General features: G+C 55.8%; 57 protein-coding genes (1 of these 57 cut by a window edge). 40 read left to right on the top strand and 17 right to left on the bottom strand.

Going from position 1 to position 55,834, the window contains the following annotated elements; translation table 11 throughout:
- Nucleotides 1-332, bottom strand: the 5' portion of a protein-coding gene (locus Q1B13_RS07320; protein WP_299078931.1) for an LLM class flavin-dependent oxidoreductase. Its footprint begins 823 nt before the window's first position; the window shows 332 of its 1,155 coding nt (coding positions 1-332); its start codon is at nt 330-332; the stop codon falls past the left edge of the window.
- A 142-nt stretch (nt 333-474) separates the two neighbouring features.
- On the opposite strand from Q1B13_RS07320, the gene Q1B13_RS07315 reads away from it, so the two are divergent.
- From Q1B13_RS07315 to Q1B13_RS07295, 5 genes are all read left to right on the top strand, one after another.
- Complete coding sequence (locus tag Q1B13_RS07315; protein ID WP_298934496.1) at nt 475-1,149, top strand: GntR family transcriptional regulator; 675 nt, start codon at nt 475-477, stop codon at nt 1,147-1,149.
- 19 nt (nt 1,150-1,168) lie between these two features.
- Complete coding sequence (locus Q1B13_RS07310; protein WP_299078925.1) at nt 1,169-2,269, top strand: Gfo/Idh/MocA family oxidoreductase; 1,101 nt, start codon at nt 1,169-1,171, stop codon at nt 2,267-2,269.
- A gap of 195 nt (nt 2,270-2,464) precedes the next feature.
- Nucleotides 2,465-3,619 (top strand): phosphoserine transaminase, encoded by a 1,155-nt coding sequence (locus Q1B13_RS07305; protein ID WP_299078922.1) that lies wholly within the window; start codon nt 2,465-2,467, stop codon nt 3,617-3,619.
- Nucleotides 3,620-3,682: 63 nt separating this feature from the next.
- Entirely contained in the window at nt 3,683-5,278 is a 1,596-nt protein-coding gene (gene serA, locus Q1B13_RS07300; RefSeq protein ID WP_299078919.1) for a phosphoglycerate dehydrogenase, read from the top strand.
- A gap of 119 nt (nt 5,279-5,397) precedes the next feature.
- Nucleotides 5,398-6,135, top strand: a complete 738-nt coding sequence (locus Q1B13_RS07295) for a metallophosphoesterase family protein (RefSeq protein WP_299078916.1) — start codon at nt 5,398-5,400, stop codon at nt 6,133-6,135.
- Here Q1B13_RS07295 and Q1B13_RS07290 read toward each other — a convergent pair.
- Nucleotides 6,122-7,639, bottom strand: coding sequence for a malonyl-CoA synthase (locus tag Q1B13_RS07290; protein WP_299078913.1), 1,518 nt, complete (start codon nt 7,637-7,639; stop codon nt 6,122-6,124). The two genes, Q1B13_RS07295 and Q1B13_RS07290, sit on opposite strands and share 14 nt — an antisense overlap.
- A 167-nt stretch (nt 7,640-7,806) precedes the next feature.
- On the opposite strand from Q1B13_RS07290, the gene serB reads away from it, so the two are divergent.
- Genes serB through Q1B13_RS07270 form a run of 4 tightly spaced genes read left to right on the top strand, consistent with a single transcriptional unit; the run spans nt 7,807 to nt 9,818 of the window.
- Nucleotides 7,807-8,685: a phosphoserine phosphatase SerB gene (gene serB / locus Q1B13_RS07285; protein ID WP_299078910.1), complete on the top strand. Its 879-nt coding sequence runs from the start codon at nt 7,807-7,809 to the stop codon at nt 8,683-8,685.
- 45 nt (nt 8,686-8,730) lie between these two features.
- Nucleotides 8,731-9,060, top strand: coding sequence for a helix-turn-helix transcriptional regulator (locus Q1B13_RS07280; RefSeq protein WP_299078907.1), 330 nt, complete (start codon nt 8,731-8,733; stop codon nt 9,058-9,060).
- On the top strand, nt 9,048-9,476 hold the full coding sequence (locus Q1B13_RS07275; protein WP_299078904.1) for an SRPBCC domain-containing protein: 429 nt from the start codon (nt 9,048-9,050) through the stop codon (nt 9,474-9,476). Before Q1B13_RS07280 ends, Q1B13_RS07275 begins: the two co-directional genes overlap by 13 nt.
- 21 nt (nt 9,477-9,497) lie before the next feature.
- On the top strand, nt 9,498-9,818 hold the full coding sequence (locus tag Q1B13_RS07270) for a YciI family protein (RefSeq protein ID WP_298934505.1): 321 nt from the start codon (nt 9,498-9,500) through the stop codon (nt 9,816-9,818).
- A 5-nt stretch (nt 9,819-9,823) separates the two neighbouring features.
- Here the strand turns inward: Q1B13_RS07270 and Q1B13_RS07265 are convergent, their stop codons facing one another.
- A complete protein-coding gene (locus Q1B13_RS07265; RefSeq protein WP_299078901.1) occupies nt 9,824-10,822 on the bottom strand; it encodes an asparaginase in 999 nt (332 codons plus the stop codon).
- 177 nt (nt 10,823-10,999) lie between these two features.
- On the opposite strand from Q1B13_RS07265, the gene Q1B13_RS07260 reads away from it, so the two are divergent.
- From Q1B13_RS07260 to Q1B13_RS07240, 5 genes are all read left to right on the top strand, one after another.
- Nucleotides 11,000-11,533 (top strand): invasion associated locus B family protein, encoded by a 534-nt coding sequence (locus Q1B13_RS07260; RefSeq protein ID WP_298934507.1) that lies wholly within the window; start codon nt 11,000-11,002, stop codon nt 11,531-11,533.
- Nucleotides 11,534-11,707: 174 nt separating this feature from the next.
- Nucleotides 11,708-11,875, top strand: a complete 168-nt coding sequence (locus Q1B13_RS07255) for a hypothetical protein (protein WP_298934508.1) — start codon at nt 11,708-11,710, stop codon at nt 11,873-11,875.
- A 149-nt stretch (nt 11,876-12,024) separates the two neighbouring features.
- Nucleotides 12,025-12,402, top strand: a complete 378-nt coding sequence (locus Q1B13_RS07250) for a lysozyme inhibitor LprI family protein (RefSeq protein ID WP_298934509.1) — start codon at nt 12,025-12,027, stop codon at nt 12,400-12,402.
- Nucleotides 12,403-12,480: 78 nt separating this feature from the next.
- Complete coding sequence (gene rlmN, locus Q1B13_RS07245) at nt 12,481-13,668, top strand: 23S rRNA (adenine(2503)-C(2))-methyltransferase RlmN (RefSeq protein WP_299078898.1); 1,188 nt, start codon at nt 12,481-12,483, stop codon at nt 13,666-13,668.
- 278 nt (nt 13,669-13,946) lie between these two features.
- Nucleotides 13,947-14,489 (top strand): cytochrome P460 family protein, encoded by a 543-nt coding sequence (locus tag Q1B13_RS07240; protein ID WP_299799751.1) that lies wholly within the window; start codon nt 13,947-13,949, stop codon nt 14,487-14,489.
- Here Q1B13_RS07240 and Q1B13_RS07235 read toward each other — a convergent pair.
- Nucleotides 14,486-14,830: a hypothetical protein gene (locus Q1B13_RS07235; protein ID WP_299078893.1), complete on the bottom strand. Its 345-nt coding sequence runs from the start codon at nt 14,828-14,830 to the stop codon at nt 14,486-14,488. The two genes, Q1B13_RS07240 and Q1B13_RS07235, sit on opposite strands and share 4 nt — an antisense overlap.
- Entirely contained in the window at nt 14,827-15,753 is a 927-nt protein-coding gene (locus Q1B13_RS07230; protein WP_299078891.1) for a J domain-containing protein, read from the bottom strand. The genes Q1B13_RS07235 and Q1B13_RS07230 overlap by 4 nt, the downstream gene beginning before the upstream one ends.
- Before the next feature lie 159 nt (nt 15,754-15,912).
- Between Q1B13_RS07230 and Q1B13_RS07225 the strand changes: the two genes are divergently transcribed.
- Nucleotides 15,913-16,296 carry a hypothetical protein gene (locus tag Q1B13_RS07225; RefSeq protein ID WP_299078888.1) on the top strand — a complete coding sequence of 128 codons (384 nt, stop codon included), beginning with the start codon at nt 15,913-15,915 and terminating at the stop codon, nt 16,294-16,296.
- Here Q1B13_RS07225 and Q1B13_RS07220 read toward each other — a convergent pair whose 3' ends face one another.
- The gene (locus Q1B13_RS07220) at nt 16,297-17,400 is read right to left on the bottom strand and encodes a cystathionine gamma-lyase (protein ID WP_299078885.1); all 1,104 of its coding nucleotides are present in this window, start codon (nt 17,398-17,400) and stop codon (nt 16,297-16,299) included. It abuts the gene before it with no gap.
- 4 nt (nt 17,401-17,404) lie between these two features.
- Nucleotides 17,405-18,247 carry a TIGR00730 family Rossman fold protein gene (locus tag Q1B13_RS07215; RefSeq protein ID WP_299078882.1) on the bottom strand — a complete coding sequence of 281 codons (843 nt, stop codon included), beginning with the start codon at nt 18,245-18,247 and terminating at the stop codon, nt 17,405-17,407.
- Nucleotides 18,248-18,326: 79 nt separating this feature from the next.
- On the opposite strand from Q1B13_RS07215, the gene Q1B13_RS07210 reads away from it, so the two are divergent.
- The 4 genes from Q1B13_RS07210 to Q1B13_RS07195 all read left to right on the top strand — a co-directional run bounded on the left by Q1B13_RS07210 (nt 18,327) and on the right by Q1B13_RS07195 (nt 21,752).
- Nucleotides 18,327-19,238, top strand: a complete 912-nt coding sequence (locus Q1B13_RS07210; RefSeq protein ID WP_299078879.1) for a threonine/serine dehydratase — start codon at nt 18,327-18,329, stop codon at nt 19,236-19,238.
- A 151-nt stretch (nt 19,239-19,389) separates the two neighbouring features.
- On the top strand, nt 19,390-20,217 hold the full coding sequence (gene dapD / locus Q1B13_RS07205; protein WP_299078876.1) for a 2,3,4,5-tetrahydropyridine-2,6-dicarboxylate N-succinyltransferase: 828 nt from the start codon (nt 19,390-19,392) through the stop codon (nt 20,215-20,217).
- Nucleotides 20,218-20,478: 261 nt separating this feature from the next.
- Complete coding sequence (locus Q1B13_RS07200; protein ID WP_299078873.1) at nt 20,479-20,781, top strand: TetR/AcrR family transcriptional regulator; 303 nt, start codon at nt 20,479-20,481, stop codon at nt 20,779-20,781.
- A 116-nt stretch (nt 20,782-20,897) separates the two neighbouring features.
- A complete protein-coding gene (locus Q1B13_RS07195) occupies nt 20,898-21,752 on the top strand; it encodes a nuclear transport factor 2 family protein (RefSeq protein WP_299799750.1) in 855 nt (284 codons plus the stop codon).
- Nucleotides 21,753-21,985: 233 nt separating this feature from the next.
- Here the strand turns inward: Q1B13_RS07195 and Q1B13_RS07190 are convergent, their stop codons facing one another.
- The 4 genes from Q1B13_RS07190 to Q1B13_RS07175 form a co-directional block, all read right to left on the bottom strand.
- Complete coding sequence (locus tag Q1B13_RS07190) at nt 21,986-22,123, bottom strand: alpha/beta fold hydrolase (protein ID WP_299078869.1); 138 nt, start codon at nt 22,121-22,123, stop codon at nt 21,986-21,988.
- A 390-nt stretch (nt 22,124-22,513) separates the two neighbouring features.
- Nucleotides 22,514-22,885, bottom strand: a complete 372-nt coding sequence (locus Q1B13_RS07185; protein ID WP_298934522.1) for a ribbon-helix-helix domain-containing protein — start codon at nt 22,883-22,885, stop codon at nt 22,514-22,516.
- A 14-nt stretch (nt 22,886-22,899) separates the two neighbouring features.
- A complete protein-coding gene (locus Q1B13_RS07180; protein WP_298934523.1) occupies nt 22,900-23,220 on the bottom strand; it encodes a muconolactone Delta-isomerase family protein in 321 nt (106 codons plus the stop codon).
- Between the two features lie 28 nt (nt 23,221-23,248).
- Nucleotides 23,249-23,644: a VOC family protein gene (locus Q1B13_RS07175; protein WP_299078867.1), complete on the bottom strand. Its 396-nt coding sequence runs from the start codon at nt 23,642-23,644 to the stop codon at nt 23,249-23,251.
- A 329-nt stretch (nt 23,645-23,973) separates the two neighbouring features.
- Here Q1B13_RS07175 and Q1B13_RS07170 point away from each other — a divergent pair, with 329 nt between their 5' ends.
- From Q1B13_RS07170 to Q1B13_RS07150, 5 genes are all read left to right on the top strand, one after another.
- A complete protein-coding gene (locus Q1B13_RS07170; protein WP_367180701.1) occupies nt 23,974-25,695 on the top strand; it encodes an ATP-binding protein in 1,722 nt (573 codons plus the stop codon).
- Nucleotides 25,692-27,032 (top strand): sigma-54 dependent transcriptional regulator, encoded by a 1,341-nt coding sequence (locus tag Q1B13_RS07165; protein ID WP_299078861.1) that lies wholly within the window; start codon nt 25,692-25,694, stop codon nt 27,030-27,032. The genes Q1B13_RS07170 and Q1B13_RS07165 overlap by 4 nt, the downstream gene beginning before the upstream one ends.
- A gap of 125 nt (nt 27,033-27,157) precedes the next feature.
- Complete coding sequence (dctP, locus tag Q1B13_RS07160; protein ID WP_299078857.1) at nt 27,158-28,168, top strand: TRAP transporter substrate-binding protein DctP; 1,011 nt, start codon at nt 27,158-27,160, stop codon at nt 28,166-28,168.
- Nucleotides 28,169-28,234: 66 nt separating this feature from the next.
- Nucleotides 28,235-28,867, top strand: coding sequence for a TRAP transporter small permease subunit (locus tag Q1B13_RS07155; RefSeq protein ID WP_299078854.1), 633 nt, complete (start codon nt 28,235-28,237; stop codon nt 28,865-28,867).
- Between the two features lie 11 nt (nt 28,868-28,878).
- Nucleotides 28,879-30,279: a TRAP transporter large permease gene (locus Q1B13_RS07150; RefSeq protein WP_298934529.1), complete on the top strand. Its 1,401-nt coding sequence runs from the start codon at nt 28,879-28,881 to the stop codon at nt 30,277-30,279.
- A 265-nt stretch (nt 30,280-30,544) separates the two neighbouring features.
- On the opposite strand, the gene Q1B13_RS07145 is transcribed toward Q1B13_RS07150, so the two are convergent.
- Nucleotides 30,545-31,624: a helix-turn-helix transcriptional regulator gene (locus Q1B13_RS07145; RefSeq protein WP_299078851.1), complete on the bottom strand. Its 1,080-nt coding sequence runs from the start codon at nt 31,622-31,624 to the stop codon at nt 30,545-30,547.
- 208 nt (nt 31,625-31,832) lie between these two features.
- Between Q1B13_RS07145 and Q1B13_RS07140 the strand changes: the two genes are divergently transcribed.
- Nucleotides 31,833-32,783 carry an alpha/beta fold hydrolase gene (locus Q1B13_RS07140; RefSeq protein WP_299799748.1) on the top strand — a complete coding sequence of 317 codons (951 nt, stop codon included), beginning with the start codon at nt 31,833-31,835 and terminating at the stop codon, nt 32,781-32,783.
- Between the two features lie 80 nt (nt 32,784-32,863).
- Here Q1B13_RS07140 and Q1B13_RS07135 read toward each other — a convergent pair whose 3' ends face one another.
- Complete coding sequence (locus Q1B13_RS07135) at nt 32,864-34,405, bottom strand: ankyrin repeat domain-containing protein (protein WP_299078845.1); 1,542 nt, start codon at nt 34,403-34,405, stop codon at nt 32,864-32,866.
- Between the two features lie 532 nt (nt 34,406-34,937).
- On the opposite strand from Q1B13_RS07135, the gene fosX reads away from it, so the two are divergent.
- From fosX to Q1B13_RS07115, 4 genes are all read left to right on the top strand, one after another.
- Nucleotides 34,938-35,342 carry a FosX/FosE/FosI family fosfomycin resistance hydrolase gene (gene fosX, locus Q1B13_RS07130; protein ID WP_299799747.1) on the top strand — a complete coding sequence of 135 codons (405 nt, stop codon included), beginning with the start codon at nt 34,938-34,940 and terminating at the stop codon, nt 35,340-35,342.
- 228 nt (nt 35,343-35,570) lie between these two features.
- A complete protein-coding gene (locus Q1B13_RS07125) occupies nt 35,571-36,587 on the top strand; it encodes a Fe(3+) ABC transporter substrate-binding protein (RefSeq protein WP_298934553.1) in 1,017 nt (338 codons plus the stop codon).
- Nucleotides 36,588-36,705: 118 nt separating this feature from the next.
- Nucleotides 36,706-37,260 (top strand): helix-turn-helix domain-containing protein, encoded by a 555-nt coding sequence (locus Q1B13_RS07120; protein WP_299078842.1) that lies wholly within the window; start codon nt 36,706-36,708, stop codon nt 37,258-37,260.
- Nucleotides 37,257-37,784 carry a GNAT family N-acetyltransferase gene (locus Q1B13_RS07115; protein WP_299078840.1) on the top strand — a complete coding sequence of 176 codons (528 nt, stop codon included), beginning with the start codon at nt 37,257-37,259 and terminating at the stop codon, nt 37,782-37,784. The genes Q1B13_RS07120 and Q1B13_RS07115 overlap by 4 nt, the downstream gene beginning before the upstream one ends.
- Before the next feature lie 31 nt (nt 37,785-37,815).
- Here the strand turns inward: Q1B13_RS07115 and Q1B13_RS07110 are convergent, their stop codons facing one another.
- Nucleotides 37,816-38,616, bottom strand: coding sequence for a phenylalanine 4-monooxygenase (locus Q1B13_RS07110; RefSeq protein WP_299078838.1), 801 nt, complete (start codon nt 38,614-38,616; stop codon nt 37,816-37,818).
- A gap of 119 nt (nt 38,617-38,735) precedes the next feature.
- Here Q1B13_RS07110 and Q1B13_RS07105 point away from each other — a divergent pair, with 119 nt between their 5' ends.
- The 4 genes from Q1B13_RS07105 (at nt 38,736) to Q1B13_RS07090 (ending at nt 44,689) form a co-directional block, all read left to right on the top strand.
- Entirely contained in the window at nt 38,736-39,194 is a 459-nt protein-coding gene (locus tag Q1B13_RS07105; protein ID WP_298934537.1) for an Lrp/AsnC family transcriptional regulator, read from the top strand.
- 128 nt (nt 39,195-39,322) lie between these two features.
- Complete coding sequence (locus tag Q1B13_RS07100) at nt 39,323-39,889, top strand: hypothetical protein (protein WP_299079520.1); 567 nt, start codon at nt 39,323-39,325, stop codon at nt 39,887-39,889.
- Complete coding sequence (locus Q1B13_RS07095) at nt 39,831-41,309, top strand: DNA polymerase Y family protein (RefSeq protein ID WP_299078836.1); 1,479 nt, start codon at nt 39,831-39,833, stop codon at nt 41,307-41,309. The genes Q1B13_RS07100 and Q1B13_RS07095 overlap by 59 nt, the downstream gene beginning before the upstream one ends.
- Entirely contained in the window at nt 41,306-44,689 is a 3,384-nt protein-coding gene (locus Q1B13_RS07090) for an error-prone DNA polymerase (protein ID WP_299078834.1), read from the top strand. The genes Q1B13_RS07095 and Q1B13_RS07090 overlap by 4 nt, the downstream gene beginning before the upstream one ends.
- Before the next feature lie 278 nt (nt 44,690-44,967).
- On the opposite strand, the gene Q1B13_RS07085 is transcribed toward Q1B13_RS07090, so the two are convergent.
- Nucleotides 44,968-46,158, bottom strand: a complete 1,191-nt coding sequence (locus Q1B13_RS07085; RefSeq protein ID WP_366871026.1) for an NADH:flavin oxidoreductase/NADH oxidase family protein — start codon at nt 46,156-46,158, stop codon at nt 44,968-44,970.
- A 1,085-nt stretch (nt 46,159-47,243) separates the two neighbouring features.
- Between Q1B13_RS07085 and Q1B13_RS07080 the strand changes: the two genes are divergently transcribed.
- The 5 genes from Q1B13_RS07080 (at nt 47,244) to Q1B13_RS07060 (ending at nt 52,551) form a co-directional block, all read left to right on the top strand.
- Complete coding sequence (locus Q1B13_RS07080; RefSeq protein ID WP_299078828.1) at nt 47,244-48,566, top strand: sugar ABC transporter substrate-binding protein; 1,323 nt, start codon at nt 47,244-47,246, stop codon at nt 48,564-48,566.
- Nucleotides 48,567-48,623: 57 nt separating this feature from the next.
- Entirely contained in the window at nt 48,624-49,499 is an 876-nt protein-coding gene (locus Q1B13_RS07075) for a carbohydrate ABC transporter permease (protein ID WP_299078825.1), read from the top strand.
- On the top strand, nt 49,496-50,323 hold the full coding sequence (locus Q1B13_RS07070) for a carbohydrate ABC transporter permease (RefSeq protein ID WP_298934544.1): 828 nt from the start codon (nt 49,496-49,498) through the stop codon (nt 50,321-50,323). The genes Q1B13_RS07075 and Q1B13_RS07070 overlap by 4 nt, the downstream gene beginning before the upstream one ends.
- A complete protein-coding gene (locus tag Q1B13_RS07065) occupies nt 50,323-51,384 on the top strand; it encodes an ABC transporter ATP-binding protein (protein ID WP_299078822.1) in 1,062 nt (353 codons plus the stop codon). The genes Q1B13_RS07070 and Q1B13_RS07065 overlap by 1 nt, the downstream gene beginning before the upstream one ends.
- 138 nt (nt 51,385-51,522) lie before the next feature.
- Nucleotides 51,523-52,551, top strand: a complete 1,029-nt coding sequence (locus Q1B13_RS07060; RefSeq protein WP_298934546.1) for a LacI family DNA-binding transcriptional regulator — start codon at nt 51,523-51,525, stop codon at nt 52,549-52,551.
- Between the two features lie 404 nt (nt 52,552-52,955).
- On the opposite strand, the gene Q1B13_RS07055 is transcribed toward Q1B13_RS07060, so the two are convergent.
- Nucleotides 52,956-53,771, bottom strand: coding sequence for a cyclase family protein (locus Q1B13_RS07055; protein ID WP_299078819.1), 816 nt, complete (start codon nt 53,769-53,771; stop codon nt 52,956-52,958).
- A gap of 263 nt (nt 53,772-54,034) precedes the next feature.
- On the opposite strand from Q1B13_RS07055, the gene msrP reads away from it, so the two are divergent.
- Both msrP and msrQ read left to right on the top strand, forming a co-directional pair.
- Nucleotides 54,035-54,937, top strand: coding sequence for a protein-methionine-sulfoxide reductase catalytic subunit MsrP (gene msrP, locus Q1B13_RS07050; RefSeq protein WP_299078817.1), 903 nt, complete (start codon nt 54,035-54,037; stop codon nt 54,935-54,937).
- Nucleotides 54,938-54,941: 4 nt separating this feature from the next.
- Nucleotides 54,942-55,556 carry a protein-methionine-sulfoxide reductase heme-binding subunit MsrQ gene (gene msrQ, locus Q1B13_RS07045; RefSeq protein WP_299079517.1) on the top strand — a complete coding sequence of 205 codons (615 nt, stop codon included), beginning with the start codon at nt 54,942-54,944 and terminating at the stop codon, nt 55,554-55,556.
- Nucleotides 55,557-55,646: 90 nt separating this feature from the next.
- Here the strand turns inward: msrQ and Q1B13_RS07040 are convergent.
- Nucleotides 55,647-55,834, bottom strand: a 188-nt coding sequence (locus Q1B13_RS07040; protein WP_299078815.1) for a hypothetical protein, incomplete at its 5' end; no start/stop codon positions are given.

The following is a 55,834-nucleotide window of genomic DNA, read 5'->3' as shown; positions in this document are numbered from 1 at the left end:
ATGTGATCAAGCGTGGCGATGGTTCGGGCCAGCATAATGGGCTGCATCTCGCCGCAGCGCACCGCAGCCAGCATGTTGATCTTTTCGGTGATCGGTGCGCAGCCCGCGACAAAGCTGAGCGTGTCCTGACCGACTTGATATGAAGATGGGCACAGGATGTTGCGAAACCCCTGCGCCTCGGCTTCTTTCACGATGCCGGAACAATGATCCCAGTTGGATCGCAGGTCACCATCCGGCACGCCAAGAAACTGATAATCATCCGAGCAAAGCGCTGCAAACCACGAAACCTCAGCCGCATCCAGATCGGGTGACGTGATGGGGACAATTGTCATCTGTTGCGCGCTCCGCATTGATTTTGCTTTTTCTCTTGCGTAGCAATCACATTGATGTAGATCAATAGTGTATCAATTTTTCCTGCGACCGAATGAAGCGTCTGCTGTGACACCAACCAGCCGAAATCCAAATGCCCTGCCGATGTATATTCAAATCTCGGAACTGCTGATCCGGGATATTGCGGCTGGTCGCCTGATCGACGGAGAGCGCCTGCCCCCGGAAAGGGACATGGCGGCTGAGCTTCAGGTTTCGGTCGGGACTCTGCGAAAATCGCTCGCAGAGCTTGAGAAAAAGGGCATGTTGGAGCGTATTCAGGGCTCGGGCAATTACGTGCGCGAGACCGGAACGCAGAACAGCGTCTATGCGATGTTCCGACTAGAGCTGCCGGAAGGCGGCGGTTTGCCACGCGCCGATATCCTGTCGGTTGATCAATTGGAAAAGCCAGACGATTTGCCGGAATTCGGAAAATCCAACATCGGGTCACGCGTGCGCAGAATGCGGTATCTGAATGACACAATTATCGCTGTCGAGGAAATCTGGTTGGACGAATCAGTGGGTCTAATCGACCAGAACCTACTGTCGGACTCGCTTTATCGCTACTACCAGCAGCAATTGGGGTTCTGGATATCGCGCGCGGAAGACCGGGTTTCGGTCGGATTGTTGCCGCACTGGACGCCACCTGGGTTCACCAAGCCGATCGGAGAAACGGTTGGATACATCGAGCGGTTTAGTTGGTCGGAAAAACCCGACCCAGTCGAGTTTTCAAAAACATGGTTCGATGCGGATCGGGCCACTTATGTACAACGCCTGAAGTAAGAAGAATGAGGAAATACGCATGACCCGGACGATCAATTACGGGCTGATTGGATGCGGCATGATGGGGCAAGAGCACCTGCACAATATTGCCCTGCTGGACGGCACCCGCGTGTCGGCGATTTTCGAACCTGATGCGGGTATGGCAAAGATCGCGCAGGACATTGCACCGGACGCGACGATCGTGTCGTCGGTTCAGGCGTTGCTGGCGGTTGACGATCTGGATTGTCTGGTGATCGCCAGCCCAAATCACCTGCATGCTGATCAACTTGACGAAATCGCCCAGACACGCCCGCTACCGTTGCTGGTCGAAAAGCCCTTGTTCACCGATCCCAACGATACCGCCCGGTTGGAGGTGATTCGGCAAAGCTATCCCCACCCAATCTGGGTTGCGATGGAGTACCGCTACATGCCGCCGATCGCTGAACTGATCTCGCAGGCTCGGGCGGTCAGCGGCGGTGCGAAAATGTTGTCGATCCGGGAACACCGCTTTCCTTTTCTTGAAAAGGTCGGGCACTGGAACCGATTTAACCGTAACACCGGCGGAACCTTTGTCGAGAAATGCTGCCATTTCTTCGACCTGATGCGGTTGATCCTGCAATCTGATCCGGTGCGGATCACCGCGAGCGGGGGACAGGCGGTCAATCATCTGGACGAAACCTATGAAGGGGAAACACCGGACGTCCTGGATCACGGTTATGTGCTGGTTGATTTTGCGTCCGGTGCACGGGCGATGCTGGAATTATGCATGTTTGCCGAGGGTTCTCGTTACCAAGAAGAAATCTCGGCCATTGGCCCAGATGCCAAGATCGAAGCGTTAGTGCCCGGGCCGGGTCGCTTCTGGCCTGAACATCTGGGTGCACCGCCGGTGCCGCAGGTGATTGTCAGTCCGCGTGATCCGAAAGGTCCGGTTGTCAAAGATATTCCGGTCGATCCACGTTTGCTTGCAGCGGGGGATCACAACGGATCCACCTTTTATCAGCATCAGGGATTCCTGGAGTTGGTGCGCGGAGATCGCGCCGAACCGGATGTGTCAATGCGCGATGGGCTGTGGGCGGTTCAGATGGGATTGGCGGCTCAGCAGGCTTTGATCACTGGCGAAGCTGTTCACCTGACGGGTTGAGCGCCGGCGGCAGGCTCTAAACTGGCCAACGAATTGCGCCTATCGGAAACGCGCGTTCCCAATGCCCACATTTTTCGGTGTCGTTTTTGACCTTCAAAGGGTCTTTTCCGCTTGCGCGGCTGTTTCAGGGAAAATACGTCTGGCGGCGGGACACCCCTCCCCAACGAGGGGCGTGTATCTGGAAGGATAATACACATGAGCACTGAACAACCGGCGACGCGGCCGGCCAATCCGCGTTTTTCTTCTGGCCCCTGTGCCAAACCCCCCACATTTGACCTGACCAAACTGGCTGATGCCGCACTGGGCCGTTCGCACCGTGCTGCTGTTGGCAAGGACAAGCTAAAAGCGGCCATCGAAGGCACGCGTGACGTTTTGGGCATCCCGGCAGATTACAAGATCGGCATTGTTCCCGCATCGGACACCGGTGCGGTCGAAATGGCGCTGTGGTCGCTGTTGGGCGAGCGCAAGGTCGAGATGCTGGCGTGGGAAAGCTTTGGGTCCGGCTGGGTCACGGATGTGATCAAGCAGCTGAAAATCGATGCCGAGGTCAAAACGGCAGATTATGGCCAGCTCGTTGACCTAGCTTCGATCGATTTCTCCAATGACGTTGTCTTTACCTGGAACGGCACCACCTCGGGCGTGCGGGTTCCAAACGGCGATTGGATCGCGGATGACCGTCAGGGTCTGACGATCTGCGACGCGACTTCCGCGGCATTCGCGATGGATCTGCCTTGGGATAAGCTGGATGTGACCACGTTTAGCTGGCAGAAGGTTCTTGGTGGTGAGGCGGCGCACGGAATGCTGACCCTGAGCCCACGCGCGGTGGAGCGGCTGGAAAGTTACACCCCTGCATGGCCCCTGCCCAAGATTTTCCGTCTGACCAAAGGCGGTAAACTGATCGACGGCATCTTTACCGGAGCCACGATCAACACGCCTTCGATGCTGGCGGTTGAGGATTACCTGTTCGCGCTGGACTGGGCGCGCTCGGTCGGCGGGTTGCAGGGGCTGATCGGCCGCGCGGATGCCAATGCCGATGCGGTGCACGCGTTTTGCGCGCAGAATGATTGGATCGCCAATCTGGCTGAAGATGAGGCAACACAGTCGAACACATCTGTTTGCCTGAAATTCACCGACGCCCGTATTAAGGACGGCGCGAGTTTCGCTAAGGCCGTGGCCAAACGGCTTGAGGCTGAAAACATCGCGCTGGACATCGGCGCCTATCGCGACGCGCCGGCCGGTCTTCGCATCTGGTGCGGCGGCACGGTCGAAACATCGGATATCGAAGCGATGTTGCCCTGGCTGGCCTGGGCCTTTGAGGCTGAACTCGCGGCGCAAGCTGAAGCTGCCTGAGCATTTCCAATTTTCACCGGGCCGCAACTGGCCCGGCTCTCCACATATTCAAGGACCACAGACATGGCCCCTAAAGTACTCGTATCCGACAAACTCAGCGAAACCGCTGTTCAGATATTCCGTGACCGCGGGATCGACGTGGATTTCATGCCCGACCTGGGTAAGGACAAAGACAAGCTGGCTGAGGTAATTGGCCAATATGACGGCCTTGCGATCCGATCGGCCACCAAGGTTACGCCGACTATTCTGGACAAGGCAGACAAGCTGAAGGTCATCGGTCGCGCCGGAATTGGCACGGACAATGTCGACAAGGACGCAGCCTCGAAAAAAGGCGTGATCGTGATGAACACGCCGTTTGGCAATATGATCACAACTGCTGAACACGCGATTGCGATGATGTTCGCCGTGGCGCGGCAAATCCCCGAGGCGAGTACCTCTACCCACGCGGGCAAGTGGGAGAAGTCCAAGTTCATGGGGATCGAGCTGACCAATAAAACGCTCGGTGTAATCGGCGCGGGCAATATCGGTGGAATTGTTTGTGAGCGTGCCTTGGGTCTGCGGATGAAAGTGGTCGCCTATGATCCCTATCTGGGTGAAGAAAAAGCCGCCAAAATGGGCGTTGAGAAAGTCGAGCTGGATGAGCTGCTTGCGCGCGCTGATTTCATCACTCTGCACGTGCCGCTGACCGATCGAACCCGCAACATTCTGAGCCGCGAGAATCTGGCCAAGACGAAACCCGGCGTGCGTATTGTCAATTGTGCCCGTGGCGGTTTGGTCGATGAAGAAGCGCTGGCCGAGATGCTAAAGTCTGGTCATGTCGCGGGCGCCGCCTTTGACGTGTTCAAAGAGGAACCGGCAAAAGACAACCCGCTGTTTAACCTGCCCAACGTGGTCTGCACTCCTCATCTGGGCGCGGCGACCACCGAAGCTCAGGAAAACGTAGCGCTGCAAGTGGCCGAGCAGATCTCGAACTACCTGCTGACCGGCGCGGTAGAAAACGCGCTGAACATGCCCAGCGTCACAGCCGAAGAGGCCAATGTCATGGGCCCGTGGATCAAGCTGGCCGGGCATCTCGGCAGCTTTATCGGGCAGATGACCGACGAGCCTATCAAGGCGATCAACATCCTCTATGATGGTGTGGCGGCCGACATGAACCTCGCCGCTCTGAACTGTTCTGTAGTCGCGGGGATCATGAAAAAGTTCAATCCTGAGGTGAACATGGTGTCGGCTCCGGTCGTCGCCAAAGAGCGTGGGATCAAAATCTCAACCACCAATCAGGACAAGTCGGGCGCCTTCGAAGGCTACATCAAAGTCACGGTCGTCACAGACAAGCGCGAACGCTCAATCGGTGGAACTGTGTTCAGCGATGGCAAGCCGCGGTTTATTCAGATCAAAGGGATCAACATCGACGCTGAAGTTGGCGCCCACATGCTGTACACCACGAACGAAGATGTCCCGGGCATTATTGGGACGCTGGGTCAAACCATGGGTGAGCATGGGGTCAACATCGCCAACTTTACTCTGGGCCGGTCTGAGGCCGGGGGTGAGGCGATTGCGCTGCTCTACGTTGATGAGCTGGTTCCGGCAGAAGCGCGCGCCAAACTGGCCGAGACCGGCCTCTTCACGCAGATCAAGCCGCTGGAATTTGACGTTGTCTGATCTGCAGCGCTGAGTTTGTGACCCAATCGATGCCCGCGCTGAATAATGCGCGGGCATTGGCTTTTTTTAGCGGCCTAGTTACGGCAAAAGACCCGTAACCAATTCGAAGAGGCGCCGGTTTGACAACTCCTATCTATGCCGTTGGTGACATCCACGGGCAGCTGGGCATGCTGCAAAACGCGCTGTCCCGGATTGAGGCGGATGGCGGTCCAGATGCACGCGTCGTTTTTCTGGGGGACTACGTGGATCGCGGCCCCAATAGCCGTGAGGTGTTGGAGCTGCTGATCGAGGGGCAACAGGCGGGGCGCAACTGGGTCATGGTTAAGGGCAATCACGACCGGATGATGGCCCGGTTTGTGCAACAATGTGAGATTGCGGACAAGCAGCTGCCGATCGCCTTGAACTGGCTGAACCCGCGTCTGGGTGGTCGTGAAACGCTTGCGTCTTACGGCGTCGAAGTCACGGACAACGATCGCATCTATCAGGTCCATGAACGCGCCTGCGCTGCTGTGCCGCCCGCGCATCTGGACTTTATCAATGCCTTGCCGAACTATCATCAGGAGGGTGAGCTGCTATTTGTCCACGCCGGTATCCGGCCCGGTATCCCTCTGCCGCAACAATCCGAAGATGATCTGGTCTGGATCCGGCAGGAGTTCTTAATGGAGGCCGGTCCACACCCCTGGCTGATCGTGCATGGCCATACACCCGTGGATGCGGCAGAGCATTACGGGAACCGGATCAATCTGGATGCAGGCGCAGGCTATGGCCGGCCGCTGGCCACTGCGGTGTTCGAAGGCCGCCAGTGTTGGCTACTGACGGAATGCGGGCGAACGCCGTTGACTCCTAGCCCTTTGTAAACAGGCCGCGGTAATAGTCGCGCAGCACGTTTTTCTGAACCTTGCCCATGGTATTGCGGGGTAACTTGTCCAGCACGATCAGTTTGCGCGGATGTTTGAACCGGGCCAGTTCTGTTTGAATGGTGGCCAGAATGGCTTCTGCGTCAGGTGATTGGCCGGGTTCCGCGACAAGAATGCCCAGAACAGTCTCGCCAAAGTCTGGATGCGGTACGCCGATGACGGCGCTTTCCAAAACACCGGGCTGGTCGTCCAGCACCAGCTCGATCTCTTTGGGATAGATGTTGTACCCGCCCGAGATGATCAGGTCCTTGCCGCGCCCAACAATGTGCACATAGCCATCCGGATCCACGCGGCCCAAATCACCGGTGATGAAGAACCCATCCTCGCGTAGTTCGGCGGCGGTCTTCTCGGGCATTTGCCAATAGCCGTCGAATACGTTGGGACCGCGCACTTCGATGATTCCAATCTCGCCCTGCGGCAGGTTTTCGCCCGTGTCGGGGTTGGTGACCTTCAGTTCTACACCCGGCAGAGGAAACCCGACCGTCCCGGCACGGCGTTCGCCGTCATACGGGTTGGAGGTGTTCATGTTGGTCTCGGTCATGCCATAGCGTTCCAGGATGCGGTGACCGGTGCGCGCCTGAAACCGTTCGTGGGTTTCCGCCAGCAAGGGGGCCGAGCCTGAAATGAACAGCCGCATATGTCGCGTCAGGTCACCGGTGAACCGATCATCGTCCAGTAGGCGGGTGTAGAAGGTTGGAACTCCCATCATGGATGTCGCCCTGGGCATCAGGCTCAGGATGTCATCCAGATCGAATTTCGGCAGAAAGATCATCGACCCGCCCGAAGCCAAGATGACATTTGTCGCCACAAACAGCCCGTGAGTGTGAAAGATCGGCAACGCGTGTAGCAGGACGTCTTCAGGTGTGAACCGCCATTCACGCACCAGCGTTTCCGCGTTGGACAACAGGTTGGCTTGCGTCAGCATTGCACCCTTGGAACGTCCTGTGGTGCCGGATGTGTAAAGGAAAGCGGCCAGATCACTTTCGGACCTTTTGACTGGTTCAAAGGCAGGTAGCATTCCCAACGCGCGACGCATCAGGCTGCCGGTGCCATCTGCGTTCAGCGTGACCAACTGCGCATTTTGTGCCTGCGCGATGGGCCTAAGCCCGGCTTCGTTGGCCTGATCGCAGACAACCAGAGACGCTTCGCTATTTTCGATAAAGTAGCTCAGCTCAGCGGTCGTGTAGGCAGTGTTCAAAGGCAGAAAGATTAAACCCGTCTGAGCGCAAGCCGCATAAAGCGCCAGTGCTTCGGGGGATTTTTCCACCTGAATGGCCACGCGGTCGCCGGGCTCCAACTCCAGTCCAGTCAGCGCGTTGGCAATTCGAGAGGACATGTCGAGGAATTCGGTGTGGGTGACGACTCGACCATCTGGCAGATGCAGGAATGGCGTGGTCTTGCCAGCGTGGCGCCCGAACAAGCGATCATACAGCGGGTTACCCATCCCAATTCTCCTTTAGTCCTAATCCTGCTGAACCTGTCTTGGATTTGCTGGACGGTAAAGCCCTGAAATCGATGAAAACCAGGCGTTTTTGGCTGTTTTGCCCCATCCGCCTCTGGCGAAAATGCTGCACCTGCGATATGCGCATGTCAGACTGTCGGAGACTGAAAATGCTCGTTGCCACCCTGCTGACTAATCCTGCGGCGCCCTCGCTTGATGGCGCTCTGGTCGAGTCGTTGCGAAATGCATGGGGAGGGGGGGATGTCGTTTGGTTGAACTCTGATGAGGCGGCCGAGTTTCCGGTGGTGGAGATGCCGGTCAACCGCTGGGATGTCTGGGCGGATCTGCAGGGTATGGGCGTCGACTTGATCCTGCAGCCGATCGAAGGGCGTCGTAAAAAAATGCTTTTGGCGGATATGGACAGCACCATGATCCAACAGGAATGCATCGACGAACTGGCCGATGAAGCTGGGTTTGGCGAACGCGTCAAAGACATCACGGCGCGTGCGATGAACGGTGAATTGGATTTTGATGGTGCCTTGCTTGAACGGGTTGGTCTGTTGAAAGGCCTGGATGAGGCGGTGATCGATCAGGTGCTAAACACGCGGATCACCCTGATGCCCGGTGGCCGCGAACTGGTTGCAACGATGCGCGCGGCCGGTGGCTACGCGGCGCTGGTCTCGGGTGGGTTTACCGCGTTTACAGCTCAGGTGGCTGAACGGTTGGGGTTCGATGAAAACCGAGCCAACACTTTGCTATCTGAAAATGGGCACCTGACCGGCGATGTGAAACGTCCGATTCTTGGACGTCAGGCCAAAGTCGAATCTCTGGAACGCATCACTGCGCGGTTGGGTATTGCAGAAGCTGATGTAATTGCCGTGGGCGATGGGGCTAACGATTTGGGCATGCTGGGCCGCGCCGGGACGGGTGTTGCGCTGCATGCCAAGCCTGCGGTTGCAGAGCAATGCGACATTCGGATCAACCATGGCGATTTGTCTGCACTGTTGTACGTACAAGGCTATGCCCGACCGGATTTTGTCAGCGCCTGATACAGCGTACTTTCTTTTATTTAACACATGTGTTAATAAGTGGTTATGAGCACACTTCTGACCGCCTTTTCGGCACTATCTGATGCCACACGGTTCTCGATTGTCGAACAGCTGATGGAGAACGGAGAGTTGCCCGTCGGCGACCTGATTGACGGCAAGGGCATGTCCGGCGCAGCCATTTCGCGCCATCTGAAAGTTCTGCGAGAGGCCGGGTTGGTCCAGCAGCGGGTGCACGGGACGCGGCGCATGTATTCGATCCAGCCCGATGGTCTGCGCGCGATTGCGGAATGGACGATCTCGAAACGGCAGTTTTGGGAAGGTAGTCTCGACCGTTTGGGTGATATTCTGGAGGGGGAGAATTCATGGCCGACCTGAAACTGGAGCGGGATTTCCCTGTCAGCCCCGAAACCCTGTTCGATTGGATCAGCAATGGACCAAAACTGCTGCAATGGTGGGGGCCTGAAGGGGTGCATGTAACGGAACATGATCTGGATTTTTCACGCCCTGGGCCGTGGTATTCGGTTATGGAAAACGGTGAAGGTCAAAGGTTCAAAGTCTCAGGCCATGTCACACATGTCGATCCACCAAACTCGGTGGGGTTTACCTGGGCCTGGCACGATGATCAGGACCAGCGCGGCGCTGAAAGCCACGTCACTTTTTACGTCGCCGCATCGCAAACTGGGTCGCGTTTGGTCTTGGACCACCGCGAATTGGCAGATGCCGACATTGCAGGGAACCACGAACAAGGCTGGACATCGTCGTTGCGCAAACTCGAAGCGCGCTGCAAATAGTTTTTAACAAGGAGAAATGGAATGCCCCAATATCTGTTTGTTTATCACGGTGGTACGACTCCAAGCGACCCCGCCGAAGTCGAAGCAACCATGGCCGCCTGGGGCGCATGGTTTCAGGGTATGGGGGATGCGCTGGACATTCCCGGCAATCCGGTTGGTCAATCCCACACAGTCAGCAGCAGCGGTGTTGCGGATAATGGTGGCGCCAACCCGGCCTCGGGCTTTACCGTGATCAAGGCCGATAGCATCGACGCCGCGACCGAGATGGCCAAGGGCTGTCCGATGGTCGTGAACGGATCGGGTTCGGTCGAGGTCGCCGAGGTGCATGAAATCGAGATGTGACAACCCTAGCCGGGGAAGCCCGGCGCAGGTCTGATCACGCCGCATTCCAGCCCGCGACGGCTGTACTGCGTTGCGTTCATGAATTTGCGGGCGGCCGGGTGATCGGCGTCCAATACCCCAAGGCTGACCAGAATGGCGGCGATGGCGCATTCACTGGCGCGGGTTGCACCATCAGCGATTTTCAGTGCAACGCCCATCCGTTTTTCCGGGATGATTGCGACAAAAACGGCTTCAGCACCTGTTTTGATGGCGGCCCGGCCAGCCATTGCGCGCATCAATTCAGTACAGGCGCGGGTTTCCCCTGCGACCAGTTCAGGGTGTTTGATCATCGCGGCCGTCAACTGCTGAGCTGCATCGCTGGCGCGATCAGATCTGTCAGCGGAGGATGCGAACCACGCCATCGACCGTGCTGACCCGGCCAGCGAGGTTGCAAAATTTGGGGCAGAACAGCCGTCGATACCGTAGGCTGGGCTGGTCTCGCCTGTGGTTTCTTCCACCGCAGACAGGCAGGCCTGCTGCACGGGGTGGTCGATCTCCAGGTATTCGGGTCCGGCCCCCATATGCTGGGCCACGGTCAGAAATCCGCAATGCTTGCCGGAACAATTGTTGTGGATCTGGCAAGGCGTGTCATCAGCCAGGATCAGCCCATCCCGCGCTGCCATATCGGCTGGCTCTTGTGGTCCGCAGCGCAGGTCCGGTTCTGCCAGACCTAAATGATCCAGCCATGCGGATACACGCTCGGTGTGAATCGCGGCCCCATTGTGCGAAGCACAGGCCAATGCTAGATGCTCAGTGTTCAGCCCATATTTCGCAGCCGCGCCTGACGTAATCAGTGGCAAAGCTTGAATCATCTTGGCCGAAGATCGCGGGTAGATGACTGCCTTGGGATCACCCCAACTGCGCACGATTTGTCCGGTATCGTCGCAGATCACTGCGTGGCCCAGATGCAAGCTCTCTAACAGCGGTCCACGCCACAATTCTGTCATTGGTACGGGCTGCGTCATCTGGACCTCCGGTTTTATGCGCAAAAAACTGCCAATCGCCCTTTCGCCTGTGGCGAAACCTGCGTTAGTGTGTGTATGTCGGCAATCATCGGGATGCGCAACGTTACAGACGAACCGGCAGGGTTCGCAGCCTTTTCCGATGGATAAGAGGTATGGGTCGAGCTAGGAGGCTGGACAATGGGATCAATGCTCGTCCGCGTGATCGCGGGCCTGTGTGTGGCGGGATTGGCCACAACTGCAATCGCTCAGCAGGCGACAAGCACAAACCGGGTTGCGGCAAAAACCGATTGGAGCGTTTTTGTTGAAGATGATCCCACCGAATGCTGGAGCGTCTCTGCGCCTAAGGAAACCGTGAACACCAAGGGGGGTCGTGTTGTGTCCGTGCGGCGCAGCGACATCCTGTTGTTTGTGTTCTACCGTCCCAATGCCGAGGTCAAAGGCCAGGTCACGTTCACTGGCGGCTATCCGTTTGCAGCTGGGTCCACAGTGAACCTGACAGTCGACGGCAGTGAGTTCGAGCTGTTTACCGAAGGCGAGTGGGCTTGGCCGGCGACAGCCGCGGATGATGCCAAGATCGTCACCGCGATGAAGCGCGGCACCGAGGCCGTGTTAACGGCACGGTCTGAACGCGGAACGCAGACCAAAGATACGTTTTCGCTGTTGGGTTTTACGGCTGCAATTGAAGATGCTGAAAAGCGCTGCACAAACTAAACTTGGTTTGTGTAGCTTCTGAGCCTCGTCTTGCTCGCGAGGCTTTTTGATTGAGATATCCACGGATGTAGTAGCGACGTCTTACGCGACGTCCGATTCTCGATTTGATCCGGATCAATGTGAAGCTCTGCCATTTCTGAACTAACTGGTTCAGACACAAACAGGAGCTGCCCAATGCTTAAAAAATCTTTTGTCATATTGCTGATGCTATCCGCGCCCTTGCTGAGCGCGTGTGAGAATACCGGTGAGACGTACCCCGTTAGTGGTGAACAATGCGGTCCGGAAGATCCGGTGAAAACCCTTGACGCGGCCGATTGTAACGTACCGCCCGCAGGGATTTGATACGTGGCCCCGTTCCGGTTGCGTGACGGGTTTCGAAAAAGTGCTTTCGGCCGCAGGGGAGCCACCTTTGCGGCCGAGTTTCGTTTAGCTGCACGACAGGTATTGTGCTAAGCTGCTGCGAAAAGTGAATTCTAACGGAGTATCGGACCATGCGCTGGGCTATTTTCGCCATGTTCCTTCCAAGCGTCGTAGTGGCGGACCCGGCAATGGAATGTTCCGATGCAAGTTCGCAGGTCGAGGTCGGCGCTTGCGTTACTGAAATGGAAGGGCGCGTGAATGGCGCGCTGGAAGAAAGCTATTCTTTCGCTATTGCCGCAGCGAAGGAACTTGATGACGTGACCGGACGGGTCGCGGCGTTACCTGCGTTGGAAGCCGCGCAAAACGCGTGGGCCGCGTTCAGGGATGCACAATGCGAGGCGGTCGGTGCCTCATTCGGTGGCGGATCTGGCACGGGAATTGCAATTACGTCTTGCAGGATCGATTTGGGCCGTGCCCGCGTGGAAGAATTGCTGCATTTCGCAAATTGATCGGTACGAATTCTTTTGATCTTTGCGCGCAGTCCTATATAGAGGCGCATCCCAAGCCCGAAGCCCTGAGATTCAATCATGTCAGCCAAAGCGCCGATCACCCAAGACGTCATGACCATCCCCCGCAAACTGCCGGAGGGAAAGGTCAATCTTGTCGGTTTGACGCGCGACCGGCTGCGCGATGTTCTGATCGAACATGGCACGCCTGAAAAACAGGCCAAGATGCGAACGGGGCAGATCTGGCAATGGATCTATCAATGGGGTGTGCGTGACTTCGCAGAGATGACCAACCTGGCCAAAGCTTATCGCGCGCAACTGGCCGAAAACTTCGTGATCGAAACGCCCGAAGTTGTGACACGTCAGGTGTCAGAGGATGGCACGCGCAAATATCTGGTCCGCATCGCGGGCGGGCATGAAGTCGAAGTGGTCTACATCCCAGAAGAAGATCGCGGCACGCTGTGTATCTCGTCACAGGTTGGGTGCACGTTAACCTGTTCGTTCTGTCACACCGGCACCCAAAAACTGGTGCGCAACCTGACGGCGGCTGAGATCGTCGGTCAGGTGATGATGGCGCGCGACGACTTGGACGAATGGCCGACGCCCGGCGCGCCCAAGGACGAAACCCGCCTGCTGTCGAACATCGTTCTGATGGGTATGGGCGAGCCGCTTTATAATTTCGAGAATGTTCGCGATGCGATGAAGATTGCCATGGACCCCGAAGGGATTTCCCTGTCGCGGCGCCGCATCACCCTGTCGACCTCGGGTGTTGTGCCCGAGATTGCGCGCACGGCCGAAGAAATCGGCTGTCTGCTGGCGATCTCGTTCCATGCTACCACCGACGACACCCGCGATTTTCTGGTACCGATCAACAAACGCTGGAACATCGAAGAACTACTGCAGGCGCTGGCCAGCTATCCCAAAGTCTCGAACTCTGAGCGGATCACGTTTGAATACGTGATGCTGGATGGCGTGAATGACAGTGACGAGGATGCCCATCGCCTGATCGATCATATCAAGCGCCACAAAATCCCAGCCAAGATCAATCTGATCCCGTTCAATGAATGGCCCGGCGCGCCGTACAAGCGTAGCTCGAACAACCGTATTCGCGCTTTTGCAAACATTATCTATCAGGCGGGCTATGCCTCGCCCATCCGCAAGACGCGGGGCGAGGATATCATGGCCGCCTGTGGCCAGCTGAAATCGGCGACCGAACGCGCGCGTAAGTCGCGCAAACAGATCGAGGCCGAGGCGGGATTGAAGGGTTAGTCCCGACTGCAGCTCAACTCAACGCGTCAGCTCAGATCTGATACATTTTAGGTAAACAAAACCCGGTTGGCGTCTCAAATCTGCGCACAAGGCAGTGAGCGTGTCATGGCGAAATTGGCAACTTGCCTGATGATTGCTATTATTGCTCTTGCCAATCTACATGGCAAAACGGCGAACTGGTTTTCAGGTGGGCCACTATTATGATCATAAATTTTAAACAGAATTTCCAAAAAACAACGATAGCATTTGCCTTGCTTCTGGCTTTTACCAGTACGGCGATGGCCGACGAACAAGATGCGCATTTGGCGATCGAGAACCCAGCCGAGCTGAGCAAGGAAGAGGCCGAGGCGTTCTACAGGTCTTTGGCCCGCCGCATGGCCCGGGGCTATGCGGCCGCACGAATGGATCTGATCCGAAACTATCAAAACTGGCCATTGTTCAACGACGCACCCTACATCTCGGCCACCCATGGGCAGCGCTACGTCAACAGCTATGCCAACCGGATGGCGCACAATTATGGCACCCTGCTGGAAGGCGAAGCCCTGCCTATGGGCTCCGTTCTGGCCAAAGACAGTATGACCGTCACCGATGAAGGCAATGTGCACCCCGGCGCCATGTTTGTGATGGAAAAGCTGCCCGAAGGCACCAGCCCTGATACAGCTGACTGGCGGTACATTATGGTCTTACCGGACGGGTCGGTGTTCGGCGATACCACGGGTGATCGGTCTGCAGCTGTTGCCTATTGCCACGATTGCCATGAACAAGTCGCGGATCGCGATTACACGTTCTTTGTGCCGGAAGAGTACAGGGTGGCCAACTAATTTCGGCGGAAGCGCGCAGTGCCGATCACCTCGATCAAGGTGTTGCGAACAGCGTCAGGCTGGGCTTCGACCGCGCTCAGCACTTCCCGAAGTTCTGCCCGCAGACAATGCATCTGATCGATCAGAGAAATCATCATCGACAGCGCATCGGCTTCCATGTCGTATTGTTCATGCAACTCGCACGCCAGCTCAAGCCGCGCGACATCGATGCTCTGATACACCCAACCCTGTTCCGATTGCTCGGGGATCACGATTTCCGCGGCCAGATACTCTGATAAACGGTCCGAGGTGAGGCGCGTTATGGTGGCGATCAGTTCCTCTTCGGTCAGCGTACGGGTCATGACGGCATTCCTTTTCGCGGATCATAGCGGTGCGTTTCGCGCCAGCTCTCCATGAAGGTCTTCAGATCATCGTCAATTTTGTCGGGCACCGAGACAGTCAGCTCGATCAACTGATCCCCTCTGTCGGACGATCCACGTTTCTTGACACCTTTGCCCCGCAGTCGCAGGGTTTTGCCGCTGCTGGTTCCGGCTGGAACGTTGACATTGACGCCGCCATCAATTGTTGGGGCGGGGACTTTGCCACCCAGAACGGCCTCATCAATTGTGATGGGCAGCGTGATGTGGATGTCATCGCCCTGACGGTCAAACACCGGATGATCAGTAACCGATACCGACACCAGGGCATCACCCGCTGGGCCATCGCCATAGCCAGGCGCGCCCTTACCGCGCAAGCGGATGGTCTGTCCATTGGTGATGCCAGCTGGGATCTTGACCTCGATCCGATCGCCGTCGGGCAGGGTCAGCTTTTGGCTGGCGCCAAAAACTGCATCCAGAAAACTGATCTGAAGCGAATAGTTTAGGTTGTGGCCCGGGGCGTGAAACTGATGGGTGCGCTGCTGGCCATGCTGCCCACGTCCGCGCATGAACTCGGCAAAGATGTCGGACATGTCGTCGGGTTCGCCATAAGCCGCGCCCGAGCGATAAGGGTTTCCAGCGGCTTCAGCGTAGTCGCGATAGTACTGTTGCTGTGGACGTTCCTGACCCGAGGCGTCAATCTCTCCATTGTCGTATCGTGTGCGGGTTTCGGGATCTTTCAACAGATCATATGCCGCTGCGGCGGCTTTGAACTTTGCTTCCGCCTTGGCATCACCGGGCTTGAGATCCGGGTGACATTCCTTGGCGATACGCCGATAGGCTTTCTTGATATCGGCCGCGCTGGCATCCTTCGGGACACCGAGGACCGTGTAAGGATCGTCGCTCATCTCACTCTCGCTGGTGTGGTCAGGTCTGATCTTGATGAAAGTGTTTTATCACGTGATTTCAACAGGTCAAAATGAAGAAGGGCACAAGCAGCCTCGTAAATTTTCGCAACTCTGTTAGAATTTACGTGTTTCGAATTATTTATTGATGGAGGCCGACCCATGTCACGCAGAATTAAGTCCGCTTTGGCCTTGCTGGTCGGGAACGCCATTGGTTTATTGTTGGCGACCCTGCTTTTGGCCGGGTTTGCGATCCGGCCGCTGTCATTCATCGTTGTGGTGATTGTCTTCACCTTGGTTCAGCTTGTGGCTGAGCCTTTGATCCTGAAGCTGGGCGAAAAGAAAGCGCCAGCACTGAAAGGCGGGATCGCTTTGATCGTTACGTTCGTTGGGCTTTTGGTGACGGATTTGATCACGGCAGGCCTGACGGTTGGTGGCATTTCAAACCTTTTGGCTGCCACTTTGCTGGTCTGGCTGGGAGCGCTGATCGCCAGCGTCGTTCTGCCGATCTATGTCTTCAAAGAACTGCGCGACCCTAAGCACTGATTATAGCGCATTCAGGCTGGCCTCGATCGCCTGCCAAAGCTCCTCAACAGGTTCACAGCCGACAGACAGGCGAATAAAGGCCGGATCGACATCGTCCCCCCACCGGGCGCGGCGTTCTGCGGAACTGTGAACGCCTCCAAAGGAAGTAGCAGGTCGCAAAAGCAGGCACGCGTTGATGAACTGTTCGGCTTTTGCTTCGTCTTTCAATGTGATCGACAGTAAAAATCCGAACCGGGCCGTTTGCGCCTGCGCAAGGGGATGAGATGGGTCGTCCGGCAGGCCCGGATAGCGGACTTGTTGCACAGCCTTGTGCGCCTTGAAACGCTCGGCCAGAACCTGAGCAGACGTACACATCCGGTCAAACCGAACGTCCAGCGTTTCCAACCCGCGATGCAAAAGCCACGCTTCATGTGGGCCCGGAATCGCGCCGGACACACGTCGCCACTCTTCGATCCGTTCCATCATCGGTGCGCTACGACTGGCGACATGACCCATAAGAAGATCTGAATGCCCCCCCATTGCCTTGGTGTCAGAGGACACAACAATGTCGATCCCGAGATCCAGCGGGCGCTGACCCAAAGGCGTCAGTGTTGTGTTATCGGCAATCGTAATGCCGCCAGCCGCACGGACGTCCCGTGCGACAGAAGCAAGGTCAATCGTCTCGAGACCCGGGTTCGAGGGGCTTTCGACAAACACCACATCGAAGCCATCGAACCTACCATCAGCGAAGGCTAAGGTGGGGCGCTCTTCGACCGCAACCCCGAGGTTGGATAAGAACCTGTCCGCCAGCAGCCGCGTAACGTAGTAGCCATCCGACGGGATCAGAATTCGCGACCCGGCTTTGACAGTTGCAAACAAAGCTGCCGAAATCGCTGCCATACCAGATGGGAAAGTCAGACAGGGTGCGTTTTCCAGATGCGACAGCACATGCTCTAGGTGGAGCCATGTTGGGTTGTCGACACGCCCGTAAGCCGCGTGCCCGTCCGGCGTGCCGGGCAGGTGAAACATGCTGCTTTGGGTCAACGGCAATGCTACCGGATCGCCTTTGGCCAGGGCGTTTCCGCGCAAATGAAGCATTTCGCCTGATTTTGAGGGAGGTTTCATAGTGTCAGCGCCCGGGAATCTCATCCCGAGGCGGGGCAGGTTCCCAGTTCTCGATGATGTCAACTGCTTGCTGCGCCGTGTCGACAAAACGGAAAAGGTTCAGATCTTCATCTGAAATCGTGCCAGCATCGGCCAGTGCTTTCCAATTGATCACCTTCTCCCAGAACTCTCGCCCGAACAACAGGAATGGAACACGTTCCATGCGACCGGTCTGAATCAGGGTCAGGGATTCGAACAGTTCATCCATCGTGCCGAACCCGCCCGGGAAAATCGTAATTGCGCGGGCGCGCATCAGGAAATGCATCTTGCGGATGGCGAAATAGTGAAAGTTGAAGCTGAGTTCGGGTGTCACATATAGGTTCGGTGCCTGCTCGTGCGGCAGCACAATGTTCAGACCGATCGAGCAACCGCCTGCATCCTGCGCGCCACGGTTTCCCGCCTCCATCACACCGGGACCACCGCCGGTGACAATCACGTTTTCGTGGCCTCCACTTTGGTGCGATTTCTCTGTCATCAACCGGGCGAACTCGCGTGCCTCATCATAATATTGCGACAAACCCGCCAGTGTTTCGGTCCGCGCGGTGTGCTTCCGCGCAGGCTCAGGGATACGCGCGCCCCCGAACATCACGATGGTCGAGGTGATCTCACGCTCGGTCATGATCATTTCGGGTTTCAGCAGCTCCAATTGCAGGCGCACAGGGCGTAGTTCATCCCGGCACATGAAATCTTCGTCGGCGAACGCAAGACGATAGGCCGAGGAACGTGTCTGTGGCGTGTCCGGCACCTCGCTCGCAGTTGAGCGGTCGGTTTGTGCATCGCGAAAGGGGCTGAGGCGGTCTTCTCTCATTGCTGGGGCTTCCCTGCTTGCGTGTTTTTCAAACAGCTATAGGGTTCCCGGGCAGAGTGCCAGTCACGGAAAGACAAGAATGAATTGGAAGTCGGAAATTAAGGCAGCGGGCGATCGCATTGCTGGATACGCGCAGGTGACACCGGTTATGAAAAGCGACATTCCCGGATACCCGATTGAAATGAAGCTGGAACACTTGCAGCACACCGGCAGCTTCAAAGCGCGCGGGGCTTTCAACACGTTGCTCAGTTCTGATGTGCCAAGCGCAGGTGTGGTGGCCGCGTCGGGCGGCAATCATGGCGCAGCAGCAGCCTACGCCGCCCGCGCCTTGGGATATCCGGCGAAAATTTTCGTGCCAGAGCTGGCAGGCCCATCCAAAATTGCCCTGATTGAACAGACTGGCGCGGACCTGAGCGTGGTGTCCGGCGAGTATGCCAACGCCCTGACAACGGCGCGCGCGCATGAAAAAGAAACCGGGGCCATGCAGATCCACGCCTATGACGCACCAGCGACAGTGGCTGGGCAAGGCACCTGTTTTGCAGAATGGGACGCGCAGGGTTTACGGGCCGATACAGTCCTGATCGCGGTTGGCGGCGGCGGCCTGATTGCCGGGGCACTGGCCTGGTTTCAGGGTGCGCGCAAAGTGGTCGCGGTCGAACCCGAAACCTCATGCGCTTTGAATGCCGCGCTAAAGGCCAACAAGCCGGTGGATGTTACCGTCTCAGGCATTGCGGCCAACGCGCTGGGCGCCCGCCAGATCGGGCAGATCTGCTTCGGGCTGGCGCAGGATGTAACCTCGGTGCTTGTGCCGGACGCCGCGATTTCCAAGGCCCAAAAGGCATTGTGGCAATCCCATCGGCTTCTGGTCGAACCGGCCGGGGCGACCGCGCTGGCCGCTTTGACGTCGGGGCGGTATCAGCCGGAGCCGGGTGAACGGGTGGCGGTTCTGATCTGTGGCGGGAATGTTGCTCCGGATCCGTTTGCGTCCTAGTCAGACTGTCTTCTGAAACTCAGGTTTCTGCCATGGTTCGCGGATTGATCGGGCGCTGACGCAATTTGGTTCACCTACGTCGCATTGCGCCATGGGCCATGCTTGCGTATAGGCCAAACCAACGTGAACAGATTCTGCAGGGAGTACCCCCATGTCCAACGCACAATTGGAAGCCGCGATTGAAGCCGCCTGGGAGGCACGTGACACGATCACCCCAGCCACCACAGGTGAGCAGCGCGAGGCGATCGAGGACACTCTGAACGCGCTGGACAGTGGCGCATTGCGTGTGGCCGAAAAGCAAAGTGATGGCAGCTGGCATGTAAACCAGTGGGCCAAGAAGGCGGTTTTACTGGGCTTCCGCATCAAGGACATGGAAGTCCAAACTGGCGGTCCGCAGGACGGTGGTTGGTGGGATAAGGTGGACAGCAAGTTCGCCGGTTGGGGTGAAAACCAATGGCGCGCTGCCGGTTTCCGGGCCGTGCCGAACTGCATTGTCCGTAAATCCGCGTATGTGGCGCCGGGCGTCGTTCTGATGCCGTCCTTCGTTAATCTGGGCGCCTATGTCGACGAAGGCACCATGGTCGACACCTGGGCAACCGTCGGGTCCTGTGCGCAGATCGGCAAAAACGTACACCTGTCGGGCGGTGTCGGCATTGGCGGTGTGCTAGAGCCGATGCAGGCAGGCCCAACCATTATCGAGGACAACTGCTTTATTGGCGCACGTTCCGAAGTTGTCGAAGGCTGCATCGTCCGCGAAGGCTCGGTTCTGGGGATGGGCGTCTACATTGGCCAATCCACAAAGATCGTGGATCGCGAAACCGGCGAGGTTACATACGGTGAAGTGCCGCCTTACTCGGTTGTTGTGTCGGGGTCGATGCCATCCAAGAACAACATCAGCCTGTATTGCGCTGTCATCGTGAAGCGGGTCGACGAAAAGACCCGTTCAAAAACTGGCATCAACGAGCTGTTGCGCGACTGATCCGATCACAGTGTCTCGGAATTGAAGCAGGTCGCCGCGGCAGTCGCTGCGACCTTTTTTCTGCGACGCCAAAGTGCAAAGCTTAACAGAGTCTAAGTAGAAACTACCCATTCTTTGTCTGCAGTGCAGGCCAAACCTGCCACTACTTTAGATCAGATCGATGTCTGCAGTTGTGTTTAGCCGGTGCTCCCCAGAGAACACCTCTTCGTCTTCTTTTCCAGATGGGCTATCTCCCTTTTCGGTGAGTTCAGGAAGAAACCGATGGTCGAGCGCAAAACTGGGGACAAGCTGGGTGACATCCGTCGCGCAACCATAGCGGAGGTCTTGGAATGTGGGTCTTCGGCTGCTTCCGTGATCGCTATTGCCAAACGCGCAGGGCTGGCTGTCGGAACTGTGTACCGCTACTATGAGAACAAGGAACAGCTCCTTCGTGCCGTCTATCTTGCGGTCAAAACGGAGCTCCACAATGCAATGATGACCGCTGCGGCAGAGGCATCAGGATCTAAGGTAAAAATTCGATCCATGTGGTTCGCTGTGCTGGCGCGCCATAAAGGCTTGATCTAACATAAAATGAGCAATCAGTCATTTTAGAAACTATCAATAGGTCTGCCATGCGTCGCTCGTCCATCCTTCTTTCGGCCACCATTCTAGCAACTTTCGCCACTCAGGGTGTCGCTCAGATGACGGAAGATGAGATTCGCCGGGGTTTTCAGGAACATGCTGCACTGGCCCAATACTACCGATGGTATCAGTTCTACGAGCGTGTCGAGGGCGGCGTGTCGAACGCCATCGATATTCTCGCCGAAGATGTGGTCGTCACATCTGGTTTGGGGACAGCCAGAGGTCATGACGAATATGCGGCACGTGTGTCACAACTCCCGGACACTTGGAACAATGCGCATCACGTGCAGTCGGTCGCTATCGAGCATGGTGATGAGGGGGCTATGACGCTCAACGCTCAGATCACTTACCAGAATCGGGGCATGTTACCGGACGGTGCGGTGCGGCAGGCTGATCTAAGTTACACTGTCGAAATGGTGCCTGGGGAAACGGTCTTACCGCTACTGTCCAACGTTCTGATTGAGCAGGATGCTGAAACCGAAGCTGAAGACTTCAAGGATGCTTACGCCACTAACCGGATGCGGAGTCTTGTGCATTACTGGCTTGCGCTTATCGAAGATCCATCACGCAATGCGGAGCCGGTGCGCGAAATCCTCGCTGATGATTTCTCATTGAACTTTTCGAGCGGCGCGATCACCGACTTTGACGGCGTTGCTGCGTGGCTGGCAGGACCAGGCTCCCAGGTGGTCGCGAGCACCCATCTCATCAGCAACTTCCAAGCTGAAGAAACAGCTTCCAACACCTATTCGGTGACGATGGATTTCGACTGGTCAGGCATCCTTCCCAATGAAACGGTTTTGGTCGCTAAAACTCAACACAGTTGGGTGGTCATAAACGATCCAACCGAGCGGTTCGCACGCATTCAATCCGTCGATGTCGAGGTACTTGAAGCTTTCCGCCCTCGGGAAAACTAGTGTCTTAGAATCGACCGTCAGACCAGGTTGCGGTGGAGGTTGCTGAACAGATTACTGCTGGTAGTGGCATTGCAGTGAGCCTTTCCCCGTATTTACGGGCACTCAGGAAAGCACGGATTCCATTCGCAACGATATCAGGGACCTCGATTTGCCGAACACGGCCAGCATTCTCTATCGTGATCAGTTCTGAATTCGAATTCTTCGTCGGTTTCGATGTCTTTTCCGAATCCAGTTTAGGTGGCATGATCGTTAAGCTTGAGCGTGGCCGCATTCAGCAGAACGAGCTTTTTGACATCGTCGGAGTATCTGATCGCGTAGGCGGAAGACGTGTGGCCGCCCATGGAAATCCCGACAAGGTGGAACTCATCCATATCAATTGCGCAGGAACGCAGGCAGGACAGACGAGTGCCTATCTATGGAGTAGTCCCGGCTCGGATTCCGCGTTCCCGCCGAGTCCGGCGAGGTCCGTTAGAACGAGATGATAGCACTCGGAAAATATCCCGCCAGACTGCAGGAAACTGTTCTTGTCGCCATCCAATCCGTGGACCAGCACGAGGGTTTCCTTGTCCGATGAGTTTACGCTTTCGAAATAGTTAACCTCGTAGCTGTTCAGAATGAATGATCATTCATTATACAGGCCGAGGAGAGCGAGACCAACCAAGGCCGATCGAGCCGCCAATAACCATCAGAAATTGTGCTACCAAGTGACTGAGAAGGCCAAAATCGAAGTAGATCAGTCACGAGTTGGACGGCAGCATACTTTAGAGCAGACGCGGCGCAGCTTTCTCGCGTTCATCAGACTCAAGCGCAAGAATGTCGGCGGCGGGTAGCTGAGAAAGCTGGACGCGCTCCTCGACCGGAATGAGCCCTCTCATCTGTAAATCAAGGTATCGCAGGCAGCACACGCGCAAGAAGGATGTGAAGTTACCAACGTCATGCCCGGCATCCAGGCTTTCATTGTAGAGACGATGCAGCAATTGCGGAACGCTGAGATCATCTCGCTCGCCAATCGTTTCCAGCGTCCGCCAGAAGAGTTCTTCCATGCGGACGCTTGTGACCATCCCATCCATACGGAACGAGCGGGTATGAGACGCCCAAAGTGCCGGATCAGCATCGATAAAGAGTTGGCACATTTCGACGTCTCCTATTAGGCAGCGCGGCCGATCCGGCTTTTGACATCAGCTGCAAAGTCTTCATAACGGCGCAGAGATTTGACCTCGACCTGCACATGATGACCCATCTTCTGCATGATAGGCAAATCGAACAGAATGCGGTCGAGGACATCGGGGTTCTCAACTTCAACGATAGCGACAACTTTGCGCTCCCCGACAACTTTCCAAAGGTCTTTGACAACGCCCGCATCTTTTGCGCCAAGAGCTGCCTCAGCTTCCTCCTCCCAGACGCCAAGCAGGCCTTGTTGCGCCATCGTTGAATCGTACTCAACAGTAAAATCGAGCTTATAAAGCATGGTTTCCTCCCTTTATGCTTCTGTGGTCTTAGGCAAAGCGACCGCCCTTCTCGATGACCTCGATCTGATAACCGTCGGGATCGTTCACAAAAAAGAAACGCGCGACACGATCTCCACCGGGACAAAAGTCGACGATGTCTTTTGGTGTTGCTCCGGCGGTTTCAGTCTTGGCCCTGGCGGCCTCAAGATCATCAACAACGATCGCCAGATGACCGTATCCATCCCCAATGTCGTAAGGTGTGTCGCGCTCTTTGTTGACGGTCAGTTCGATTTCGAAGCTGGCAGTGGGCAACGCCATGTAGATCAACGTGAACTTCTCAAAGTCCAGGCGGTCGACAATCTCTAAATCGAAGGCCCTCTGATAGAACGAGACGGATGTATCCTCGTTGATCACGCGGATCATGGAATGCGCAAGTTTGGTCATGGCTCCTCCTATCGAATGCTCCTAGCATTTGTTTACGAGGAGGTGGTATTAGGGGGCTACTACTTGCGGAATTTCTAGATTGGCGAAACGGACTTTCGTAGCAGCGTCTTTCCGTGCAGGAGAGTTGTCGTCGTTTCGTATTCGCTGCTGAAGTTTGTGGTCTGTGTAAGTCAGAAAGAACGCACGCTTAGCTGAATGGCGGACTATAGAAATCCTGTTCGGCCTTTGTTTCCAGAAAACTCAAGTTTGGGATTAGAGGTCTTGGGATGGACGGCAAAAACCGTCTGTGATCCTATGCGGTCGCAACTAATGGGCAGTCAATGCGTTCAATGCCGTACATTGTTGGCTTTTTTGGGGCCGCTGTCGCCAGCCTTGGCCTCTATCTGATATCCTATCAATATTTCCTTTCAGAAGAACACTCCAAGGTTCTGGGGCGGCTGTCTCTGTACAAAAGCTCGGTCAAGGCCGAGTTGGAGCGGTTTTCCCACCTCACATATGTGCTGTCAAAAGACCCCTTTGTCATCGGAACAGCCGAAGGAGACGGCACAGGAACGTTGAACCGGCGCCTCGAGGATTTCGCGGCGCAGGCAGGTTTAGATGCGATTTACCTAATGGATAAAAACGGTATCACCATTTCCGCATCGAATTACCGCGATGTCGGAAGCTTTGTGGGTCAAAACTACGCCTTCCGCCCGTACTTTCAGAACGCCCTCTCGGGTGAGCAAGGGCAGTTTTATGCAATTGGAGCGACAACCGGTCTGCCGGGATACTTTATTGCCAATGTGGTACTCAACGACGCGGCCGCACCGACCGGTGTCATTGCGATCAAGATTGATTTTTCGGATCTTCAGGAAAGTTGGAGAAATTCTGGTGAGCAGGTCCTGCTGGCAAACGAGGACGGAGTTGTTCTTTTGTCCTCTGATCCGGATTGGCAGTACCGTGTGTTGAATCCGCTTTCTGATCAACAACAGGAAAGGATCAGAAAGGCTCGGCAGTTTACAGGTCATAAGCTTGATCCGTTGGACTGGATCGAGTTGCCGGGAAACCAAGCCAGGATTTCAGGGGCGAAACGTCTTCATCTGGCCGCAACTGACCTGCCTCATGGTTGGTCGCTTCATTATTTTGCAAGTGACGACCGGGCGGTCGCGCGAAGCTGGCTTGTCACCGCTCTCTTCGTCCTCCTTGCAGGTGTGGCGTTCATCTTCCTGCAAATACAACGAACGCGCCGCGTCGGGGCTGCGTTGGCAAGATCTGAGCAGGAAGAGGCACAGTTGCGTCAGGCAAACGAGCGGCTTGCAATCGAAATCGACGACCGGAAGACTGCGGAACGACGCCTCAAGCGCACACAAGGCGAGTTGGAGCGCGCAAGTCGGCTGGCTGCTTTGGGGCAACTCTCTGCGTCTGTCACGCACGAACTGGGCCAACCCATTGCCGCCATGCGCAACCATCTGGTGGCGGCCGAGATCGGGACGTCTGGCCAAACCTCGCTAACGCAGAAAGTCGGCAGCCTTGTAGATCGTATGGAGGGCATAACACGCCAGTTGCGGTTCTTCGCTCGTTCGGAAAATGAACCGTTCGATAACGTCGATCTGTGCAACTCTGTGCGCGCCGCCCTGGCCCTGGTCGATCCGAATATTGAGCAGGCAAAAGTGGAAGTTTCGCTGGATGTACCAGCCAACCCGGTTCTGATCCGAGGAATTGCTTTACGTGTCGAACAGGTGATAACCAACTTGTTGCGAAATGCCATGGACGCAACAGACGAAACGAGCGCGCCTGAAATTCGAATAGCCGTCACAGTTTCCAAAGACCAAGCCACACTTGAAATTCAAGACAATGGTCACGGCTTAGGGGAGGCGACACTGGCCGAGTTGCAAGAACCATTTGTAACCACAAGGGAGAGCGGGCGAGGCATGGGTTTGGGTTTGGCCATTTCCGCCAGCATTGTCAAAGATCACGATGGCACAATGACGGCCCGAAACCGGAATGGCGGTGGAACGGTATTCTGTGTCACCTTCCCGATAGCCTCACGACCTGAAGAAGCGAACGAATGACCCAACAGCAACCCTTCAAAGTGTTGATCGTCGACGATGATAAATCTATGCGACATTCCCTTATCGAGTTGCTCGAAGCCGCAGGGTGGCGCGTCAGCGCCGTGTCGCGCGCGACTCAGGTGGCGGAATATCTGACCGATGCCACGCCGGATGTAGTCCTTTCGGATGTGCGGATGCCAGGTATGTCGGGTCTTGAACTACTGGCCAGCCTAGATAAACAGATCGCACCGCCGGTTGTGATTATCTCGGCGCATGGCGACATCCCGATGGCAGTGCAAGCCATTCAGGATGGGGCATATGGGTTCATTGAAAAACCCTATGAGCCGCGCCGTTTGCTGACGGTGCTGACACACGCGGCTGAGCAAAGCCGTATGCGTAAAAGCAACGCGCGGCTGAAGGACAGGCTGCTAAAACTGTCTGGACTGGACCGCATTTTGCTTGGCCGAACCGATACGATTAAAGCGTTGCGGCAAGAGGTTCTCGATCTTGCTGACACCTCTGTTGCGGTCCTTTTGCAAGGCGATACAGGGACCGGAAAGGAGCTGGTAGCCCATGCCCTACATGATTTGGGTGGTTCGCCCGATGCACCGTTTCTTGCTCTTAACTGTGCCGCTTTATCCACCGATACGTTCGGAGCCGAAATGTTCGGGGTCGCGGGGGCATCTCACGGAAGGCTGGTGGCGGCATCGGGTGGAACCTTGTTTCTGGATGAAATTTGCTCGTGTCCACTCGTGGTTCAGGCCAAGCTGCTAAGGGTAATCGAAGATCAGCAGGTGTTGCCGGTAGGTGCTGTCTCGCCGTTGCCGGTAAGCTTCAGGGTCGTGTCAGCGACTAACGAAGATGTCGTACAGGCAGCCGAGGAAGGCCGCCTGCGTCAGGACCTTTTGTTTCGATTGAACACGGTCGTATTGACTTTGCCTCCGTTGCGGCAAAGACGGGATGATCTGGTTCTTTTGGCAACGCATTTTCTGAACGAATACGCTCAGGTTTACGAGATCGATGCGCCAGAGCTCAATCAGGACGATCTCGCCGCTCTGCTTGCACATGACTGGCCCGGCAATGTGCGTGAATTGCGCCATGTCTGCGAACGGCGCATTTTGGCGGCCCGACGCGGAGGAGGGTCGGTGGCGCAGGCTATCCAAAGCGATCAGCACTTTGACGATGTGCCGGATACGCTGCGCGAAGCGGTTGCTGCTTTCGAACGCGAGCTCATTGGCAAAGCCATAAAGGCGCACAAAGGCCGTATGGATGCCGCCGCCGAAGCGCTTGGAATCGGACGACGTACTCTCAACGAAAAGATCGTCAAACTTGGTCTCGATAAAGAGACCTTGCTTTAAGCGATACAGCCCTGCGGAAATCCGCAGAGTACGTGGAACATGACCCGCATTTTCCTTCATAGTCAGCAAGCGTCGCATTCTGAATACTCCGCCCAAACGAATTGCGTGATCTGGGAGGAGCCACTATGCGCAAACACCTTAACCGGGCGGCCATTGCCGTCCTGTCGCTGACCGTCGCATCTGAGGCATTGGCCGTTGAATGGAATGTTTCCCTTTGGGGCAAGCGCCGCGCCTTTACGGAGCATGTCGAAAAACTTGCCGAACTGGTGAACGAAAAGACCAACGGCGAATTTACCCTGAACATCAGCTACGGCGGGCTGTCGAAGAACAAGGAAAACCTCGACGGTATTTCGATCGGTGCTTTCGAAATGGCCCAGTTCTGCGCTGGCTATCACCGCGACAAGAATCCATCGATCACCGTTCTGGAACTGCCGTTCTTGGGCGTGACATCACTGGAACAGGAAGTCGACTTGTCGATGGCTGTCTACCAGCACCCGGCGGTGATCGAGGATCTGGCCCGCTGGGACGCGACCCTACTGATGCCGTCGCCCCTGCCGCAATACAACCTTGTCGGTGTTGGTGAAGCGCCGAAATCTCTGGCGGATTTTGAAGGTCTGAGTGTGCGTGCTACCGGCGGTATCGGCAAGGCAATGCAGACAGTTGGGGCGGTTCCAACTTCGATGTCCGCGTCCGAAGTACGTCAGGCAATGGACAGCGGTATCGTCAAGGCCGTCAGCTTTGCACCGCACGCCCATATGTCCTTCGGGACCATTGAGAACGGTACGTGGTGGACGACGAACCTGAACCCCGGAACCGTCAACTGCCCGGTCGTGGTGAACACACTTGCACTGGAAGGCCTTTCAGATGAGCATCGTGAGGCTCTGATGGGTTCGGTTGATGAAGCGCTGGATCACTACGTTTCCCACTACCAGACCAAAACGATGGAAGCCTGGGGCCCCGAGCTGGATCAGCGCGGCATCGAACGGGTCACGTTCAGCGATGAAGAAATCGCAGCGTTCAAAGAAGCAGCCGCCGCACCCGCTGCAGAGGCTTGGATTGCAGATAACACCGAACGCGGCCTTCCAGCACAAGAGCTTTATGATCTTGTGACCGGGAAGATCGCAAACGGTAGCTAATCCACTCACTACCCGGCGGCAAAACGGCCGCCGGGTAGTCTTTCTTTCCTGATAGCGGAGGAAACGATGGCCGGGTCATCCCTTGTGCTGTCCGACGACAGCCGTCTTAGCATTCTTGATCAACGCCTCTACAAGCTCGAAGGGTTTTTGGCCCTGATCAGCGGTCTGGCAGTCTTTTCCCTGATGCTGATGGCTGTGGTTTCCGTCGGCGGCAGAAATTTCGCCAACGCGCCATTGCCTGGCTATGTCGACTGGATCGAGCAGGCGATGCCGCTGATTGCCTTCATGGGCATATCCTACGCACAGCGCGATGGTGGTCACATTCGAATGGACATGGTTGTAGGCGCACTAAAAGGGCGGACGTTGTACATTGTCGAATTCGTGACGACCGCTGTCATTCTGGCGCTGATCGTCTTGCTGATCTGGGGAAGCTGGGCGCATTTCGCACGCAGTTTCGACTTTGGCGCACCGCTTTGGAGCCGCGACAGCTCAATCGATATCGGCATTCCGCTGTGGCCCGCCAAGCTGTTGGCCCCGGTGGCCTTCAGTGTTCTTTGTCTAAGGCTCTTTCTGCAGCTCTGGGCCTACGGTCGCGCCATCCGTCACCCTGAACAATCGCCCATCGCCGTCCCGCTAATCGCTGACGCCGCCACTCAGGCTGCGATGGAAGCCGAGCATGTCTCCGGCCACGACAACTGAGGTAAAATCTGATGGAACCCATTGATATTGGCCTGATTGTCTCTGGCGGTATGCTTGTTCTTGTGGTGCTTGGAATGCGTGTGGCTTTTGCCGCCGCGACTGCGGGCATGGTTGGGCTGATCTGGATTTTCTGGGCCAAGTTCGGATACGATCCGGCGCGGTTCGGCAAGGCTGTGACTGTGGCGGTCAAAACCGCCGGGCAGGTACCTCATTCAAAGATTTCGAGCCAGGCGCTCAGCCTCATTCCGACTTTCATCCTGATCGGTTACCTTGCCTACTATGCAGGCTTGACCAAAGCGCTGTTTGAAGCCGCCAAGCGTTGGCTCGCCTGGGTTCCTGGCGGGCTGGCGGTTTCGACTGTCTTCGCGACCGCCGGGTTCGCTGCGGTTTCCGGAGCCTCGGTTGCCACGTCAGCCGTTTTCGCCCGCATCGCCATCCCCGAGATGCTGAAAATCGGCTACGACAAGCGCTTTGCTGCAGGTGTCGTCGCTGCAGGCGGCACGTTGGCCTCGCTCATCCCTCCCTCGGCAATTCTGGTCATCTACGCGATCATCGTGGAGCAAGACGTGGGCAAACTGCTTTTAGCCGGTTTCATTCCGGGCATGTTCTCGGCGCTGATCTACGGCTTGTTGATCATTGGCATGGCCGTTGTGATCAAAGACTTTGGTCCGGCAGTCTCAGGCTTTACATGGAAAGAGCGATTCATGTCTTTGCCGCCCGCACTGCCTATCTTGTTTGTCGTCGTGACGATTATCTTCTTTGTCTACAACCCATTCGGAGGCGATGCTTGGGGCACGCCAACCGAGGGCGGCGCAATCGGTGCCTTCGTTGTCTTCTTGATGGCGCTGTACCAGGGCATGCGCTGGTCTGAGCTCAAAGACGCGCTTTTGGAAACCGCCAAGCTGAGCGTAATGATCTTTACCATTATCTGGGGCGTGTTGGTCTACGTTCGCTTTCTGGGATTTGCTGAGCTGCCAAGCGCCTTTTCCGACTGGATAACCTCGCTTGAGATGTCACCCATGTTGATCCTGATCTGCATTCTTCTGGCCTACGCGGTTCTGGGCATGTTCATGGATGCGATCGGGATGCTGCTGCTGACACTGCCGGTCGTCTACCCCGCCGTCATGGCGCTGAACGGTGGCGACGCCGTAAGTGCAGCCGACAGTACCTTCGGCATGTCTGGGCCAATGTGTGCAATCTGGTTCGGTATCCTGGTCGTCAAAATGGCCGAGTTCTGTCTGATCACGCCACCGATTGGATTGAACTGCTTTGTCGTGGCTGGCGTGCGCGATGATCTAAGCGTTCAGGATGTCTTTAAAGGCGTAACACCCTTCTTTCTGGCGGATGCGGCGACAATCGCAATGCTCGTTGCCTTCCCCGCAATCGTACTTTGGCTCCCAGGACAGGTTTGAAGTATCACGTGGGTGGTTACAATGAAATTCGAAAAGACGAGTGGAAAGCATGAGCGTTCAATTTACGCGTCGTAGCGCATGAGGTTAAACCGTTTGCAACTAAAGCAATCTTTGTCCGCGTTTGGTGAATTCACTAATCTCAAAGTTTTGCGTTTGCGACGAACGTCGAAAAAGCGGGCATTAGCTGCATCCCGGTAGCTGTTGATGTCTCTCATGGGCTACTACGGTCATTTGATTTGTGACCGATTACTTTCGCCGAGCTGACTCATCTAGCGTCTAGCGGATTTTGACCGTCGAACGGAGATTTCTGCGTTGATTTGCGTAGTGTTCGGTACTCGATAGGCGATTGTCCGTAGACCCGTTGGAATGCACGATAGAAGTTTGAACGTGCGATGAACCCTGATTGAGTAGCGATTTTGGCAACGCTTTCGTCAGTGTCGGTAAGCAATCGGGCCGCATGAGCCAAACGAAACTCGTTCACGTATTGCGACATGTTGGTTCCCTGAGTTCTGTTGACAGCAGACGACACAGCGCGGGCCGGAAGGCTCAGGCGCTTGGCAAGTCGTTGAACGGTAATGTTGGGGTCCAGAAAAAGCTGTTGTTCATCCATCAATACCTGCAGTCGATCTACGACTTCTGCGTCTTCAGTACTGGCAACTGGCGTTGAGTTTGACGCCGCGTTGACCTTGGAGAACATCAGTGGGAGCGTGATTGATGTCGCAAGAAGAAGAAGGATCAACGGAACAGTTCCGTAAGAAATCAGTATTGAGGCATTGGCGCCCTTGTTAACTGCAAAGTCGATTGCGATCGCGCTGTCCAAAACAAGTACAAAGACGAGGAACCCAATGCTGCGTAAAAGCCAGTTGGAAAGGGTCTGGGTAACATCGACCCGTGCTTGAATCAGTGCGTCGGGACCCTTCCGCCAAAGTAAGAAGAGAGCGACGCAATAATACGAATAGCTGGCACTGATAACCCAATCCAGACTTCTCAAGTCGCTGGCCAAGAGCAGGTACAACCCGATCAAAATGAATGGTGCAGCCAGGTGCATCAAGACGATCTTGGCGACGTCGTGCCTTTCGAGAGCCAGCGATGCAAAGCTCAGATAAAGGAGTGGCCCGAGGAACAAGGGCAACGTGCGTTGCAGCGGGATCAACTCCTCGATTCCATAGCCAAACCGCAGACCGACCAACAGGGATGAGAAGGCGCCCAACCCAAAAAAAGCCGAGAACAACATGTTGGCCAGACGAAAGCCCAGATCCAGACGCCAGGCCAGCATGGTAAGCACACCGCAAAGCAGCGCTGTCGCCAGCGGCAAGGGGAAACTGATCAACCCGGGGCTGTCCATTTGTCCTCTTTCTATCGCGACCTGTCCTCGATCAGGATCAAGGACAGGTATAGGCAGTGCAACTCATTGTTTCAAATAAACCTACGGCTCAGCTTTGACGTATCTTGAACGATGATCGGAGCTTTCGATGAGACAAACTTCTTACCTTTTTGCTGGAATCTTAGCTATGTGCGCAGCCACGGCATTTGCTCAGCCCTACCGGTCTGCAATGACAGAACTCAATATCGCCGACGTCGAGGGAGAACGCGATCTGTCCGGATTTATTTGGTATCCAACAGATGCCATCGGGCCAGAAACTTACGACTTCGACAGTGAAGTTTGGGTGGGGACGAAAGTTGTGAAAGATGCTGCGCCAGCGACGAGCCGGTTCCCACTTGTTGTCTTATCTCATGGTATGTTTGGTAACGCTTACAATCAGGCGTGGCTTGCCGGGGCCCTAGCGCAACGCGGTTACATTGTGGCCGCGGTCAGCCATCCTGGTACATCAACCTGGTCCCGCGATCCCGATCTAACGCGGCAACTATGGGAGCGGCCAAAGGACATTTCCCGTGTTATCGACCATGCGACTGGCGCATCTGATTTTTCGCAATATGTCGATTCAGACAGGATCTATATGGCGGGACACTCACTGGGTGGGTTCACGGCTGTTGCCCTGGCCGGTGCGCGCTACGACGCGGCTGGGTTAAGTCAATTTTGCGCCACTCAGCCAGACGAGCTGGCCTGTGGCATCCTTTCGAATTGGAAAATCGCGCAAACACCTGAAGATCGCGTTCAGATGGAGGCCGATCTGTCCGACAGCCGGATCAAGGCATTTGCCGTTTTTGACCTTGGCGGAACTCAGAGCTTTTCCGGCACCAGCCTTCGTCAAATTGACCGACCCATGCTTGTTTTTGGGGCACCAATCATGAATTCGGGTCTGACGCTCGACATTGAATCCCGCGCGTTGATTGCTGCCCTACCAGAGAGCAATTCGCGCTATATTGAACCGGAGACGCTATCGCATTTCGATTTCTTGGGTCGCTGCAAGCCCGAAGGCTATGAACTTCTGGCAAAAGAAGAACCGGGAGACGAGATCATCTGCGCAGATGGCGGCACAGCGCGCGCTGCCAAGCATGAGATGATCATCGACGCTGTTACGGATTTCTTCTCGAATTCCTAACGCGACCGGAGGCGGAGTGCTATGGCGACACCGGCCCTCCGCTTTCGCCATCAACAGCTGTCATGATCGCATAAACCAGTTTAAGCGACACCACCTTCGACGACCTGCTCGGGAAATCGTTCCGCCCAATCTGACAAAAACTCGGATACCGCGTCCTGGCTTGCCAGTTCTATGGCACGGTGTGGGAGAGCGACACCTTCCCGCAGTGCCAGACTCAGACACCGAGTATAGTCGCGGTCTAATCGTTGCGGGCAGTTCTCCGACCCATGAATAATTGTCGACAGAAGTGTTCCCCCATAGCCGTTCACATGTGTCAGGTCGGGCTTTAACGACAGAAGGTATTCCATGACGTCTGGCAAACCCTCCCATCCGGCAACCTGCACCGGTGTCAATCCTTCGGTATCCGGGCGGTCATATTCAACTCCTACGGCGACCAGCCGTTGAACGTGATCCAGTTTGCCCGGGATGTGCAAGATCATTCGGATGATATTGCGGTAAGCGTCAGGTATCTTGTCTGGATCAACTTTGCCCGACGGCTGAACGCCATCGGCAACAGCAGCTAGTAGTGTTTCGATCTCACTCAAATCAGTATCTGCGCCGCGCTCTTCGAGCACCCTCGCCAAACTGGCATTTCCAAACACTCGCGCATAAGCATAGGGCGTTGTGTTCTCGAAAGGGCGGTTCAATTCGGCGCCATTTTCAAGAAGAAGTTCCACCATATCTGGTGTGGCCATCCTTCGCGCCGCCTGGTGTAGCGGAGGAACGACCCATGGTGCTTCGCCGCCAACATGCGTCCCGTCAAATTCATCTACTTTAGCCCCATGGTTGAGAAGCATCTGAACCGCCGTTGTGTCATGGAAGTCCATCGCGCGCAGCAATGCGTTTGTCCCCTTCGGGTCGGCGCCATGATCCAGAAGCAGTTGTAATCCCTTATGATGACCGAGCTCGGTAGAGTGATAAAGGCTCTCGCCGTCGTTCGGATTTGCTCCGTTCTCTAGCAACCATTGCCCAAGAACCATATTGTCCGCATGGCCGATGGCGAAGTAAAGCGGCGATAGCTTATAGTCGTTGCCATGATAGACCGGCGCACCGAGATCGACATCAGCACCAGATTTCAGAAGTGCATTCGCGATATCAAGCATGTCATTAGCCAGCTCAGGTGCGCGATGGATCCACTTGGATCGGGCAAGGATCGTTAAAGGAGGCGCCAGATCGCCAATGAGCTGCGTCGCCAATTTAGGCGTCCGGTCTAGAAGTTTCCTTACGTCGGACTTGCGATAAAGGGCCAAACAAAGCCCGAAATCTCCGTCTGCCAAGTCTGGTGTGTCAGCAAGAAGTTGATCAACAGCGGTGAAGTGACCTTGAGCAAGCGCCAGTTTCAGGCGTTGCCGCTTGGCGGCTTTGTCCATGCCAAGCAAATCGGCCGCGAACTTTAGGGCAGGCCAGGATGGAAAACTGTGCTCGCGCGCAATGACGTGCAAATAGTCGGAGTGTTTAAGAGCTGTTGCCTCCGGTCGAGGTGGGTAGTTTGCGATGCGTTGACGGGCACGCAATTCGCCTGCTTCATAGGCTTTGCGAAGTGCTTTGGCGTCGCGGCGCAATTGGTCCAGGGATTTTGTCATCGGTGTCCTCACTTTTGGCTCGATGGTCCGCTGGAAACGAGCATGAGACATACCGAAAGAAGGTTGTCGTCTTGTTGATAGAGATGCCGATGACAGCTTTCCGCGGACCTGGACGCTTTCCCTAAAAGCCTTCTCAACATAACCACTCGAAGTAGTACCCGCAAGATCAGCTTGAGTGGGGCGCGAAGGGCGGAGCGACCGCAAAGCAAAAGCCGCGGTGCAGAGAGAAGTACACTTGTGGATGTCCGCCTCGGGTCGTCCTCGAGATTTGTCAGATGTGGGGTAGGGGGTTACAATGCACTACCTCCGATGTCTGCTGCGAGCCCAACCTATGAATTCGGTTTTCTCGCTGCGTGCGCTCGCAGCAGAAACGTTTCTGCATCTGCTCAGCTTTTGGTATGGCAGTGCCGCATGATAACCGTTCGTAAGCGCTCAGCGAGGCGACGACGGCCAAGGGTCAAGTTGCGGGCTTTGCTGCTGTTGGCCGGGTGTCTGGAATGGTGTGAAGAAAAGAAAAGCCGGAGGCTAAGCAGTGATCGAAGGGTTAAGTCACATGACGTTCATCGTGAGCGATCTCGATAAGATGGAGGAGATGCTAACGAGTGTTCTGGACGCAAAGAAAATCTACGACAGCGGAGAGAAGACTTTTTCGCTTTCGAAGGAACGCTTTTTCGGTATTGGCGGTGTTTGGGTTACGACTATGGAGGGCGAGCCCCTTGCAGAGAAGACCTACAACCATGTGGCTTTCAAAATGGCAGCCGATGAATACGATGACAGGCTACAGCGGATACAGGCGCTAGGATTGGAAGTCCGAGAAGGTCGCTCGCGCGTTGATGGTGAAGGACACTCGATCTATTTCTATGACCATGACAACCACATGTTTGAATTGCACAGTGGCTCGCTGGACGAGCGGCTACGACGTTACGCAGAAACCTGAAACCTCTCGTTTGCTGTACCCTGTCCAATGAGCGAGTTGGGCTAGACGCAGACATTTGTTTCATGCCCTAGCGACGCCAATTCCCGTCGTCATACTTGTAATTTCACACCAGCGACCATTTGACCGACTAAATTTGTCAGTTTTTGTTGCATCTATCGCAGAATCGTTTAATTGACCAAATCAGTCGGATTAAACTCCGCCACGAGATTTACTATGTTGGGAGACATCATGCTGAAATCCTCGACCTGTATTGCGGCCGCTTTGACAGCCGTCATTGCCACCTCGGCGGCCGCCGAAGGTGAGTTGAACCTCTATTCCTCACGCCACTATGACACGGATGAGCGCCTGTATTCGGATTTCGAAGACGCGACTGGCATCAAGATCAACCGCATCGAAGGCAAGGCCGACGAGTTGATTGCCCGGATGGAAGCCGAAGGTGCCAATTCTCCTGCAGACATTCTGCTGACCGTCGATACGTCGCGCCTGGAACGCGCCAAAAACGCAGGCGTTCTGCAGTCGATCGACAGCGCCGTTCTGGAAGAGCGTATCCCGTCCAACCTTCAGGACAGCGACAATGAATGGTTCGGCTTCTCTCAGCGTGCCCGGATCCTGTTCTATGACAAGAACGACGTGAGCGAACCGCCACAGACCTATGCCGAACTGGCTGATCCCAAATATAAGGGGATGGTCTGCATCCGCTCGAGCTCTAACGTGTACAGCCAGACGATCCTGGCGGCCATCATCGAGCATGCTGGTGCCGATGCTGCCAAAGAATGGGCCGAAGGTGTGGTTGCGAACTTTGCACGTGATCCGCAGGGTGGGGATACCGACCAACTGCGCGGCATCGTATCCGGCGAGTGCGACATCTCGATGTCGAACACCTATTATTTTGCCCGCGCTATCCGCAAAGACGTTGATGGTGTCTCGGCCGACCGCGAGATGATCGGCTGGGTCTTCCCGGATCAAGGCGGCAACGGGGCACACGTAAACCTGTCGGGTGGTGGCGTAGCAGCACATGCCCCGAACAAAGAGAACGCGATCATGTTCCTGGAGTATCTGGCAAGCGATCAGGCGCAACAGTATTTCTCGGCGGGTAACGACGAATACCCGACTGTTGAGGGCGTGGCCCTGTCTGCTTCGGTTGCCGCTCTGGGTGACTATCAGGCCGACGCTGTTGACCTTTCGGCAGTTGCGAAGAACGTTCCCGACGCTCAGAAAATCTTCAATGAGGTTGGCTGGAAGTAATTCAACCCAAAGAACCACGCAGGCCGAGGGTGCAGATTATTCTGCACCCTTTTTTGTTGCGCGGTTATATATTTCAGTTACTTTTCTCATATTCGGAACTGATTCTCGGATATGAACTATGTTGGACGATCTCTCAAACAGACTTGCAGACCATCTGGGCGAGCTTCGCAAGGCGCGCCGTTGGTCCCTGGATCAATTGTCAGAACACAGTGGTATCAGCAGGGCCACCTTGTCCCGGATGGAAAAGGGCGAGGTCAGCCCGACCGCCGAAAGCCTCGGGCGCTTGTGCGCGGCTTACGGCGTACCGATGTCACGTTTGCTGATGATGGTCGAAGACAGTTTTGACCCCAAAGTCCCCCTTGACCGACAGGCTGAATGGCGCGATCCAGAAACGGGTTTTACCCGACGCTCCGTTTCTCCACCCTCGGCTGGCCTGACCGGAGAGGTGCTGGAGTGTCACCTGCCCCGTGACACAGATATAACGTACCAGGCCCCCCCAAAACCGGGCCAGGAACATCACCTGATCATGCTGGACGGCATGTTGACCCTGACGGTCGACAATACTGCGCATATGCTGTCTGGCGGTGATTGCCTGCGCTATCACCTGTCCGGGGCGACCCAATTTGAAACAGGCGCACGGCGTGGTGCGCGTTACATTCTGGTGCTGATATGATCACCCGACTGACCGCGGATTACTTCCCAGACGTGTTGGATGATCTGACGGATATCCTACACGCCTGCGTGCATACCGGTGCCAGCATCGGGTTCATACTCCCCTTCTTGCCCGATGATGCCCGAGCCTATTGGACAACGCGCGTACAGTCCGAGCTGGGTGCGGGCGGTCTGGATCTGTTCGCCGTCTATGGCGAAGGGCGCGTTTTGGGAACGGTGCAACTGATTCCGGCGACCATGCCTAATCAACCGCATCGCGCCGATGTGGCGAAGCTGCTTGTTCATCCGGACGCCAGGCGACGTGGGCTCGGACGTACTTTGATGCATGCTCTTGAATGCCGCGCTTCAGAACTGGGAAGAACCATGCTGGTACTGGACACACGCAGCTCGGATCCATCCCGTCTTTTGTATCAAAGTCTGGGATTTCAGATCGCCGGCGAAATCCCTAACTATTGCCGCAACCCTTTTGAAGAGAGGTTGGAGCCGACGACGTTTATGTACAAAGACCTGAGTCCGGGCACCTGAAAGCGGGCGCCAGCCCTCCTGCAGTCACCTTTTATTCTGCGGCAGTGACTTTCTCGGGGAATTTGTTTGGCAGCAAGCCAAGCTTGCGGGCATGCCGGATATCGGCCAGCAGATCACGATCTGCTGCTGCAAAAAGGTCCTCTGAATCGTTTAGAACAAAATAGCCCATCTGGTGCATATCAATGCGGTACGGGGTGCGCAGGATGGTCAGGATGTCGAACGGATCCCGATCCGGCGTATCACTTGTAACTGCGTAAACCAATTCGGTCGGTGAAGACGCAAGCCCGGACCCTAGTGCTTTGATTTCACCATCCTGACGACGCAGTCCAAATTCGATTGAGAACCAATAGAGCCGGATCAACCAGGCATAATCTGCTGCATCCGCCCGGGTTCCGGCCTGCCCGATGGCGTGGCTGAAGGCGGCAAAGCGGGCATCGCTCAGCAGCGGTGTGTGGCCGAAAATCTCGTGAAAGATATCGGGCTCTTCAATATAGTCGAAATCCTCGCGCGAGCGGATAAAGGATGCAGCTGGAAAGACGCGATCTGCCAGCATACCGAAGAAGGTTTTGAACCCAATCAGCGCAGGAACCGGTTGAACGCGCCATCCGGTCAGATCCAGCAAACGTTCAGATATATCGGCGCAAGACGGAACGGAGGTTTTCGGCAAATCCAACCGCGTCAGCCCGTCAAGATATTCCCGCGCCATGTATTGCTGAACATTCTCTTCCTGTGCGGCATACAGATCAGCCCAGACGGCGTCTTCCTCGGCGGTGTAATCGATATGGCCGCGTGCATCGGCAATTTTGGCGACATATTTGGTCGATTTGGGCATTGGACTCCTCCTTCTGGATGACAGGATACCCCCTCCTCATCGACAAAATTCGTTTGAATATAGAGAGATTTGAGGTAACGTGACGAATACGTACCGTTTTTAGAGATAATCCGAAACAAATGCTTCAAACCGCAGATATTGCCATCCTCCGCGAGCTGCAAATCAGTGGACGCTTGTCGATGCAAGAGCTCGCCGAGCGCACGGGACTTTCCGCGTCGCAGTGTTGGCGGCGCGTTCGTGATCTCGAGGCGTCAGGTGTAGTGTCTGGCTATCGTGCGCAAGTGGCCGCAAAGGCCGTTGGGTTGAATGCGATCGCGTATGTCCACATTGCCCTGCAGGATCATCAGGAAAAAAGCATCTCGGATTTCCTGCGCCTCGTCGAAACTGAACCACAGATCGTCGAGTGCGCTTCGATCACCGGAGATCATGATTTCATTCTTAAGGTCTATGCCAAAACCCCCGAGGATCTGGAGGTGTTTATCATGCAGCGCTTGCTGAAATCCGGTCTCGTCCGTGACACACGTAGCAACTTTGTCCTGCGGCAAACCAAAACGCGGGGGCCCTTGCCCATTCTTTGACCGAACGTAGGTTTGCAGCTTTGGAATCACGCGAGCACAGCGCGAGACTTAAAATGAGGTATCGGCCTTTTGCGGTCCTTAGCATGACAGTGTTTTCCAATATTGCTATCGGATGCTAAAGCATGGCCATGCACAATCTTGATCCGCGTTTCTTTCCACCCAGTAACACGCGCACACACGAGGTCTGCGGGCCCGGCGCAGACGTGTTTGCATTCACGCTCGCTGCGCGGCTTCGCGGCAGTGTTATGTGGGTACGAGAGCGGTGGGAGCCAAGCCAGATTAACCCGGACGGGTTTGTCGAATTCATTGATTCTGCGTCCCTGACGCTGTGTAACACCAAGGACCAGACTGAAACCTTGGCTGTCGCCGAAGAAGCTCTGCGTTCAGGGGTCATCTCGTTGGTGGTGATGCAGTTGACAAAACCCCTCGGTCTGACCGCGGGGCGGCGTTTGCAGCTTGCGGCGCGTGATGGAAAATCCACCGGGTTGTCGATTATACCTGAAGGTATGGGCAGCAATGCGGCTGAAACCCGTTGGCATTGTGCACCTGTGTTTGATCCCAGATTCAGCTCTCAGGACTCGACTCTGCAAAAGTGGGAACTTATAAAGAACAAATCAGGAACATTAGGTGTTTGGTATGTTCGATGGGATCCCGCGCCGCGTCGTCTCATTATGGTTTCCCCGGCTGGCGAGTGACCAGATTTTGCGGCGCTGCCCGTCGGGTGGTCCCTTTGCCCTGACGCTGAAACAAAGCAACATCAATCGGCTCTATTGCCTTAATGCTCAGGCCACGCAGCAGGGTTTGCATCCCGGCATGCCCTATTCCGATGCCCGTGCTTTTTGTCCCAACTTACAAACGGCACCGGTTGATCTGCTGCAAGGCCAGCGATTTTTGCAGATCCTGTGCCGTTGGGCCACGCGGTACTGTCCTTGGGTGGGGCTGGAAGGTCGTGATGGGCTGGTGCTGGATATCAGCGGCTCCACCCATCTCTTTGGCGGTGAAAAAGAGATGCTGAGTGATATGCGCACCCGCTTGACGCGTGCGGGCCTGTCGGTGCAGATCGGCCTGGCGGACACGCGCGCGGCGGCCTGGGCCCTGGCGCATCATGGTGAGGGACTGGCGCCACCCGGTGATATGTTGGCCGCGCTGCAGAACCTCCCTGTTGCTGCCTTGCAGCTGGATGAGAAAACCTCAACGGCTTTGACCCGATTGGGGCTGCGTAAGATTGGTGATCTTGCTGCGGCACCGCGTGCGCCGCTGACCCGCCGCTTTGGACCGGATGTACTGAGACGGCTGGATCAGGCTGTGGGGCAGCAGCCGGAAGGGATCACGCCCGTGGCTGACCCGCCCCATTACGGAGTGCGCATGACATTGCCAGAGCCTATTGGCCTCATCAGCGACGTGATGGCTGGTACAAAGCGATTGCTGACCCGGCTTTGCGCCAAATTGAAAGCGCAGGAAATGGGCGCGCGAGGGCTAACAATGACACTGCGCCGGGTGGATCAGGATCATCAAGAGGTTGAGCTGCGTCTGGCGCGCCCTTTGCGGGACCCTCATCGCATTCTACCGTTGTTTGAACGGGGGTTGGCCGAGGTGGATGCAGGTTTTGGCATCGACCAGCTGCGGCTTGAGGCAACGCAGGTTGAGGCCTTGCCAGCCCAGCAACTCACCCATGTTTCGGCGGGGCGGAAGGGTCATTTGGAAGACCTCATCACCCGGATCGGCACAAGGATCGGGCTGACGAATATCCAACGTTTCCTGCCCGCTGACAGCCATATCCCAGAGCGCAGCTTTATCATTGCGCCTGCCGCTTATTCAGATCCTGCCAGCGGCTGGACCTGCACAAACCCACGCCCGCTGCGTCTGTTTCCACCTGAGCCGCTTATGGTCGCTGAACCACATCCGCCAGAACGGTTCCGCTGGCGGCGCATGTCATTGACCACGGCGCGCGCCACGGGCCCTGAACGCATCGCTCCTGAATGGTGGCTGGAGGATGACAACTGGCGTTCTGGCCTGCGCGATTACTGGCGTGTGGAAACCACGCAGGGACGGCGGCTCTGGTTGTTTTACACGCCGCAAAACCCTGGATGGTTCGTGCAGGGAGAATTTGCATGATTGAAGTCAATCGCACGCATCGTCCGGTAGAGGCCTTTCGCCGGGATCTGCTGCACACGCAGATACAGGGGCAAAGCTATGCCGAGCTTTGTGTCACCAGTAATTTCACCTTTTTGACCGGAGCTTCGCACCCCGAAGAACTGATCGTGCGGGCTGCAGAGTTGGGGCTGTCTGCGATTGCTATCACGGATCGCAATTCACTGGCGGGAGTGGTGCGAGCCTGGACCGCGCTCAAGGAGTTACGGCGAGACACTGCAGAAGCTTTGAAAATTCGTTCTCAGCAGCGTGTGGATGCCTCCTCCCGGCAAAAGATTGAATCGGGACAAGCCATTTCACACACCCCTTTCGCAACATTGCCCAGACTAATCGTTGGGTGCCGTCTGGTCTTGCGTGACAGTTCGGTGGAATGGGTCGCCTTACCCCGTGATCGGGCAGCATATCAACGCCTGACCCGCCTTCTGACCGCAGGTAAACGCCGGGCGGAAAAAGGTGATTGTGAGCTTTACAGCAAGGATATGATACCCGCCTGCAAAGGGATGATTTTGATTGCCCTGCCGCAACAGGGATTGAAAGAGGCCGTACCGGATATCCAGCGGCTGCAGCGACGCTTTCCCAATCACGTCTTTCTCGGGGCCGCCCCCCGTTATGACGGCAGCGATCAGGCTTATCTGGCGACCTGCGCAATGGCCGCGCAAAAGGCAGGTGCCCCGATGGTCGCGGTTGGCGATGTGCTGATGCATCGCGCAAACCGCAGACGGCTGGCCGATGTTTTGACCTGCATGCGCGACCATATCACCATTGATCAGATCGGCACGCGTGCGCTGCCCAATGCCGAACGCCGGATCAAGTCCGGTCAGGATATGGCGCGGCTGTTTCGTAACCATCTGGGCGCAATACGCCGTACATTGGAGATCACCGATAAATGCAGCTTTGACTTGGGCGAACTCTCCTATGAATACCCCCATGAAGACACTGAGGAAGAAACGCCGCAAGCCCGGCTGCAACGGCTGGCCCGAGAAGGCCTGACACGACGCTACCCTCATGGTCCGCCCTCCAAAGTAACCCACCTGCTGAAAAAAGAGCTGGCCGTGGTCAAGGAATTGGATTTCCCAGCCTATTTCCTGACTGTCCACGATATTGTGCAATTCGCCAGATCGCGGGGCATCTTATGTCAGGGGCGCGGGTCCGCTGCGAATTCAATCCTTTGCTATCTTTTAGGCATCACCGATGTCAGTCCGGATATGATCTCGATGGTGTTTGAGCGGTTTGTCTCAAAGTACCGTGGCGAGCCACCGGATATCGATGTCGATTTCGAACATGAGCGGCGCGAAGAGGTGATCCAGTGGATTTACAGGAAATACGGCCGTCACCGTGCCGGGCTTTGCGCAACCGTCATTCACTTTCGCACACGGGCCGCCATTCGTGAGGTGGGTAAGGTCATGGGCCTGTCTCAGGATGTGACTGCCGGTCTGTCGGGCCAAATCTGGGGCATGAGCAATGGCGGGATTGATCTTGATCGCATCCGCGAGATTGGCCTTAACCCCGAAGACCGCCGCCTTATGCAAACCATCCAGCTTATTGGCGAGATCATCGGCTTTCCCCGACACCTGTCGCAGCATGTAGGAGGCTTTGTCATCACACGTGGTCGTCTGGATGAACTGTCGCCGATTTCCAATGCTGCGATGGAAGATCGCACCGTCATCGAATGGGATAAGGATGACATTGATGCACTTGGTATTCTGAAGGTCGATGTCCTGGGACTCGGCATGCTGAGCTGTGTACAAAAAGCCTTTGCGTTGATGCAGCAACACGAAGGGCGCAGCCTCAGTATCGCTACGGTTCCGCAGGAAGATAAGCCCACATATGATATGCTTTGCGTTGCCGATGCGGTGGGGGTGTTTCAGGTTGAGAGCCGTGCCCAGATGAACTTTCTGCCCCGAATGAAACCCCGAACATTCTATGATCTGGTGATCGAAGTTGCCATCGTGCGCCCCGGTCCGATCCAGGGCGGCATGGTGCAGCCCTATATCAAACGCCGCCAGGGTCTGGAGCAGGCTGAACCCTTTGGACCCGCACTGGAAGAGGTCACAAAACGTACGCTTGGCGTACCGCTGTTTCAGGAGCAGGCCATGCAAATCGCTGTGGTGGGGGCGGGTTTTTCCGCCGAAGAGGCCGATCACCTGCGCCGATCACTCGCCTCATTCCGGCGTATGGGTACCATCGGAGCCTTTGAGGAGAAATTCATTAATGGAATGCTCCGGAATGGCTATGATCTGGACGTCGCCAAGCGCTGTTTCTCTCAGATCCAGGGCTTTGCCGATTACGGTTTCCCCGAAAGCCACGCCGCCGCTTTTGCAATGCTCGCTTATGTCTCGGCCTGGCTGAAATGCCATCACCCGGCGATCTTTGCCTGTGCGCTTCTCAACTCCCAGCCTATGGGGTTTTACGCCCCCGCCCAGATCGTCCGCGATGCGCGGGAACATAGTGTTGAAACACGCCCCATATGCGTGAACCATTCAGAATGGGACAATACCCTTGAGCGCCGCCCCGATGGTGCATTGGCTCTGCGGTTGGGGTTTCGCCAAATCAAAGGTTTCAAAGAAGAAGATGCAGGCTGGATTGTTGCGGCACGGGGCAATGGGTATCGCGATCCAGAGGCGCTGTGGCTGCGGGCAGGCCTGCGCCCCGATGTGTTGATACGGTTGGCCGAAGCGGATGCGTTCTCTGACATGGACCTCACGCGTCGAGATGCTCTGTGGCAAGTCAAAGCCATCCGCAGCGAAAAACCGCTGCCGCTTTTTAACGACCCGATTGATGGGGAAAGCATTAATGAACCGCAGATCGCCCTGCCCACCATGCATTTGGGTGAAGAAGTCGTTGAGGATTATGTATCCACCCGCCTTTCCCTGCGCGCCCATCCAATGGAATTGCTACGCCCCGGCATTCCGGACCTTACCCCTCACAACGCACTAAAGGATGTGCCTCTGGGGCAGCATACGGTCTGCGGGCTTGTCATCACCCGCCAACGCCCCGGCACGGCGTCCGGGGTGATTTTCCTGACGCTTGAGGATGAAACCGGGGTCAGTAATGTCGTCGTCTGGCCCAAAATATATGAGCGTTTCCGGCGCATCGTGATGGGGGCACGGCTCCTGCGTGTCCGGGGTTATCTGCAACGCGAAGGCATTGTCGTGCATCTGATTGCTCAGGAGATTTACGACATGTCCTATAAGCTCTCGGACCTGGGCCACCCATTGCCAGAGGCTCTGACCACCGAAGGCCTGCGCGCGGATGACACCCCCAAAGCATCCCGCTACCCCGCCCGCGCCATGCATCCGCGTGATCAAGCCAAGCGACTGTTTCCGAGCCGGGATTTTCATTAAGCAGGCATCCATGCAGACCGCGGCATCCGCTTGTTTGCGATTTCCCAACCCGTGCGCCCCACTTGACGAACAGCAGCTTCTGTACTGTTGAATTTCCGGTTAACCGCAAAGCGCCAGCGCTCGGTCACCGGCGCCCAGATCGGCCTTGAGGGCTTCGCGTTGCTCCGGTATCTCGCCCAGCTCCTTAATCATCCCTGTATCGCGTGTTCCATGCATGCACGATGGATTCAAGAGACCCGATTGTTCAGCGGGTTGTTGATGCATAAGGCCGGGCTTACTTATGAAGCGAAGGGCTCATGCACAGGAAATCGTTTCTTCCAAAGGATCGCGCGTTCCGCGTCGCGCGCCTCATATTCGGCAATTGCATCATTGATATCCCGCTCGATCAGACTCTCTTGGTCTTCACCAAGGTCCGTCATCCGCATCGTAAACCAAGCTGTCATTCCTCCTGGCGGCAGGGTGGCGAATCGAGGAAAAGCAGGGTCACCTTTGCCCGCCTGCCATGACAAAGGCAGCGATGGATCAAGGACGAAACCCCGCGCAAGGCCAACCGCATCCACATCACCCTGAATGATCGCGGCCTCTGCCTCGTCATAATGCTTGAACCCTCCGGTGATCATGAGAGGGGTCGTGGTCAACCCGCGTGCGGCACCGGCGAATTCGAGAAAATATGGGCCTTTGGATGCTCGTTCGGAACTTGATGGGGCACCGGGGAAATAGGTTCCACCGCTGATGTCCAGTAAATCAACGCCTTTGCCCTCAAGTCCTGCAACAACTTTGAGGGCATCATCTTCCGTTAGCCCACCGTCCAGCTGGTCAGTGGCATTCAGTTTGACTGCAACCACAAAGTCAGTCGGTACAGCAGCACGAACGGCCTCGACCGTCTCGACAAGCAGCCGCATACGTGCATGGATCGAACCACCATAATCATCCGTCCGGTGGTTGAAGAGAGGGGACAGGAACTGGCTTAAGAGAAACCCATGAGCCGCATGAATCTGAACGCCTCCAAACCCCAGCTCACACGCGCGCCGTGCCGTTTGGGCAAAAGAACTAGGAATGCTCCTAATCTCGGCCAGAGACATCGCTTCGGTACTAAAATTGGGAAAGTCGATGGCACTTGGTCCCCTCGGCTTGCTGATCGGCAGGTGAGACAATGCCCCGGCGTGGCCAAGTTGCAACCAGAGATGCGCCCCGTTTGCTGACCCGCGCCGCGCCAGATCACGGAACGCTGCAGTGTCGGCCCCTTGATCGAGCACAAGATTGCCCGGTTTTTCAGGGTACCGTGGGTCGCCCTGCACTTCTCCGATGATCGACGCTGCCAGACCACCGTCGGCCCAGCGTTCATACAACCTTATCTGTCTGGCAGTCGGATCGCCACGTCCATCCGCGAGTGAGTCAGACATGGCCGATTTGATGATCCGATTTTTTAGCACACGCCCGTTCGGTAGGGTGAGTGGCTTAAAAAGCAAATTATTCGAAGCTGCGTGCAAGTCAGTTCTCGCTGGGGTTTTAACCTCGACCCAAGATGCTTTGGGTGGTTGTCTTCGATAACACGTTGTTTAGGAGGGGCTTCAAGGTTTGACAAGACCAAGGTCTCGCTGAAACATCTGTTTCCCGGCCGTCAGTCCGTTCACCTTATCGACGATGGCATCGGCATCAATACCATGATGGCGATAGAGATCGCCGATCAAATGGATAGACAGTCACTAAACCTGTTAGGTGAACCATGGCGATGTTATCTTCAAAACCATTTTAAGGTAGTTGTGAGATCATCTTTTGGTGCTTGGCGTTTCGGGTATGAAGCAAAGAAATTGAGTTCATCTAGGATCTCGCAAAGCGAATTGCTTGAGCCGTTGTCACGCGTTCGCGATGATATGTCTGCAGTTTGATGCACCCGTCGCTTTGGAAATGACGTTTGCATTGTGCGAGGGTTCCCGACTGATCATCTTACGAGACGTTTTCCAGAACGCAGATCTTGAAGCCGACGGCGATCGGCAGCAAGGTCCGCATGGTGTGGGTTCGGGCGGATCTCAAATTTGAAGTTGCGTTGAGTAACCGGTTGGATTGAGCTGCCCAGCGGCGCCAAATACTGGGATAGAATCTTTTCTATGGCTCGTCTGTGGCCTCATTCGCTGCCAGCTCTGTCCCTGGAGTACTCTTTGCGGACGGCGAATCTTGGCTGGCACATGACATAGTCGCAAGTGCTGCTCCAATCTGGAGGTCTCACCGCAATTCAAACGCATAAAAGATCGAACAGTTTCGGAATACTTATGTAACCCTCCAGAAGTGGCACAAGTTCGATCAAGCTAGGCTCGCTGTCCTTCGAGATGTTGAGATTCCCATGGACGAAGGGGCAGTGATCTGGTCCAGATTTGGATCGGACGGTCTCGCATGGCAGCAGCCAGCCAATCGGTGAATGTCGAACCCGCTGGTTAGTGCGCATTTAGCCGGGTTAGAAGGCCAGCATCAACACGCGTCAGATAGTTCTTGAATACGTATTCATGATAATCTTACCCTAGGTAACCAAATGTTGCGATTCGTGAGGGAGGAGAGAATGCGCAGACAGACTCTATTGAAGGCAGGCGTCGTCGTGACCGCAATGTCGTTGATGCCGCTCAACGCCGCCGCAGAAGACATTCCCTATGATCTGAAGGAAGGTCAGCCATATGCAGGGGCAAAGCTCAACATCCTAAGCGTGGTAACCCCACAATTCGACGGCTTGATGCTGCGGGACGACGAATTCACCGAACTGACAGGGATCGAAACAGAGTGGACGTTTATTCCTTTCGGGTCGCTGCAAGAGAAAATCAATGCCGAAGGGATTGCGGCCAACGGAACCTTCGATGTGGTCAATTACCTCGACAGTTGGGGCCCTCCTAATGCGCATTGGCTGATGCCAATCGATGATATGATGGCGCAGGACGGGATTTCGATGGATCGCTATCCAGCTGCATTTGCGCGGTCAGCCCAGTATGATGGCAAGACGCTTGGCTTCCCCCTGCGCGCCCATCCGCAGCTGATGTTCTATCGCAAGGATCTGATTCCAGAGCCGCCGACATCCTGGCAGGAAGTGATCGAGATTGGCAAAGCTCTGAAGGAAACCAACCCCGACATTGCCCCTCTTGCGCTCTACTATAACAACGACGGCAACCGACAGAACCTGTTCATCTGGATCAACTTCCTTTGGGCCGCTGAGGCGGATATCTTCAACGATGACTGGACCGCTGCCTGGACCAGTGACGAAGCGATAAAAGCCACTGAGGATTATATCGCATTACACACTGTTCACGGCGTCACGAACCCCAACAGCCTGGCCTTTGTCGAACAGGACGCGCGTCAGTCGTTCATGCAGGGTAAATCTGCGATGATCCCTGTTTGGTGGTGGGCTTATTCTGGTTTTTACAACCCGGAATCGTCTACTCTGACCAAGGATCAGGTCGGGTTCACCGGGATGCCGTCTTATGATGGTCGGACGAAAACCTATGCAATTTCGATGCCGTTTTCTATTTCTGAGTATTCCGAGAACAAGGAAGCTGCGTGGGAATTCATGAAATGGCTTTCGAACCCAGAAATGGATAAGGCCAACGCCATCGAACGCGAAGTGGCTGGCAAGTCGATCGTGAACAACGTTGTCACTCATATCTCATCGCTGCAGGACGCGGATGTAAACGCGGCAAATGATGGTATTCAGGCAGCAGCCTGGGAGTCACTGGAAGAGTCCGACATCATGCCGCAAATTCCCGAATGGCCCGAAGTCGGAGACATCTTATCAGCCGCTATCGCTGAGGCAGCGGCCGGTGGCGATGTCCGGGAACTGATGACCGAGGCCGCCGAGCAATCCAACCGCGTGCTCAAGCGCGCTGGGCGTATCGAGTGATATTTTGCAGGGTGTGGCCATGACGGCTGCGCCCGCCACAATCGGATCGGACGGACAATGCGTGACAATACGCTGAAATACCTGCTGGTGCTGCCAGCGGTGCTGGTCGTTTTCGCCACCGCGATCTGGCCGCTTGTTGAGTCTCTGCGCTTGTCTTTCACTGTGGGGCGGCTCAACAAACCCGACTTCCCTCAGGGCTACCTTGGTTTCGAGAACTACACATGGGCGTTCTGGGAAGAACCAGCTTTCTGGAATTCGGTCTGGGTGACCGGGATTTACACTGTGTTGACGGTTGCCTTGACGACCGTGCTAGCCTTGGGTTTGGCAATGCTTCTGGCTCCGGGTGGACGGCTCAGGTCGGGTGTGCAGACGTTGCTGATCCTGCCCTTTGCCATGTCGCCGGCATTAATAGGTGTCTCGTTCCGGTTCATGTTCAACCCCGAATTCGGACTGTTCGACGCGTTTTTCGGGGCCGTCTTTCCGCCGCTGGCTGACATCAGCTGGCTCGCCCATCCACAGCTTGCCTTTGCGGTTTGCGTGATGGCCGATGTCTGGGGATGGATCCCGTTCCTGACACTTGTGCTGATCGGCGGGCTGGCGTCGGTTCCGCAGGAAACGATCGAGGCCGCGCAGGTTGACGGCGCTTCGGGCTGGCGGGTGTTTCGCGATGTGACGCTGCCGCAACTTGCACCTGTTTTGGCCGTGGTGATTATCCTGAAATCAATCTTTAGCCTGAAAACCTTCGATCAGATCTTCATGTTGACCAACGGCGGGCCTGGCACGGCCACCCAGACGCTCAGCCACTACATTTACTTCAACGGCATGAAATACGGACAGATCGGCTATTCGGCATCCGTCGCCTGGCTTATGGTTATCCCGATGATCTTCCTCACCTACGCCTATGCCAAGTTCGTGTTCAGGAAAGCATCATGACCGGGCGCCAGAAAAAACAGATCGTCGATGCGATCCAGATTGTGCTGATCCTGATCGCGATCTTCATCATGCTGGTCCCGATCATCTGGATCTTTCTTGCTGCGTTCAAGAACCACGTGGATGTTTATCAACTAAAACTACTATTCACACCGACGCTGAAAAACTTTGGGATCGTGTTCGACGCGCCGTATTACTTGGGCGCCAAGTTGATCAACTCGACCGTCGTGGCGCTTGTCACCGTAGTCATCGCGATCCCCATTGCCACCATGGCGGCCTATTCCTTTTCCCGGTTCCGCCTGACCGGTGAAACGGCGATGCTGGTGATGATCCTTGCGACCCAGTTCGTCCCGGCAGTGGTCATCATCCTGCCGTTCTTCGTGATGTTCCGTGACATCGGGCTGCTCGATACCCGCTCGGGACTGATCCTGGTCAACCTCGCCATCGTGATGCCTTTTGCCATCTGGATGATCAAAGGCTTCATCGACGGCATCCCGCTGGACACGGAAGAGGCGGCGATGGTGGATGGCTCTTCCCGGATACAGGTGATCCTCAACATCGTGTTGCCGATGGCGGCGCCGGGCCTGCTGACGGCGGGGATCTTCTGTTTCATCATTGCCTGGAACGAGTTCCTGTTCGCGCTGATCCTGACCAACAAGGACGCGGTCACGCTGCCCATCGGGCTGGCCCTGTTCAAAGGCGAAGAGGGCGATCTGTGGAACCTGCTCAGCGCGGCGGGCATCATCATCATGCTGCCGATGTTCGTCCTCGCCCTCATCATCCGGAAATACTTTGTGCAAGGCATGACCATGGGAGCCGTACGCTGATGGCCGAAGTCATTCTCAAGAATCTGACCAAGCGCTGGGGTGATTTCGTCGGCGTCGACGACCAGTCCCTTGAAATCCAGGACCGGGAGTTTCTGGTGCTGCTCGGCCCCTCGGGCTGCGGCAAGACCACGACCATGCGCATGATCGCCGGTCTCGAAGATCCCACGAATGGCGAAATCTGGATCGGCGATCGGATGGTCAATGACGATCTGCCAAAGGATCGGGACGTGGCCATGGTGTTCCAGAACTACGGCCTCTACCCCCACATGACGATCTTCGACAACATCGCCTATCCCCTGAAAGTGCGCGGCACGCCGAAACCGGACATCGCGCCCAAAGTGCACGAAGCCGCCGAGAAGGTTGAGCTGACCCAGTTTCTGGACCGCAAGCCCAAGGCCCTGTCAGGCGGCCAGAGGCAGCGCGTCGCGCTGGCACGCGCAATCGTGCGCGCACCCAAGGTCTTTCTGATGGATGAGCCGCTCTCCAATCTCGACGCCAAGCTGCGCGTGACGATGCGGGCCGAGCTGAAACATCTCAGCCGCCAGATGAAGATCACTACGGTCTATGTCACCCATGACCAGATCGAAGCCATGACCCTGGCCGACCGCGTGGCGGTGATGAAACACGGGGTAATCCAGCAGCTCGGCACACCGGACGAGATCTACAACGACCCGGCCAACCTGTTTGTTGCGGGTTTCATCGGCTCTCCGGCCATGAACCTGATCAACGGGTCGGTTCAGGACGGCATGTTCGTCACCACGGGCGGAACACGACTGGTCAAGGTGGCAATCCCCGATCGTCCTGCCGTCATCCTCGGCGTGCGTGCCGACGACATGAAGGTGTTCGAGCCCGGCGAAGGCGACATAGACGTCACCATCTACGCCTTCGAAAACACCGGTGAAAGCACACTGCTGACGGTTCAATGGGGAAAACAGCGCGTCATTGCTCGCGGTAGTCGGCACCTGCGCAAGAACCAAGACGATGTTGTCGGTATCTCGCTATCGGCCGAGCATCTGTATCTGTTTGACCCAGAATCTGGCAGCCGAATTCGGGAAGACTGACTTGCCAGCCGGTATTGCAAATCAGGTATACTAACTTTGGTCATGGTCAGGCGATTGCACATTCGTATGAGCTGCTCTGGCGATCATAACTCGGCTTGTGATAAAGCTGCAGGATATCGTTGAACAAGCGGGTCGTGCATGCGGGTGAGCCGAACAACAGCGGCAGAGGTTGCAAAACTGGCAGGTGTTAGCCAGCCAACGGTAAGTCGCGTCTTTATGCAGGGATCAAAAGTCTCCGCCGACAAACAACGACGCGTACGCGAGGCAGCACTTAAGCTCGGATATCGACCTAACACACTGGCCCGTTCATTGAACACCGGCCGGTCCCGAACCATAGGTATTGTTCTCGCCTACCTAAAAAATCCGTTCTACACCGAAGCTTTGGAGAAGCTGTCCTCCGAGTTCCATGAACATGGTTATCATATCATGACCTTCTTCGCCTCAAACCTGACCGACGAAGTTGATGGCGTTGTCGAAGATCTTCTTGCTCATCAGGTCGATGGTATCATTCTGGCGTCCGTCAGTGTGTCCAGCGAGCTAACAAAACGCTTACAAGATCATGGTATCCCGCTAGTGCTGTTCAATCGAGGACAAGAAAACCCCAATCTAGCTTCGGTAACGGCGGCGAATTTCGAAGGTGGGCGAGTTGCGGCAAGGTTCTTACTGGCCGGAGGTCACAAGCGAATAGCGCATATCGCAGGCTGGCAAAAATCTCTTAACGGTCGTGAGCGGCAGGCCGGGTTTCTGGCGGAAATGTCAGCTCAGGGAACAGAGCCGTTTCACGTTGTTGATTGCGAATACAGCCGAGTGATCGCGCGCAAGGCGACGCTTGGCCTGTTCGAGAAGGGTTGTGGGCCGGATTCGATATTCGTCGGCAACGACCATATGGCTTTTGCGGTTCTTGAAACACTAAAGCACGAGCTTGGTCTGGATGTTCCAGGGGATGTGTCTGTCATCGGCTATGATGATGTCGCGATGGCGGCATGGAAAACTTTTGACCTAACCACGATGCGCCAGCCGGCGAACCGAATGGCTGAAGCGACGGTCAGGATGTTGCTATCGATGATTGATGATCCTGAACCGTCTCTGGGGCGCATTGAAATCGAAAGCCAGTTGATTGTTAGGGGAAGCACAAGAAATCCACCTGATTGGCAACGCGACCCATAAACTGCCCGGCATAATGGTTTTGTGTGAGCTGAGCGAAAACCGCAGCCCTTTCTGACTGAACCTTGCCGTCGTGTGTGAAGGGTGGTTGAAAGTTCACGAAGGAAAGCAAGCGACGCGAGCACTCGTAAGCAATCACAATGCCATTGCAGATGTCTTTATAAAGTGAATGTCTCCACTCTGCGCGATCATTGTGGATATCGACCGCTTTTGCGTCCCCGCTTTTCCGCATGTCGAATATGATACCCGCCGGTCTGAAGACTTCTTCAGGTGTTCCGAGTGGATGTGTGGACACCATTCTTGATCTGCCTGCACCGGTTTGAGTAGGTGCAAACACAGCACCGCACTTTACATACAAGTATTGCGACTACAAAAATGATGCCGATCTTGTCGGCCTTTTCGGTTCCTCAGATCAGTGCAAACACACGCGCCGGACCTCCGGTGCCACCCGCATGTTTAGGCGCGCCGATGACAAGTGTTGCACCTGATGCCGGGACGCGATCCAGACCGGCAAGACACTCAATACCAAACCGGCCCGAGGGCAGCCACGCATAGTGGGTGGCGAAATCGGCCGACATGCCGTGATCCAGCGACAAGGTATCCACGGCAACCGACCGGGCGCCTGTGTCCTCCATCAGCATTTGTGCAGCCTCGACATGAAAACCGGGATAATGCTGTGCCTCCCCGTCGAAATTCCGAAAGCCATCGGTTGCAACCTTGGCGGACCAACCTGAGTGCATTGCGACGCAGGCTCCGTCGGGGATATCGCCATTGGATGCAATCCAAGCTTTCAAGTCATCCGGCGTGACCCGTGTATCAGCATCCTCGGAGGCACGAGCGGCGATGTCGACAACGCAAAGCGGTGCGACCAGATCTGTGACCGGGATTTCGTCAACCGAAGCGCCATCCGCCGAAAAATGCAAAGGCGCGTCGATATGTGTGCCCGTATGTTCATTGATGGAAAGGTTGAACAGGTTGAAGCCGTGATCCGCAAAGTTGAAAGCTTGCTCAGCTGAAATACCCGGCTCACCTCCCCAAGTCGGAAAATCAGGGCTGAGGGTGTGGGTCATGTCTTCGACCGCGCCGTGGCCGTCGGCCAGCGCCGCTGGCGCTGAAACGCCCGTTGCGGCGGCTGCCACACCGGTGGCTGCTGCTGCCTTGAAGAACCCTCGCCGCGACAACATACGATCCTTGACCGCGTTCATTACGCAAATGTCACACATGGTATTCTCCCTAAGCGGTTTCGCAATCCATTCGGATGGCCCAACCATCCGCCCAATTACACTTACTATTCTGCGGTCCAGCCTGCACTTTTGGCCCTGCACTTGTAAAGTTCACGCTTCCTGGCAGCTCGCCGAACTGGCGCAAGGTGTCGACGCCATTGTGAACGTTACAGTCACTTCTCTCAATCGTGACGCCCGTTTCCTTGGCTCTGTGGTATCAGACATTACCTTGTTCCCGAGGCTGATTGACTACGGAGACCCAAATGGCGCAACGCTGGACCAACACTTTGACATATGCCGACGTCACCCCGCGGACGGCGTTTTTGAACCGGCGGCAGGTCGTGGCCGGTATGGCTGGTGTCGGGCTGACTGCTATGTCCCGGCCAGCTGCGGCTGAGGATGGTCTTGAAGCCAATACTTGGGAAGAGATTACGTCTTACAACAACTACTACGAGTTTGGCACAGGCAAGGACGACCCGGCCAAGTATGCCGGATCACTGACAACTGAACCGTGGAGCATCAAGATTGATGGCTTGGTGGATCGCCCCGGGGAATACGGCTTCAAGGACATTTTGTCCGAGATGACGATTGAAGAGCGTATCTATCGATTCCGCTGCGTCGAAGCCTGGTCGATGGTGATCCCTTGGAACGGGTTTGAATTGTCCGATCTGCTGAACATGGCCGGTGTTCAGGAGGATGCAAAATATGTGGCCTTCGAGACCGCCTATCGTCCGGAAGAAATGCCGGGGGTTCGTTCCCCTGTTCTCGAATGGCCCTATCGCGAAGGTCTGCGTATGGATGAGGCGATGCATCCTCTGACAATTATGGCAACTGGGATTTATGACCGACCTATCCCGAACCAGAACGGGGCACCTCTGCGTTTGGTGGTGCCTTGGAAATATGGGTTCAAGTCGATCAAGTCGATTGTCCGCATAACGTTGACTGACACTCAGCCGCCGACCAGTTGGAACATGGCCGGTCCGCGAGAGTATGGTTTCTATAGCAATGTAAACCCCAATGTGGATCATCCCCGCTGGTCGCAGGGCTCGGAGCGGCGCATTGGAGGTGGTCTGTTTTCCAAGCGCGTTCCCACCTTGATGTTCAATGGATATGAACAAGAGGTTGCCAGCTTGTATAATGGCATGGATCTGGCAAAGAATTACTGAGATCATGCAGGCGGTGAACCAGATATTGCGTAAGGTCCCTGTCTGGGGCGTCTACCTGGTGGGCGCGTTGCCTGCACCCTGGTTGCTGTATCTCGCAATGACCGGCGGGCTGGGGGTCGAGCCGATCAAAGCGCTCGAGCACGAGTTGGGTGAACTAGCGCTGCAGCTGCTGATCGTTGGTCTGGCTGTTACACCTCTGCGGCGGCATGTCGGTTTGAACCTGATGAAGTTTCGTCGGGCAATCGGAGTGCTGACATTTGCCTATGTCAGCCTGCATCTGGTGGTTTGGCTGGTGCTGGATGTACAACTGCCTAGCCAGATCTGGGCCGACATCGTCAAGCGCCCATACATCACAGTTGGTATGATCGCGTTCCTAATGTTGCTTCCCTTGGCAGTTACGTCGAATAACTGGTCAGTGCGGCGTCTAGGTCCGTCCTGGCGCAAACTACATCGGCTGGTTTATCCCGCAGCGCTTCTCGGGGCGCTTCATTATGTGATGCTTGCTAAGGGGTTTCAGATCGAACCTTTGATCTATCTGGCGATCATCGCGGGCCTGCTTGTCCTGCGTTTTCCGAGTCCAGGTGGGTTTGCCCGCTGGCGACAGGCCGATTCCGCCTGACTCGCGACCGAGTCTGCCGGTATTTTTAAGTACACGCTTTGTGGCGGCGTTTTTTCGAGTTGGATACGCGCGTTTTAGGCGCGGTTGCGCTCAGGTGTATTTATGTAGCTTTTTGATAAATAAATATAAAATGGTCAGTTGAGAGATTTTCTGAGTTTTTGTCTTTTTCTGCTTGCGGTCTTTGTCAGTAGTACTTAGAACCCCCTTCACCGGCGCTGCTGAGACGGCGCTGACGGGTCGGGGAGACGGCCGGACGGGTTGGAGAGACAGCTGGACGC

This window comes from uncultured Ruegeria sp. (assembly GCF_947489545.1).
Lineage (GTDB): Bacteria > Pseudomonadota > Alphaproteobacteria > Rhodobacterales > Rhodobacteraceae > Ruegeria.
This window is presented reverse-complemented; position numbering and strand designations above follow the sequence as displayed.

Coding starts and splice junctions, on each gene's coding strand:
- Q1B13_RS07315 (WP_298934496.1), top strand. CDS start 475: ATGTATATTCAAATCTCGGAACTGCTGATCCGGGATATTGCGGCTGGT.
- Q1B13_RS07310 (WP_299078925.1), top strand. CDS start 1,169: ATGACCCGGACGATCAATTACGGGCTGATTGGATGCGGCATGATGGGG.
- Q1B13_RS07305 (WP_299078922.1), top strand. CDS start 2,465: ATGAGCACTGAACAACCGGCGACGCGGCCGGCCAATCCGCGTTTTTCT.
- serA (WP_299078919.1), top strand. CDS start 3,683: ATGGCCCCTAAAGTACTCGTATCCGACAAACTCAGCGAAACCGCTGTT.
- Q1B13_RS07290 (WP_299078913.1), bottom strand. CDS start 7,639: ATGGGTAACCCGCTGTATGATCGCTTGTTCGGGCGCCACGCTGGCAAG.
- serB (WP_299078910.1), top strand. CDS start 7,807: ATGCTCGTTGCCACCCTGCTGACTAATCCTGCGGCGCCCTCGCTTGAT.
- Q1B13_RS07280 (WP_299078907.1), top strand. CDS start 8,731: ATGAGCACACTTCTGACCGCCTTTTCGGCACTATCTGATGCCACACGG.
- Q1B13_RS07275 (WP_299078904.1), top strand. CDS start 9,048: ATGGCCGACCTGAAACTGGAGCGGGATTTCCCTGTCAGCCCCGAAACC.
- Q1B13_RS07270 (WP_298934505.1), top strand. CDS start 9,498: ATGCCCCAATATCTGTTTGTTTATCACGGTGGTACGACTCCAAGCGAC.
- Q1B13_RS07265 (WP_299078901.1), bottom strand. CDS start 10,822: ATGACGCAGCCCGTACCAATGACAGAATTGTGGCGTGGACCGCTGTTA.
- Q1B13_RS07260 (WP_298934507.1), top strand. CDS start 11,000: ATGGGATCAATGCTCGTCCGCGTGATCGCGGGCCTGTGTGTGGCGGGA.
- Q1B13_RS07255 (WP_298934508.1), top strand. CDS start 11,708: ATGCTTAAAAAATCTTTTGTCATATTGCTGATGCTATCCGCGCCCTTG.
- Q1B13_RS07250 (WP_298934509.1), top strand. CDS start 12,025: ATGCGCTGGGCTATTTTCGCCATGTTCCTTCCAAGCGTCGTAGTGGCG.
- rlmN (WP_299078898.1), top strand. CDS start 12,481: ATGTCAGCCAAAGCGCCGATCACCCAAGACGTCATGACCATCCCCCGC.
- Q1B13_RS07240 (WP_299799751.1), top strand. CDS start 13,947: ATGGCCGACGAACAAGATGCGCATTTGGCGATCGAGAACCCAGCCGAG.
- Q1B13_RS07235 (WP_299078893.1), bottom strand. CDS start 14,830: ATGACCCGTACGCTGACCGAAGAGGAACTGATCGCCACCATAACGCGC.
- Q1B13_RS07230 (WP_299078891.1), bottom strand. CDS start 15,753: ATGAGCGACGATCCTTACACGGTCCTCGGTGTCCCGAAGGATGCCAGC.
- Q1B13_RS07225 (WP_299078888.1), top strand. CDS start 15,913: ATGTCACGCAGAATTAAGTCCGCTTTGGCCTTGCTGGTCGGGAACGCC.
- Q1B13_RS07220 (WP_299078885.1), bottom strand. CDS start 17,400: ATGAAACCTCCCTCAAAATCAGGCGAAATGCTTCATTTGCGCGGAAAC.
- Q1B13_RS07215 (WP_299078882.1), bottom strand. CDS start 18,247: ATGAGAGAAGACCGCCTCAGCCCCTTTCGCGATGCACAAACCGACCGC.
- Q1B13_RS07210 (WP_299078879.1), top strand. CDS start 18,327: ATGAATTGGAAGTCGGAAATTAAGGCAGCGGGCGATCGCATTGCTGGA.
- dapD (WP_299078876.1), top strand. CDS start 19,390: ATGTCCAACGCACAATTGGAAGCCGCGATTGAAGCCGCCTGGGAGGCA.
- Q1B13_RS07200 (WP_299078873.1), top strand. CDS start 20,479: ATGGTCGAGCGCAAAACTGGGGACAAGCTGGGTGACATCCGTCGCGCA.
- Q1B13_RS07195 (WP_299799750.1), top strand. CDS start 20,898: ATGACGGAAGATGAGATTCGCCGGGGTTTTCAGGAACATGCTGCACTG.
- Q1B13_RS07190 (WP_299078869.1), bottom strand. CDS start 22,123: ATGGATGAGTTCCACCTTGTCGGGATTTCCATGGGCGGCCACACGTCT.
- Q1B13_RS07185 (WP_298934522.1), bottom strand. CDS start 22,885: ATGTGCCAACTCTTTATCGATGCTGATCCGGCACTTTGGGCGTCTCAT.
- Q1B13_RS07180 (WP_298934523.1), bottom strand. CDS start 23,220: ATGCTTTATAAGCTCGATTTTACTGTTGAGTACGATTCAACGATGGCG.
- Q1B13_RS07175 (WP_299078867.1), bottom strand. CDS start 23,644: ATGACCAAACTTGCGCATTCCATGATCCGCGTGATCAACGAGGATACA.
- Q1B13_RS07170 (WP_367180701.1), top strand. CDS start 23,974: ATGCCGTACATTGTTGGCTTTTTTGGGGCCGCTGTCGCCAGCCTTGGC.
- Q1B13_RS07165 (WP_299078861.1), top strand. CDS start 25,692: ATGACCCAACAGCAACCCTTCAAAGTGTTGATCGTCGACGATGATAAA.
- dctP (WP_299078857.1), top strand. CDS start 27,158: ATGCGCAAACACCTTAACCGGGCGGCCATTGCCGTCCTGTCGCTGACC.
- Q1B13_RS07155 (WP_299078854.1), top strand. CDS start 28,235: ATGGCCGGGTCATCCCTTGTGCTGTCCGACGACAGCCGTCTTAGCATT.
- Q1B13_RS07150 (WP_298934529.1), top strand. CDS start 28,879: ATGGAACCCATTGATATTGGCCTGATTGTCTCTGGCGGTATGCTTGTT.
- Q1B13_RS07145 (WP_299078851.1), bottom strand. CDS start 31,624: ATGGACAGCCCCGGGTTGATCAGTTTCCCCTTGCCGCTGGCGACAGCG.
- Q1B13_RS07140 (WP_299799748.1), top strand. CDS start 31,833: ATGACAGAACTCAATATCGCCGACGTCGAGGGAGAACGCGATCTGTCC.
- Q1B13_RS07135 (WP_299078845.1), bottom strand. CDS start 34,405: ATGACAAAATCCCTGGACCAATTGCGCCGCGACGCCAAAGCACTTCGC.
- Q1B13_RS07125 (WP_298934553.1), top strand. CDS start 35,571: ATGCTGAAATCCTCGACCTGTATTGCGGCCGCTTTGACAGCCGTCATT.
- Q1B13_RS07120 (WP_299078842.1), top strand. CDS start 36,706: ATGTTGGACGATCTCTCAAACAGACTTGCAGACCATCTGGGCGAGCTT.
- Q1B13_RS07115 (WP_299078840.1), top strand. CDS start 37,257: ATGATCACCCGACTGACCGCGGATTACTTCCCAGACGTGTTGGATGAT.
- Q1B13_RS07110 (WP_299078838.1), bottom strand. CDS start 38,616: ATGCCCAAATCGACCAAATATGTCGCCAAAATTGCCGATGCACGCGGC.
- Q1B13_RS07105 (WP_298934537.1), top strand. CDS start 38,736: ATGCTTCAAACCGCAGATATTGCCATCCTCCGCGAGCTGCAAATCAGT.
- Q1B13_RS07100 (WP_299079520.1), top strand. CDS start 39,323: ATGCACAATCTTGATCCGCGTTTCTTTCCACCCAGTAACACGCGCACA.
- Q1B13_RS07095 (WP_299078836.1), top strand. CDS start 39,831: ATGTTCGATGGGATCCCGCGCCGCGTCGTCTCATTATGGTTTCCCCGG.
- Q1B13_RS07090 (WP_299078834.1), top strand. CDS start 41,306: ATGATTGAAGTCAATCGCACGCATCGTCCGGTAGAGGCCTTTCGCCGG.
- Q1B13_RS07080 (WP_299078828.1), top strand. CDS start 47,244: ATGCGCAGACAGACTCTATTGAAGGCAGGCGTCGTCGTGACCGCAATG.
- Q1B13_RS07075 (WP_299078825.1), top strand. CDS start 48,624: ATGCGTGACAATACGCTGAAATACCTGCTGGTGCTGCCAGCGGTGCTG.
- Q1B13_RS07070 (WP_298934544.1), top strand. CDS start 49,496: ATGACCGGGCGCCAGAAAAAACAGATCGTCGATGCGATCCAGATTGTG.
- Q1B13_RS07065 (WP_299078822.1), top strand. CDS start 50,323: ATGGCCGAAGTCATTCTCAAGAATCTGACCAAGCGCTGGGGTGATTTC.
- Q1B13_RS07060 (WP_298934546.1), top strand. CDS start 51,523: ATGCGGGTGAGCCGAACAACAGCGGCAGAGGTTGCAAAACTGGCAGGT.
- Q1B13_RS07055 (WP_299078819.1), bottom strand. CDS start 53,771: ATGTGTGACATTTGCGTAATGAACGCGGTCAAGGATCGTATGTTGTCG.
- msrP (WP_299078817.1), top strand. CDS start 54,035: ATGGCGCAACGCTGGACCAACACTTTGACATATGCCGACGTCACCCCG.
- msrQ (WP_299079517.1), top strand. CDS start 54,942: ATGCAGGCGGTGAACCAGATATTGCGTAAGGTCCCTGTCTGGGGCGTC.